This is a genomic window from Streptomyces sp. NPDC046557, assembly GCF_040645975.1.
Classification (GTDB): Bacteria; Actinomycetota; Actinomycetes; order Streptomycetales; family Streptomycetaceae; genus Streptomyces.
Genome location: NZ_JBEYZH010000011.1, coordinates 1 through 55979 on the forward strand (window position 1 = coordinate 1; position 55979 = coordinate 55979).

The 55979-nt window shown below is 72.9% G+C and carries 47 protein-coding genes and 3 pseudogenes (1 of these 50 running past the window's edge); 16 read left to right on the forward strand and 34 right to left on the reverse strand.

The genetic code is table 11. The features are described from left to right. Positions 1 to 98: 98 nt before the first annotated feature. The 5 genes from ABZ934_RS20080 to ABZ934_RS20100 all read right to left on the reverse strand — a co-directional run bounded on the left by ABZ934_RS20080 (position 99) and on the right by ABZ934_RS20100 (position 7241). Positions 99 to 1169 carry a lactonase family protein gene (locus ABZ934_RS20080; RefSeq protein WP_361314869.1) on the reverse strand — a complete coding sequence of 357 codons (1071 nt, stop codon included), beginning with the start codon at positions 1167 to 1169 and terminating at the stop codon, positions 99 to 101. 54 nt (positions 1170 to 1223) lie between these two features. Beyond that, a complete protein-coding gene (locus ABZ934_RS20085; protein ID WP_361314872.1) occupies positions 1224 to 2363 on the reverse strand; it encodes a nitric oxide synthase oxygenase in 1140 nt (379 codons plus the stop codon). Between the two features lie 210 nt (positions 2364 to 2573). Then, on the reverse strand, positions 2574 to 4070 hold the full coding sequence (locus ABZ934_RS20090; protein WP_361315187.1) for an FUSC family protein: 1497 nt from the start codon (positions 4068 to 4070) through the stop codon (positions 2574 to 2576). 287 nt (positions 4071 to 4357) lie between these two features. Next, positions 4358 to 5101, reverse strand: coding sequence for a protein phosphatase 2C domain-containing protein (locus ABZ934_RS20095; RefSeq protein ID WP_361314874.1), 744 nt, complete (start codon positions 5099 to 5101; stop codon positions 4358 to 4360). A gap of 40 nt (positions 5102 to 5141) precedes the next feature. Beyond that, positions 5142 to 7241, reverse strand: coding sequence for a SpoIIE family protein phosphatase (locus tag ABZ934_RS20100; protein WP_361314877.1), 2100 nt, complete (start codon positions 7239 to 7241; stop codon positions 5142 to 5144). 153 nt (positions 7242 to 7394) lie between these two features. Here ABZ934_RS20100 and ABZ934_RS20105 point away from each other — a divergent pair, with 153 nt between their 5' ends. Continuing rightward, positions 7395 to 7595 (forward strand): DUF5988 family protein, encoded by a 201-nt coding sequence (locus ABZ934_RS20105; RefSeq protein ID WP_361315190.1) that lies wholly within the window; start codon positions 7395 to 7397, stop codon positions 7593 to 7595. Positions 7596 to 7716: 121 nt separating this feature from the next. On the opposite strand, the gene ABZ934_RS20110 is transcribed toward ABZ934_RS20105, so the two are convergent. The 3 genes from ABZ934_RS20110 to ABZ934_RS20120 form a co-directional block, all read right to left on the reverse strand. Continuing rightward, positions 7717 to 8139: a universal stress protein gene (locus ABZ934_RS20110; protein ID WP_361314879.1), complete on the reverse strand. Its 423-nt coding sequence runs from the start codon at positions 8137 to 8139 to the stop codon at positions 7717 to 7719. A 47-nt stretch (positions 8140 to 8186) separates the two neighbouring features. Next, a complete protein-coding gene (locus ABZ934_RS20115; RefSeq protein ID WP_361314882.1) occupies positions 8187 to 9734 on the reverse strand; it encodes an APC family permease in 1548 nt (515 codons plus the stop codon). A gap of 85 nt (positions 9735 to 9819) precedes the next feature. Then, positions 9820 to 10413, reverse strand: coding sequence for a histidine phosphatase family protein (locus ABZ934_RS20120; RefSeq protein ID WP_361314884.1), 594 nt, complete (start codon positions 10411 to 10413; stop codon positions 9820 to 9822). A gap of 129 nt (positions 10414 to 10542) precedes the next feature. Here ABZ934_RS20120 and ABZ934_RS20125 point away from each other — a divergent pair, with 129 nt between their 5' ends. Beyond that, positions 10543 to 11169, forward strand: coding sequence for a sigma-70 family RNA polymerase sigma factor (locus ABZ934_RS20125; RefSeq protein WP_361314887.1), 627 nt, complete (start codon positions 10543 to 10545; stop codon positions 11167 to 11169). On the opposite strand, the gene ABZ934_RS20130 is transcribed toward ABZ934_RS20125, so the two are convergent. The 3 genes from ABZ934_RS20130 to ABZ934_RS20140 all read right to left on the reverse strand — a co-directional run bounded on the left by ABZ934_RS20130 (position 11090) and on the right by ABZ934_RS20140 (position 15176). Then, on the reverse strand, positions 11090 to 12115 hold the full coding sequence (locus ABZ934_RS20130; RefSeq protein WP_361315193.1) for a MerR family transcriptional regulator: 1026 nt from the start codon (positions 12113 to 12115) through the stop codon (positions 11090 to 11092). The two genes, ABZ934_RS20125 and ABZ934_RS20130, sit on opposite strands and share 80 nt — an antisense overlap. Positions 12116 to 12217: 102 nt before the next feature. Next, positions 12218 to 13591, reverse strand: a complete 1374-nt coding sequence (locus ABZ934_RS20135) for a deoxyribodipyrimidine photo-lyase (RefSeq protein ID WP_361314890.1) — start codon at positions 13589 to 13591, stop codon at positions 12218 to 12220. 16 nt (positions 13592 to 13607) lie between these two features. Then, entirely contained in the window at positions 13608 to 15176 is a 1569-nt protein-coding gene (locus ABZ934_RS20140) for an SDR family oxidoreductase (protein ID WP_361314892.1), read from the reverse strand. A 212-nt stretch (positions 15177 to 15388) separates the two neighbouring features. Here ABZ934_RS20140 and ABZ934_RS20145 point away from each other — a divergent pair, with 212 nt between their 5' ends. The 3 genes from ABZ934_RS20145 (at position 15389) to ABZ934_RS20155 (ending at position 17769) form a co-directional block, all read left to right on the forward strand. Next, positions 15389 to 15868: an Lrp/AsnC family transcriptional regulator gene (locus tag ABZ934_RS20145; protein WP_361314895.1), complete on the forward strand. Its 480-nt coding sequence runs from the start codon at positions 15389 to 15391 to the stop codon at positions 15866 to 15868. Positions 15869 to 15913: 45 nt separating this feature from the next. Next, positions 15914 to 16591 (forward strand): HAD family phosphatase, encoded by a 678-nt coding sequence (locus ABZ934_RS20150; protein WP_361314898.1) that lies wholly within the window; start codon positions 15914 to 15916, stop codon positions 16589 to 16591. Positions 16592 to 16659: 68 nt separating this feature from the next. After that, on the forward strand, positions 16660 to 17769 hold the full coding sequence (locus ABZ934_RS20155) for an FAD-dependent oxidoreductase (protein ID WP_361314901.1): 1110 nt from the start codon (positions 16660 to 16662) through the stop codon (positions 17767 to 17769). Between the two features lie 82 nt (positions 17770 to 17851). Here the strand turns inward: ABZ934_RS20155 and ABZ934_RS20160 are convergent, their stop codons facing one another. Beyond that, entirely contained in the window at positions 17852 to 19792 is a 1941-nt protein-coding gene (locus ABZ934_RS20160) for an ABC transporter ATP-binding protein (RefSeq protein ID WP_361314904.1), read from the reverse strand. A 97-nt stretch (positions 19793 to 19889) separates the two neighbouring features. Here ABZ934_RS20160 and ABZ934_RS20165 point away from each other — a divergent pair, with 97 nt between their 5' ends. The 3 genes from ABZ934_RS20165 to ABZ934_RS20175 all read left to right on the forward strand — a co-directional run bounded on the left by ABZ934_RS20165 (position 19890) and on the right by ABZ934_RS20175 (position 24188). After that, complete coding sequence (locus tag ABZ934_RS20165) at positions 19890 to 20384, forward strand: MarR family transcriptional regulator (RefSeq protein WP_361314906.1); 495 nt, start codon at positions 19890 to 19892, stop codon at positions 20382 to 20384. Positions 20385 to 20559: 175 nt separating this feature from the next. After that, a complete protein-coding gene (locus ABZ934_RS20170; protein ID WP_361314909.1) occupies positions 20560 to 22410 on the forward strand; it encodes an ABC transporter ATP-binding protein in 1851 nt (616 codons plus the stop codon). Beyond that, positions 22407 to 24188, forward strand: coding sequence for an ABC transporter ATP-binding protein (locus tag ABZ934_RS20175; RefSeq protein ID WP_361314911.1), 1782 nt, complete (start codon positions 22407 to 22409; stop codon positions 24186 to 24188). Before ABZ934_RS20170 ends, ABZ934_RS20175 begins: the two co-directional genes overlap by 4 nt. A gap of 161 nt (positions 24189 to 24349) precedes the next feature. Here ABZ934_RS20175 and ABZ934_RS20180 read toward each other — a convergent pair whose 3' ends face one another. From ABZ934_RS20180 to ABZ934_RS20205, 6 genes are all read right to left on the reverse strand, one after another. Then, positions 24350 to 25336 (reverse strand): esterase family protein, encoded by a 987-nt coding sequence (locus tag ABZ934_RS20180; protein WP_361314914.1) that lies wholly within the window; start codon positions 25334 to 25336, stop codon positions 24350 to 24352. 34 nt (positions 25337 to 25370) lie between these two features. Further along, positions 25371 to 26378 (reverse strand): hypothetical protein, encoded by a 1008-nt coding sequence (locus ABZ934_RS20185; protein ID WP_361314916.1) that lies wholly within the window; start codon positions 26376 to 26378, stop codon positions 25371 to 25373. Positions 26379 to 26390: 12 nt separating this feature from the next. Next, positions 26391 to 27419: a hypothetical protein gene (locus ABZ934_RS20190; protein WP_361314919.1), complete on the reverse strand. Its 1029-nt coding sequence runs from the start codon at positions 27417 to 27419 to the stop codon at positions 26391 to 26393. Between the two features lie 253 nt (positions 27420 to 27672). After that, positions 27673 to 29142, reverse strand: coding sequence for a serine/threonine-protein kinase (locus ABZ934_RS20195; protein WP_361314922.1), 1470 nt, complete (start codon positions 29140 to 29142; stop codon positions 27673 to 27675). Continuing rightward, a complete protein-coding gene (locus tag ABZ934_RS20200) occupies positions 29111 to 29962 on the reverse strand; it encodes a serine/threonine protein kinase (protein WP_361314925.1) in 852 nt (283 codons plus the stop codon). The genes ABZ934_RS20195 and ABZ934_RS20200 overlap by 32 nt, the downstream gene beginning before the upstream one ends. 326 nt (positions 29963 to 30288) lie before the next feature. Further along, positions 30289 to 31080 carry a metal-dependent hydrolase gene (locus ABZ934_RS20205; protein WP_361314927.1) on the reverse strand — a complete coding sequence of 264 codons (792 nt, stop codon included), beginning with the start codon at positions 31078 to 31080 and terminating at the stop codon, positions 30289 to 30291. Between the two features lie 145 nt (positions 31081 to 31225). On the opposite strand from ABZ934_RS20205, the gene ABZ934_RS20210 reads away from it, so the two are divergent. From ABZ934_RS20210 to ABZ934_RS20220, 3 genes are all read left to right on the forward strand, one after another. Then, the gene (locus ABZ934_RS20210; RefSeq protein ID WP_361314930.1) at positions 31226 to 33748 is read left to right on the forward strand and encodes a DUF3516 domain-containing protein; all 2523 of its coding nucleotides are present in this window, start codon (positions 31226 to 31228) and stop codon (positions 33746 to 33748) included. A 76-nt stretch (positions 33749 to 33824) separates the two neighbouring features. Beyond that, positions 33825 to 34760, forward strand: coding sequence for an acyl-CoA thioesterase II (locus tag ABZ934_RS20215; protein WP_361314933.1), 936 nt, complete (start codon positions 33825 to 33827; stop codon positions 34758 to 34760). 8 nt (positions 34761 to 34768) lie between these two features. Then, a complete protein-coding gene (locus ABZ934_RS20220; RefSeq protein ID WP_361314936.1) occupies positions 34769 to 35170 on the forward strand; it encodes a YchJ family metal-binding protein in 402 nt (133 codons plus the stop codon). Here ABZ934_RS20220 and ABZ934_RS20225 read toward each other — a convergent pair. The 7 genes and pseudogenes from ABZ934_RS20225 to ABZ934_RS20255 form a co-directional block, all read right to left on the reverse strand. Next, positions 35134 to 35985 (reverse strand): DUF6397 family protein, encoded by an 852-nt coding sequence (locus tag ABZ934_RS20225; protein WP_361314939.1) that lies wholly within the window; start codon positions 35983 to 35985, stop codon positions 35134 to 35136. The genes ABZ934_RS20220 and ABZ934_RS20225 overlap by 37 nt on opposite strands. A gap of 89 nt (positions 35986 to 36074) precedes the next feature. Further along, entirely contained in the window at positions 36075 to 36473 is a 399-nt protein-coding gene (locus tag ABZ934_RS20230; RefSeq protein ID WP_136211471.1) for a roadblock/LC7 domain-containing protein, read from the reverse strand. A gap of 218 nt (positions 36474 to 36691) precedes the next feature. Then, a pseudogene (locus ABZ934_RS20235) lies at positions 36692 to 37331 on the reverse strand (ATP/GTP-binding protein). Continuing rightward, a complete protein-coding gene (locus tag ABZ934_RS20240; RefSeq protein ID WP_361315196.1) occupies positions 37331 to 37711 on the reverse strand; it encodes a DUF742 domain-containing protein in 381 nt (126 codons plus the stop codon). The pseudogene ABZ934_RS20235 and the gene ABZ934_RS20240 overlap by 1 nt, the downstream one beginning before the upstream one ends. A 17-nt stretch (positions 37712 to 37728) precedes the next feature. Beyond that, the gene (locus ABZ934_RS20245; RefSeq protein WP_361314943.1) at positions 37729 to 38172 is read right to left on the reverse strand and encodes a roadblock/LC7 domain-containing protein; all 444 of its coding nucleotides are present in this window, start codon (positions 38170 to 38172) and stop codon (positions 37729 to 37731) included. Further along, entirely contained in the window at positions 38169 to 40784 is a 2616-nt protein-coding gene (locus tag ABZ934_RS20250; RefSeq protein ID WP_361314945.1) for a nitrate- and nitrite sensing domain-containing protein, read from the reverse strand. Before ABZ934_RS20250 ends, ABZ934_RS20245 begins: the two co-directional genes overlap by 4 nt. A gap of 92 nt (positions 40785 to 40876) precedes the next feature. Next, on the reverse strand, positions 40877 to 41683 hold the full coding sequence (locus tag ABZ934_RS20255) for an MHYT domain-containing protein (RefSeq protein ID WP_361314948.1): 807 nt from the start codon (positions 41681 to 41683) through the stop codon (positions 40877 to 40879). Between the two features lie 176 nt (positions 41684 to 41859). Between ABZ934_RS20255 and ABZ934_RS20260 the strand changes: the two genes are divergently transcribed. Continuing rightward, positions 41860 to 42459 (forward strand): methyltransferase domain-containing protein, encoded by a 600-nt coding sequence (locus ABZ934_RS20260; protein ID WP_361314951.1) that lies wholly within the window; start codon positions 41860 to 41862, stop codon positions 42457 to 42459. Positions 42460 to 42770: 311 nt separating this feature from the next. Next, positions 42771 to 43568 (forward strand): hypothetical protein, encoded by a 798-nt coding sequence (locus tag ABZ934_RS20265; RefSeq protein WP_361314953.1) that lies wholly within the window; start codon positions 42771 to 42773, stop codon positions 43566 to 43568. Between the two features lie 63 nt (positions 43569 to 43631). Here ABZ934_RS20265 and ABZ934_RS20270 read toward each other — a convergent pair whose 3' ends face one another. Together ABZ934_RS20270 and ABZ934_RS20275 are read right to left on the reverse strand one after the other, a co-directional pair. Further along, entirely contained in the window at positions 43632 to 44177 is a 546-nt protein-coding gene (locus ABZ934_RS20270; protein WP_361314955.1) for an MOSC domain-containing protein, read from the reverse strand. Positions 44178 to 44197: 20 nt separating this feature from the next. After that, positions 44198 to 44380, reverse strand: a complete 183-nt coding sequence (locus ABZ934_RS20275; protein WP_190186935.1) for a hypothetical protein — start codon at positions 44378 to 44380, stop codon at positions 44198 to 44200. 206 nt (positions 44381 to 44586) lie between these two features. Here ABZ934_RS20275 and ABZ934_RS20280 point away from each other — a divergent pair, with 206 nt between their 5' ends. Then, entirely contained in the window at positions 44587 to 45876 is a 1290-nt protein-coding gene (locus ABZ934_RS20280) for a GAF domain-containing protein (RefSeq protein WP_361314958.1), read from the forward strand. An 82-nt stretch (positions 45877 to 45958) separates the two neighbouring features. On the opposite strand, the gene ABZ934_RS20285 is transcribed toward ABZ934_RS20280, so the two are convergent. From ABZ934_RS20285 to ABZ934_RS20310, 6 genes and pseudogenes are all read right to left on the reverse strand, one after another. Further along, positions 45959 to 46555 carry a TetR/AcrR family transcriptional regulator gene (locus ABZ934_RS20285; RefSeq protein ID WP_361314961.1) on the reverse strand — a complete coding sequence of 199 codons (597 nt, stop codon included), beginning with the start codon at positions 46553 to 46555 and terminating at the stop codon, positions 45959 to 45961. Positions 46556 to 46602: 47 nt separating this feature from the next. Beyond that, positions 46603 to 48602: pseudogene (locus ABZ934_RS20290) on the reverse strand (discoidin domain-containing protein). Between the two features lie 658 nt (positions 48603 to 49260). Next, a pseudogene (locus ABZ934_RS20295) lies at positions 49261 to 49767 on the reverse strand (DUF5829 family protein); the annotation flags it as partial. A 139-nt stretch (positions 49768 to 49906) separates the two neighbouring features. After that, positions 49907 to 51430, reverse strand: coding sequence for an aldehyde dehydrogenase family protein (locus ABZ934_RS20300; RefSeq protein ID WP_361314964.1), 1524 nt, complete (start codon positions 51428 to 51430; stop codon positions 49907 to 49909). A gap of 158 nt (positions 51431 to 51588) precedes the next feature. Beyond that, positions 51589 to 52929: a diaminopimelate decarboxylase gene (lysA, locus tag ABZ934_RS20305; RefSeq protein WP_361314966.1), complete on the reverse strand. Its 1341-nt coding sequence runs from the start codon at positions 52927 to 52929 to the stop codon at positions 51589 to 51591. Between the two features lie 34 nt (positions 52930 to 52963). Beyond that, positions 52964 to 53341 (reverse strand): SAV_915 family protein, encoded by a 378-nt coding sequence (locus ABZ934_RS20310; RefSeq protein WP_361314969.1) that lies wholly within the window; start codon positions 53339 to 53341, stop codon positions 52964 to 52966. Positions 53342 to 53920: 579 nt separating this feature from the next. Here ABZ934_RS20310 and ABZ934_RS20315 point away from each other — a divergent pair. Next, a complete protein-coding gene (locus tag ABZ934_RS20315; protein ID WP_361315198.1) occupies positions 53921 to 54598 on the forward strand; it encodes a molybdopterin-dependent oxidoreductase in 678 nt (225 codons plus the stop codon). After that, positions 54582 to 55199 (forward strand): cytochrome b/b6 domain-containing protein, encoded by a 618-nt coding sequence (locus tag ABZ934_RS20320; RefSeq protein WP_361314971.1) that lies wholly within the window; start codon positions 54582 to 54584, stop codon positions 55197 to 55199. Before ABZ934_RS20315 ends, ABZ934_RS20320 begins: the two co-directional genes overlap by 17 nt. Before the next feature lie 78 nt (positions 55200 to 55277). Here ABZ934_RS20320 and ABZ934_RS20325 read toward each other — a convergent pair whose 3' ends face one another. Then, positions 55278 to 55979, reverse strand: the 3' end of a protein-coding gene (locus ABZ934_RS20325) for a hypothetical protein (protein WP_361315200.1). It continues 810 nt past the right edge of the window; 702 of the gene's 1512 nt are visible here — the last part of the coding sequence; its start codon lies off the right edge, out of view; the stop codon is at positions 55278 to 55280.

Below are 55979 nucleotides of genomic sequence, written 5' to 3' on the forward strand. Positions count from 1 at the left end.
CGGCCTTCGCGAGCAGCCGCGGCACCCGGCCGGTGTTGTACTGGAAGTGCGCGTAGGCACCGGTGATCACCGGTGCGCGGCCCCTCGTGCGTTGCGGCCTACGGCCCGAAGACCACGCAGGCGGCGGCCGGCACCTCGACGGAGCCCGCCCGGCGTGGCTCGCCGGTCACAGCGTCCAGGTCGAACCAGGTGACGTCGCCGGACCATTCGTTGGCCACGTACAGCCTGCGTCCCGAGGGGTCCACGACGAGGTCGCGCGGCCAGACGCCGCCGCAGCCCACGCTCGCGGTGAGCCGGGGCTTGGCGGGCCCGTCGGCGAGGGAGAAGGCGGTGATGGTGTCGACACCCCGTACGGCGGCCCACGCGAACCGCCCGTCGGGCGAGACGGCGACGACCGAGGGGTAGGGCCGGGTGTCCGCCGGGGCCTCCTCGGCGAGCACCGCGACCTCGTCGGCCGGTTCCAGCCGCCCCTCCCCCGCGTCCCAGCGGCAGACGGTCAACAGCGGCTCCAGCTCGTGCAGGACGTAGACCGTCTCCCCGTCCGGGTGGAAGGCGAGGTGGCGCGGGCCGGAGCCGGTCCGCAGCGCGGTCTCCCGGTGAAGGCGCGGTCGGCCGTCGGCCGGATCGAGGACGCAGACCCGTACGGAGTCGGTCCCGAGGTCCACGCCGAGGACCCAACGGCCGCCCGGGGCGGCCAGCACCTGGTGGGCGTGCGGTCCCTGCTGGCGTTCCGGGTGCGGCCCCGCGCCCTGGTGGGCCAGGACGGCCGGGGGACCGCAGGGGACGCCGTCCGGGTCGAGCGGGAGGCTGCTGACGCTGCCCGAGGTGTAGTTGGCGGTCAGCAGTCGCCGCCCCGCCAGACTGAGGTGGGTGGGCCCCGAGGCGCCGACCGGGACGAGCGGCCCGAGGGCGGTCAGCCCGTCGGCCCCGGTGCGGTAGGCGGCGACCCCGCCGTCCTCGGCCTCGCTCACCGCGTACAACACGCCGGCGTGCCGGTCGAGGGTGAGGCAGGAAGGGTTCTCGGCCGTCTCGGTCACCGCCAGGGGCGTCAGCGCCCCGGTGGCCGGATCCACGGCCGCGGTGGTGATGCCGCGGCCGCCCCCCGAGGTGAACGAGCCGATGTAGGCCCGGTGTCCGCCGCTCTGGTCCGTGCTGCGCGCGCCATCCACAGGTGCCTCATCCCGCCGTCCCGGATCCGGTCGAAAACGACGGTAACAGAAGGTCTAGACCAAGTCCCGTCCCTTGGCCCGTTCGTGGGCCCCGGCGTGGTGGACGTACGCGGTGGCGCTCGGCCGGTCCTCGTACGTGCGGTGGAAGACCGGGGTCGCCGCCCCGGAGATCGGCGGGACGATCCAGGACCAGTCGGCGCCCACCGCACGGCCCTTGCGCTCCTCGCGCTCCAGGTGCGAGAGGAACCGCCGGGACTCGGTGTGGTGGTCGGAGATGCTCACCCCGGCCCCGTCGAAGGAGTGCAGGACCGCCCGGTTCAGCTCCACCAGCGCCCTGTCCTTCCAGAGCGAGCGGTCGCTGGAGGTGTCGAGGCCCATCCTGCGGGCAACGGCGGGGAGGAGGTTGTAGCGGTCGGTGTCGGCGAGGTTGCGGGCGCCGATCTCGGTGCCCATGTACCAGCCGTTGAACGGCGCGGCCGGGTAGTGGATGCCGCCGATCTCCAGGCACATGTTGGAGATGGCGGGGACTGCGTGCCAGCGCAGCCCCCAGTCGTGCCAGTGGTCGGGGCCGTCGGGGTGGCGGATCGGCACTTCCAGCACGGCATCGGCCGGGGTCTCGAACCAGCGGGGCTTGTCGTCGACGCCCTGGACGACGAGCGGCAGGAGGTCGAAGGGGGTGCCGGGACCGCCCGACCAGCCGAGGTCGAGCAGGGCCCTGGTCAGCGGGGCGTTGCGGGCGTCGCCGACGGTTATGGAGGGGTGGTCGCCGTACCCGGCGTAGCGGATGAGCTGCTCGCTCCAGATGAGCGGACCGGGGCGGTCGGGGGCGTCGGGGGCGAAGACCGTGATGGTGGGCCGCACGCGGCCGCCGTTGGTGGCCTCCCTCAGGTGCGCGAAGCACTCCTCTGCGATGGCGTCGGCGTCGGTGAGTTCGCGGCGGTCGCGCACCCGCAGCGAGTTCCAGTAGAGCCTGCCTATGCAGCGGTTGCTGTTGCGCCAGGCCACCCGGGCACCGTGGACGAGCTCGGCCGGAGTGTGGCGGTAGGTCCCCGTCCCGGCGAGTTCGGCGCGCACGGCGGCCAGTCGGGCCTTCGGATCTCCGGCTTCCGGGTTCTCCCGGTGGAAGAGCCGGATGAACTCCTCGGCGGCCTCCCACACCTGAGCGGTGCCCGAGCGCTCTTCAAGAATTTCCATTCCGGGCCGTTACCCCCTGTCCGTTCAGATCCACCCCGGACATGCCGAATGAATGTGCGGTGAACCTCACCCGTTGTACACGGGGCAGGTCAGCGGCGTGGGTGGACGACGGCCGGAACACTCCTCCGGGTGATCTACGCGAGACCGCCGGGGAAGGCGTCCTCAGGCGCCGTAGAATGCCCGCCTGTTCGGCACCCTAGTGGCCGGCCATCAGGCGCTGACCACGAGCGGAGCCCGCGGATGTGTCCGCAGCGGAACGTGCAGCGCCAGGAGGGCGTGCTCCAGACCGTGCAGGTGCGCGAGGACGGGCTCGGCCGGATAGGGCCGGGACCCCATGGCCGAAACCGCGGGGCGGACGCCGTCCCGCGGGGCGGTCAGCGCCTCCACCGCCGCCTCGACCCGCCAACAAGCGGCGGCGAGCCGGGCGTCGTGCGATGCCTGCGGGTCGGCGGCGACCGCCACCAGGCCCCGTACCTCGCGCGCACACGCGTCGAGCAGCTCCAGGACCTGCCGCGCGCGGGCCTTGCGGGCGCGCAGCGGACTCAGCGGGTGCACCAGGGGGCCGAGCGCCATCCGGACGCGGCCCAGGAGCAGTTCGAGTTCGGCGGCGTGCGGGGCCGGGTCCGCGTCGGGGTGGCCGGCGAGGCGGTCGAGGGAGGCCGCCGTGCAGGCCCGTACGCAGTGCAGCGCGCGCTGGATCCAGGCGTCGTTGGCGGCGTGCGTGGTCACGGGCAGTACCAGCACCACCGCGAGGGCGGCGCCCAGGGCGCCGATGGCGGTCTCCTGGAAGCGCAGCAGGAGCAGGCCGGGATGCAGCACGCCGAGGAGACCGTAGAGCAGACCGGCCATCACGGTGACGAAGAACATCATCCACGAGTACGACGGCGCGGCGGTGTAGAAGATCCCGAAGACGCATACGGCGACCAGCGCGGCGGTCGGCGCCGGCGCGCCGTGCAGCGGTACGGCGACCAGCAGTCCGGCGGCGATCCCGGTGACGGTGCCCACGACCCGGCGGAAGCCGCGGACGAGGGTCTCGCCCCGCGAGGCGGTGTTCACGAAGATCCACCAGGCGGTGCCCACGGCCCAGTACCAGCGGTCCTCGGAGAGGGCCTGCCCGATGCCGAGCGCGAAGGCGCAGGCGGCCGTGGCCTGGAAGGCCTGCCGGGTGGTGGGTCGGGCCAGCCCGGTGCCGGGCAGACCGGGCGGGGCGGCGGGGGGTGGGGTACGGCGCTCGATGGGCCAGAGCACGAACCGGGCGGCGCCGGCCGCGAGCAGGGCCAGCCCGACGGCGGCGAACAGTTCCGGCAGTTGCGCGGGCACCGCGTGCAGGAACTGCGTGATGAAGAAGTTCATGAACGCGAAGATGCCGAGGGCGTGGCCGCGCGGCCCCCAGCGGCGTGCGTGGACACCGGCGAAGACGACGGCGAGGAAGGCGAGGTCGCGGGCGAGCGGCAGGCCGTGCAGGGCGGTGGCCAAGGCGAGGACCGGGAAGCCGGCGACGGGCAGCAGGGCGGTGGTCACCCGCTGGGCGCGCACGCTCGCGTCGAGCACGGTGAAGAGCGCCAGCAGGGCGGCCAGTCCCCCGGCGATGGAGGCGGTCACGGAGAGACCCACGACCTGGGCGGCGGCGACGGCGAGCCCCACGCCGACGACGGCGCGCAGCGAGTTCCTGAGTCTCATCAGCCCCGGGTCCGGAGCCACGAACATCCTCTTCACGGCGGTGTGCCGCCCCCCTCGCGATGGTGCGCGCCGGGCCCGTGACCGCCCGGGGGTGGTGGGCGGCGTACGGGCACGGCGAAGGCGCCACGGTCCGGAGCGGCCTCGTTGCCGTCCGGCGCTGCGTGGCGCCGTAAGTACATGGATACGACACAGATAACCATCCGGGGGCCCACTGGCTCAAGCCCGGCTCGCCAGACTGGGCCATTGGCACAGCGAACCGAACGTGGAGTCGGCCATCGGATGCCAACGGACCAGGGCGGTACGACCAGGGCGTGTCACGCCTCGCCGATGCGCACCAGGGCCAGGGTGATGTTGTCCGGTCCGCCCGCGTCGATGGCGGCCTTCCACAGCTCGAAGGCGGCGCGGCCGTCGTCGTGCTCTCGCAGCAGCCCGTGGAGGACGTCTTCGCGCACGGGGTCGGTGAGCCCGTCCGTACAGATCAGGTACCGGCTGCCGACGGCGAGCGGGGAGGTGCGGACGTGTGGGGTGACGGCGTGGAAAGCGCGGGCGCCGCCGAGTGCCTGGGTGATGAGGGGGGTCGTGCGGCGGCCCGGCGGGAGCGGTGGGCTGTCGTCGACGCTCACTTGGCGCAGCGCCCCGTCGGAGGCGTCGAGCACCCTGCTGTCGCCGACGTTGAAGGTCAGCACGGACTCCGGCAGGACGACGGTACCGGCGACGGTGGTGCCCATGCCGGTCAGCTCCGGCTCCCGTTCGGCGGCGTCGTACACCGCGCGGTTGCACAGGTCCAGGGCCTCCCGCAGGGCGTCCTCGCCGTCCAGCGACGGCCCGAGCTCCGCGAGCCGCCGGACGACGAGCGCGCTGGCGACCTCGCCGGCCGCCTGTCCGCCGATGCCGTCGGCGACCGCGATGACGAGCGGCGAGCCGAGGGGGAACACCAACAGCTGCGGGTTGCGGGTCTCGGTGGCGCACAGCGTCCACGGCCCGATGACCAGGCTGTCCTCGTTGTGCTCGCGCAGCAGTCCGGCGTGGCTCAGTGCGCTGACGGCTGCGTACGTCATCGGCTTCGCCTTTCCGGCACCCGCGGGAAGATCTCCCTTCTCATTGTGGCCCCGTGCGGGGCGCGCGGCGGAGCCTGGCGAGGACGAGGACGGTGTCGTCGGTCGGGGTGGCGGGCAGCAGGCGGGCCAGGATGCGGTCCACCGTCTCCTCCAGGCAGTCCACCGGGGCGCGCAGTTGGTCGCGCAGGGCGTCGATGCCCGCGTCGATGTCCTGGTCGCGGGCTTCGACGAGCCCGTCGGTGTAGAGGGCCACGACGGCGCCTTCGGGGATCAGCGTCACGGTCGAGCGGAACGGCACGCCGCCCACCCCGAGGGGGACGCCCAGCACGTCGCCGATCCGCTCCACGGTGCCGTCGGGGTGGCGCAGCAGGGGCGGGGGGTGCCCGGCGCTGGCGACGCGGGCGTGGCCGGTGTGGGGGTCGTAGCGGATGTAGAGGCACGTCGCCAGTTCGATGCCGGCCTCTTGGGCGCAGGCGTCGAGTTCCGCGAGCAGCGCCTCGGGGTCGGGGGTGTGCCCGGCGAGCGCCTTGGCCGTGATGCGGAGCCGGCCCATCGCCGCGGCGGCCGGGACGCCGTGGCCCATCACGTCCCCGACGAGCAGGGCCAGCTCGTCGCCGGGCAGCCGGATGACGTCGTACCAGTCCCCGCCGACCTCGGTGACCCGGCTGCCGGGGAGGTAGCGGTGGGCGATGTCGGCGTGCGGGCCGGCGACGGGGGCGCTGGGCAGCAGGGCGCGCTGGAGGGTGAGCGCGATGTCCTGGACGCGGCCGTAGAGGCGGGCGTTGTCCAGGCACAGGGCGGCACGCGAGGCCAACTCGGACGCCAGGGCGAGGTCGGATTCGGAGAAGGCCGGACGGGCCGCGGAGCGCCCGAACATGGTGATGCCCTGGACGGTGCCGCGTGCGATCAGGGGGGCGATGAGGATGCATGCCAGGCCGCTCTCCAGGAGCAGCCGGGCCCGCTCCCGGTGCGTGACGGTCCTGGCCACGAAGTCGTCGTTCACCGGGACCGAGAGGGGGCGGCCGGTGTCGAGCATGGCGTGGATGCTGGAGCCCGGCGGGTACGTGACCCGCTCCAGGCCGCCCAGCAGCTCGTCGGCGGGCGGCGGGAGGGTGGTGCCCTGCGCGATCCGGCGGGTGACGAGCGGCAGCCGGGGGTCGAAGATCTCCGGCTCGTACATCCACTGCACCAGTTCCACCACGCAGGCGTCGCAGAACTCCGGGACCACCGCCTCGACCAGCTCGCGCGCGGTGACGTTGAGGTCGAGGGTGGTGCCGATGCCGGCGGCGGCGCGGTCCAGGAGCGCGAGCCGCTGCCGGGCCGCGGTGACCTCCATGATGGCCCTTTCCCGGTCGGTGACGTCCACCAGGAGGCCGCCGACGCCGCGTCGGGTGCCCACCGCGCCGCTGAGCGGGAACAGGCTCACGGACCGCACCTGGTCGCGGTCGGGGTGGCCCCGGGTGCGCAGCCCGACGAGGGTGTCCACCACGGTCCGGCCCTCCTGCGCGACGGCCTTCAGGAGGCGCTGGTACTCCCCGCCGTCGGAGGTGATCATGATGTCCGTCATACGGCGGCCGAGGTGCTCGTCCAGGGGCATGCCGTCCATGTCGGCGAGGGCCTGGTTGAGGTGGACGTACCGCAGCTCCTCGTCCAGCATGACCAGGCCGATCGGGCAGGTCTCGAAGAGCGCGTCGAGGAAGGCCAGGTTGGTCTTGACGCGGTCCAGCTCGACGCTTCTGCTCGCCAGGCCCATCACCACGGAGCGGCCGGTGCTGCCGGTGAGCGGGAAGACGCGGAAGCCGCAGTCGAAGACCGTTCCGTCCCGGTGGAGCGCGGGCAGCCGCACGCGCCAGTAGCCGAGGGTTCGGGCGCGCTCGGAGAGCCGCGCGGCGGCGCCCGGGTCGCGGCCGGGGAAGAGCATCGCCGCGGGGCGGGCCAGGACGGCGGCGGCCTCGTGGCCGAAGAGGCTGCGCGCGCCGGGACCCCAGTAGCAGACCCGGTCCTCGTCGTCGAAGCCGAGGACGGCGACCGGCACGTGCTCCAGCAGCGAGCCCGGCTCCGACCGCAGGGGGCCGCGGTCCTCGGCGGCCCGTACGGGGCCGGGGTTCTCCTCGCCGTCCCCTTGCCGGTCCGGTGGCATCGCCGCCCCCTTCCGCGCGCCGAGCGCGAGCTGGCTGTCCGGCGCCCGCGCGGCGGGCTCGGGCGGCCTCTTCAATTCTGCCCGCCGGGGCCGGGAGCGGCCCGCCGAGGTGCGCCGGGCCCAGTGGGTGGCGAGACTGGTCCCATGACGACCATGGCGACCACAGCGGCCCTCGAGGGCGGCCCGGACGACCTTCCGGAGCGTCTGGTCCCGGCCCCCGCACCGGGCGAGGACGTGAAGGTGGCGCACCGGGGCGGATACGAGCACTTCAAGGCCACGGCCCGCTTCCGGGACGCCCCGCAGGGGCGGGTTCCCGTCTACGAGTGGTGGGAGCGCACGGAAATCGCCGAGTGACCGAACCGCCTTCCCGGTCCCCCGCCCCGTCCCCCGTCCCCCGTGCCCGCCGCCCGACTACGGCCCGCGGTACGCCGAGCACATCTACGAGTAGGGCCCTCGTCCACGGGCAACTCCCGGGTCAGGCCGGTTCCTCGGTCGGCACGCACAACACGGGTACCGGCGACAGGTGCAGCAGCTTGTGCGGCGTCGAGCCGAGGAGGGCGCCGCGGATGGGGCTGTCGCCCCAGGTGCCGACGATGATCACCCGCGCCCGGTGGCGCCCGGCCGCGTCCAGGAGGGCCTGCGCGGGCTTCTCGTCGGCCACCTCGACCGTCGAGGGGACGCCCGCCTCGTCCGCGGCCGCGACGGCGTGGGCGAGCGCGCTGCGGCCCGCCTGTCGGACGGCCTCCCGGTGGGCCCGGTACTCCTCCCCGGCGCCGCCCGGCGCGGCCGCGCCGAAGACGAGGACGAGGGGCTCGCCGAAGGCGGCGGCGACCTCCAGGGCGACCCGCAGGGCCCGTTCCGCGCCGGGCGATTCGTCGTACCCCAGGACCACGGACATCGTGCACTCCTCCCTTCCTGACAGGCCTCACGCCTCACATGCCGCCCTCAGGGCGACGTCCGGTGCCGGCCCGGAACGAGCGCCGGGTCGGCCACCCCGCGCCGCTCCTGCCAGAACCGCGCGTCCCGGAGCCGCCAGAAGCACATGACCAGCACGCCGACGACGGCGATGCAGATGCCGATGAGCAGCGGCGGGCTGATACCCAGCCAGGAGACGCCCCCGGCCGAGCTCTCCGGGTCCGACATGTCTTCCACGGATTCCACCAGCAGCCAGGTCAGCAGTCCCGCGCCGACGACCGGGCCGAGCCCGATGAGCAGGAAGTTGTGCCAGCTCTCCAGCAGGTGGCGCCGGTAGTAGACGGCGCAGGCCAGCCCGGTGAGCGCGTAGTAGAAGGCGATGAGCAGCGAGAGCGCGGTCAACGAGTCGAGGAGCGCGTTCTCGCTGATCTGGTTGACGACGAGGTACCAACCGATGGCGATGCCGGCCACCCACCACGTGCTCACGTCCGGAGTCCGGAAGCGGGGGTGGATGCGGGACAGTGACGGCGGGAGCGCGTGCCGGCGGGCCATCGACAGGGCGGTGCGGGAGGCGGGGATGATCGTGGTCTGGGTGGAGGCGAGCGCGGAGGTGCAGACCGCGAGGAGCACCATCCAGTCCCAGCCGCCCATCACGTCGCGGGCGAGCAGGGCGAAGACGGCTTCCTCCTGGCCCGCGTTCCGCGCCAGGAAGCCGGTTCCGGCGTAGGCGACGACGGCGTAGCCGACGGCCAGGTAGGTCACCAACAGCACGACGGTCGACCAGATGCCCGCCTTGCCGGGCGCGGTGGCGGAGTCCTCCACCTCCTCGGTCAGGTTGACGGCGGACTCCCAGCCCCAGTAGATGAACACGCCGAGGAGCAGTCCGCCGGTGAGCGCCGCGCCACCCGCTCCGAAGGGGTTGAGCCAATCGACGGACGGTCTGACCGCGCCGAGGCCGCTGGTGCCGGCGTAGACGCGGTAGATGGCTACCACCGCGAAGACCAGGAGGAACACCACCTGGGCCAGGATCAGCACGTCCTGGACCCGGGCGGACATCTCGGTGCCGATGACGCAGACTGCGGTCATGGCGAGGATGACGACGACGGCGAGCGTCTGACGGACCGCCTCGTTCGCGGCGAGGCCGTCGAGGCCGGCGGCGAGCAGTCCGAAGCGCACCGCGACGTCGGCGAGCGAGCCGATGACGAGGACGCCGGTCATGGTGATCGCCCAGCCGCCGAACCAGCCCGCCCAGGGACCCATCGCCCGCGTCACCCAGGAGAAGGTCGTCCCGCAGTCCTGGTCGACCTTGTTGAGGTAGTAGAAGGCGGCGGCGATCAGCAGCATCGGTACGAACGACGCCAGCATCACGCCCGGCGCGTAGATGCCGGCCACCGCGACGATCGGGCCGATGACCGCGGCCAGCGAGTAGGCGGGCGAGGTGGAGTTCAGGCCGATGACGAGTGCGTCGAGGAAACCGATCGCGTCGGCCTTGAGCCCCGCGTCGGCCTCCGCGGTCCGCCGGTCGTCATCGCCGCCGCGCCGCCGGTCACCGTCGCCGCCCGTACCGTCCTGCGCCATATACGCATGCTCCGGCACACGGGGGTGGTGCGCGAGGCGGAACGGCGCCCGGAGCGGGCGGCAGAGCGGGGCTCAGGGGCGGGGCTCAGGGGCGGGTGTTCCAACCGGCAACCACGGGCAGGCCGTGTTCCGTGGACAGGACGCCGACCGTGCCGGTGCGCAGCAGGAACAGGCGTCCGTCCTGCGGGGCCAGGCCGAGGTAGCGCGCCGTCAGGACGCGCAGGAAGTGGCCGTGGGCGACGACGACGGCGTCGCCCCGGTCCTCGCGCAGGACCTTGTCCACGCGGGCCAGCGCGCGGTCGGCGCGCACGCCGACCTGCTGGGCGTTCTCCCCGGGGTGTTCCGCGTCGCCCGGCGGGACGCCGTCGGTCCACAGCGACCAGTCGGGCCGGGTCCGCCGGATCTCGGCCGTGGTGATGCCCTCGTAACCGCCGTAGTCCCACTCGTGCAGGTCGGGGTCGGTGACTCCGCCCGAGAGCCCGGCGAGTTCCGCGGTGGCCACCGCCCGGCGCAGCGGGCTGGTCAACACCAGGGCGGGGTGGCGGTCGCGGAAGAACGGGGCGAGGGAGATGGCTTCCTCGACGCCGTGCGCGGTCAGCGGGACGTCGGTCAGGCCGGTGTGCCGTCCGGTGGCGCTCCAGGCCGTCTCACCGTGTCTCACCAGCAACAAGTCGCTCATCCTTGGACCCTAGACGGTCCGTCGCGCCGATGGGATGACCCGAGCGTGTCATGTACGCCACGGATCGCGGATTCGATGCGGAAACGGTGCGACTTGGCCCGGCCGTCACCGCTGGCCACGCTCGGACCCATGAATGACCTGATCCGCGAGCCGGCGCGGGCGGGGCGCACCGCCGGCGGCGGCCCGTCCCAGGAGGCACGCTTGGCGGCCGGCTTCGCGGCAGGTGACGAGCACTGCGTGGAGGCCGCCTACCGTCGCTGGCGGCCCCTGGTGCACTCCCTCGCCCGCCGCGCCCTGGGGGACGAACGCGAGGCCGAGGACGTCACCCAGCAGGTGTTCCTCGCCGCCTGGTGCTGCCGACGGCAGTACCGCCCCGGTCCGGGCGGCCTCGGCGCGTGGCTCACGGGAATCACCCGCCACAAGGTGGCCGACGCGCTGGAGGCCCGGACGCGGCGGTCCCGGGTCACCGCGGCGGCCGCCCACGCGCTGCACGAACACGTCCGGTCCCCCGCCGCCCACGCGCAGCCGGAGCCCGAACAGGCCCTCGACCGCATGCTGGTGTTCGGTGAACTGGCCCGACTGCCCGCGGCCCAGCGACGCGTGCTGTGGCTGGCGTTCTACGACGACCTGACCCAGTCCCAGATCGCGGCCCGGACCGGGCTGCCGCTGGGCACCGTCAAGAGCCACATGCGCCGGGCGCTGCTGGTCCTGCGCCACTCGCTCGGGGATCCGGCGCCGACACGAGCCGCTCGATGACCGCGAGGCCCGAGCGCAGGCCGAACAGCCGCTCGAGGCGCGGGCCCGAGGTTGCCGCGCCCCAGCCCGGCCCCGCCAGCAACAGCGCCGAGTGCCCCCGGGCGCCGTGCGGCCCCCATGCGATACCGGCGACCGCGCGGGCCAGGGCGTGCTCCGCGGTCGTACCCGACTGGGCCCAGAGGACGGCGGCACGCGGGCCCGTACGGCGCACGGCCTCGCGCAACGCCTCGGCGGGCAGGGCCGGCCCTAACATCAGGACCGGCAGGCCCCGCTCCCCGAGGGCGGCGGCCAACGCCTCGATGGGCAGGCTGTGTTGTTCCCCGGGGGCGCAGGCCAGGAGCACGGGAGGCGCCTCGTACCGTCGGGGTGCGGGCCGCGGGCGACGCAGGGCGCCGGAGACGTGCCAGGACAGCAGGTGCTCCACCTCGACGTAACGTTCCCCCGCCGAGGCCCACTTGCGGCCCACGGCGTGCAGGGTCGGCGCGATCACCTCCTCCCACGCCATGACCGGACCCAGCTGCGCCAACGCGGTGTCCAGCAGGTGCTCCACCGCCGGCGCGTCCAGTCGTACGGCGGCCCGTGCGAGCCCTCTGCACTCCGCCCGCACCTCCCCCAGCGGAAGGGCGGTGGGCCCGCCCGGCGTCACGGTCACCGGGCGGACCACCCCGGAGCCGCCGGCGGCTGCGTCGAGCGCGGCCCTGGCGGCCTCGGACGGGGGCACGCCCTGCGCCGTGAACCGGCACATCAACTCCAGGCGGGCGATGTCGGCGGGGGTCCATCGGCGGTGCCGACCGCTCTCGCGGCGGGCGGGGCCGATGGCGTAACGGCGCTCCCAGGACCGGAGCGTGGTCGGCGAGACCCCCAGGCGCCGGGCGACCGCGCCGGTGCTCAGCGCGGCGGCGGGCAGCGGCGGCCCCGGGGGTTCCTCGGGGGCACCGGGCGGCACGGGGTCGTGGGACGGCACGCCGTCGTGCGGACGCTGCGCGGGGTGGCGGGGCGGCACGGGGTCCACCCGCTCACCACCGGGCGCGGGAGCACCGGGAGCGGCTCACGCGCTCCCCCGCCCCTGCCGGAAACGCGCGAGCCCGTCGGCGAGTTCCACCACCGGCTCCGGGTAGTCGTACCGGGCCCGCTCCGCCGCCGGCAGCCGCCACGGTTCGTGCACCCGGGGCGCGGGCAGCCCCGCGAGTTCCGGCACCCACCGGTGGACATAGGCGCCGTCGGGGTCGTAGCGCACGCCTTGACGGACCGGGTTGAGCACCCGGTTGGGCCGGGTGTCGGCGCCCGTGCCGGCGACCCACTGCCAGTTCAGTTGGTTGTTGGCCAGGTCCCCGTCCACCAAGAGGTCCAGGAAGTGGCGCGCACCGATCCGCCAGTCGACGTACAGCGTCTTGGCGAGGAAGCTCGCGGCCAGCAGCCGGCCCCGGTTGTGCATCCAGCCCTCGTGGCGCAGCTGGCGCATGGCCGCGTCGACGACGGGGTAGCCCGTGCGGCCCTCCTTCCAGGCCCGGATCTCCTCGTGCGCGTCGCCGCCGCTGCGCCAGTGGTCTTGGCGCCCCCGGTAGTCGCGTTGGGCCGCGTCGGGGCGGGCGGCGAGCACCTGGTGGTGGAAGTCGCGCCAGCACAGCTGCCGGACGAACGCCTCGGCGCCGGGGCCCTTGACGGCCCGGGCACGGTGGACGGCCTCGGCGGCCGAGACGGTGCCGAAGTGCAGGTGGGGAGAGAGCCGGGAGGTGGCGTCGCCGGCCAGGTCGTCGTGGGCGTCGTGGTAGCCGTCGACGCCGGCGCGCAGCCACGCGTGCAGCAGCCGGCGGCCCTCGCGCTCGCCGCCGCGCGCCAGCCCCGGGGAGACCCCGGTGACGGCCGCGCGTTCGGGCACCGGATCCGACCGCAGGGAGCAGGGGACCCGGAGCGCCCGCGGGGCCGCGGTGACGGCACGCGGGGGCAGTTCCGTCCAGCGGCGCAGGTAGGGGGTGAAGACGGCGAAGTGGTCGGAGGCGGCGGGCCGCAGGGCGCCGGGTGCCACGGCCGTCACCACCATGTCGTGCACGTACAGGCGACGGCCTTCCGCCTCCAGGGCGGCGCGCAGCCGTTCCTCCCGGGCATGGGCGTACGCGCTCACCCCGGCCGCCATGTGCACCTCGTCGGCGTCCGCCTCCCGTACGAGGGCCAGCACTTCGGGGACGGCGTCACCGGAACGGATCACCAGGCGGCCACCGCGTTCGCGCAGTGCGTCGTCCAGCCCGGCGAGGCAGTCGGCCAGGAAGGCGCGGCGGTTGGGCGCCGCGAACCCGGATTCCTCGATGGCCCGGTCGCGGACGAAGAGCGGAACCACTTGGTCGCATGAGGACAGCGCGGCACGCAGCGGCGGATGGTCGTGCACGCGCAGGTCTGAGGTGTAGAGGACCACCGCGACGTTCATGGGCTCTCGCTCCGGGTCAAGGCTGTGAGGTGCTGCTTGCGCCGGGTGCTTCGGCGGCGGACGGCGGAACGGATGCGCCCCCGGGCAGCTCGCGTTCCAGCCGTTCGGCGGCTTTGGCGATGTTGCGCGCCATCCCACCGAACACCACGGCGTGGAAGGGCGAGACGCTCCACCAGTACAAGTGGCCGAGCAGCCCGTGCGGGTGGAACAGGGCGCGCTGGTCGAAGCGGGAGCGCCGGCGGTCCGCCGGATCGGGGTCGGCGCGCAGCTCCAGCCAGGCCAGGCCCGGCAGCCGCATCTCGGCGCGCAGCCGCAGCAGGGCTCCCGGCTCGATCTCCTCCACCCGCCAGAAGTCCAGGCTGTCGCCCACCCGCAGCGTGGCCGCGTCCCGGCGTCCGCGCCGGATGCCGACGCCGCCGACGAGCCGGTCGAGCCGGCCCCGCACCGCCCAGGCGAGCGGGAAGGAGTACCAGCCGTTGTCGCCGCCGATGCCCTCGACCACCCGCCACAGCGCGGCGGGGGACGCGTCGACGGGCAGCTCCCGCCGGTCCGTGTAGAGGCTGCCGCCGGCCCAGTCGGGGTCGGTGGGCAGCGGGTCGCTGGGGGCGCCGGGGACGCCGGCGGAGGACCAGCGGGTGGTCACCTTGGCCTCGCGAATCCGCTGGAGGGCGAGGACCAGGGCCCGGTCGAAGGGCAGCGGGGCGCCGGGCGGGTCGGGGACGTAGGCGGCGATGTCGTGCTCGTGGCAGACCACCTCGTGCCGGAGGGACTCGGCGAGCGGCCTCGCCAACGCACTCGGGACGGGGGTGACCAGGCCGATCCAGTGGCTGGAGAGACCGGGGGTGAGCATCGGGACCCGCAGGATGAGCCGTTTGGGGAGCTCCGCGACCTCCGCGTAGCGGCGCATCATGTCCTCGTAGGTGACCACGTCCGGGCCGCCGATGTCGAAGGCCCGGTTGACCTCGGACTGCATGCCGGCGCTGCCGACGAGGTAGCGCAGCACGTCGCGGACCGCGATGGGCTGGCAGCGCGTACCGACCCAGCTGGGCGTGACCATGACGGGCAGCCGCTCGGTGAGGTAGCGCAGCATTTCGAAGGAGGCGGACCCGGAACCGATGATGACGGCGGCGCGCAGGACGGTGGCCGGGACGGCGGAGTCGAGGAAGATCTCGCCGACCTCGGCGCGGGAGCGCAGGTGCGGGGAGAGTTCGCGCGGCGCGATCCCCTCCGGCGTGAGCCCGCCGAGGTAGACGATGCGCCGGACACCGGCCGCCCGGGCCTGCTCCGCGAACACGCGCGCGGCCTCGCGGTCGCGGTCCTCGAAGCCGGAGCCGGAGCCGAGGGCGTGCACGAGGTAGTAGGCGACGTCGATACCGCGCATCGCCTCGGCGACCGACGCCGGGTCGGTGACGTCGCCGCGCACGACCTCGGTGCGTCCGGCCCAGGGGTGGTCGCGCAGCTTTCCGGGAGTCCGGGCCAGGCAGCGGACCCGGTGCCCCGCGTCGAGGAGCTCGGGTACCAGTCGGCCGCCGATGTAGCCGGTGGCCCCGGTGACCAGGCAGTGGGTGGCCTCCGCGTCCGTCATGGCGCTCCCGTCATGGTTGTCTCGGCTCTCGTGCCCCCGTTCAGGATTCCGCACGGGCTTCCGCTCGGCATTCCGTAGGATTCCGCGCGCCGGGCGGGTTTGGATGCGCTTTGCGCGCACGGACTCCCGCCGGGCTCGCGGGTGGTGTCGCCGGCCCGCACGCGGGCGTGCGGGCCCGTCGGGGCGGTCCCGGCCATTGGTACAGTCTCGGCATGGCGGTGGACGAGCTCGACACCCGCATCCTGCGCCTGCTGATCGAGCAGCCGCGCACCAGTGTGCGCGAGTACGCCCGGCTGCTGGGCGTCGCGCGCGGCACCCTGCAAGCCCGGCTGGACCGGCTGGAGCGCACCGGGGTGATCACCGGAACCGGTCCGGTCCTCTCCCCCGCCGCGCTCGGCCACCCGGTGCTGGCCTTCGTCCACATCGAAGTCACCCAGGGGCATCTGGACGAGGTGGGCGACGCCCTCGCGGCGGTGCCCGAGATCATCGAGGCGTTCTCCATCACGGGCGGCGGGGATCTGCTGACGCGGGTGGCGGCCCGGGACAACGCACACCTGGAGGACGTCATCCAGCGGCTCATCCGGCTTCCGGGCGTCGTCCGCACCCGGACCGAGGTCGCGCTGCGCGAGCGGGTGCCGCACCGGCTGCTCCCCCTGGTCGAGGCAGTGGGAAGAGAAGCGCGCAAATCCTGACAAGATGGTCGTGCACGAATACGACCGGCAGGACGGGCACAACGGATGCTTTCCGTCATATTCGATCTCGACGGCACCCTCGTGGACAGCGAGCCGAACCACTACGAGTCCGGGCGACGCACCCTTGAACGGCACGGCGTACCCGACTTCACCCGGGAACAGCACTCCCCCCTCGTCGGCATCGGGACGCGGAGGACGCCGGAGAACCGCAAAAAGCGGTCCGGGCTGCGCGCATCGGTCGCGCGGCCGCCGGAGGAGCAGAACGGCGCCCATCCGGAGCCGGCCCGCGCCGGGACCGAGGCGTTCCCCGAGATGCGCAGGTTCGTGGAGCGGCTGCACGCCGACGGCGTTCCCATGGCGGTGGCGTCCGGCTCCTCGCGCGAGGCGATCGAGGCCGTGCTGGCCGGGACCGGTCTGGACGCCATGCTGGGCGTCGTGGTCTCCGCCGAGGAGGTCGCGCACGGCAAGCCGGACCCCGATGTGTTCCTGGAGGCGGCGCGCCGGCTCGGCGCGGACCCCGCCGACTGCGTGGTGGTCGAGGACGCGGCGCCGGGGGCGGAGGCCGCCCGGGCGGCGGGCATGGAGTGCCTGGCGATCCCTTCCGTGGCAGGTACCGCCGGCCACCCCGCTTTCGCCTCGGCCGGCCTGCTGTTCCGCGGCGGGCCGGGCGAATTCGACGCGGAGACCGCGTACGAATGGCTCGGGGAGCACCGCGCGGCCTGATCGCCTGGCCGACGCCCACGTGGTCGGGCTTGGGGAAGAGTGCGGGGCGGCCCGGGGTTGGTAGAACCGTGAACGACTTCGTGGAGCGGGACACGGTGACGGTGGACGTGGTGGTCATCGGCGCGGGGCAGGCCGGCCTGTCCGGCGCCTACCATCTGGCCCGGTCGGACATCGACCACGTCCTCGTGGACCATGCGCCCCGCCCGGGCGGGGCCTGGCAGTTCCGCTGGCCGTCCCTCACCTACGGCAAGGTGCACGGCATGCACGCGCTGCCCGGCATGGAGCTGACCGGCGCCGACCCGCTGCGGCCGTCGTCGGAGGTCATCGGGGAGTACTTCGCCACGTACGAGGAGCGCTTCGGGCTGCGCGTGCGCCGGCCGGTGCACGTCGCGGCGGTACGGGAGGGCTCGGACGGGCGACTGCTGGTGGAGTCGGCGTCCGGCGACCGATGGGCGGCCCGCGCCCTGATCAACGCCACCGGCACCTGGGACCGGCCGTTCTGGCCCCGCTACCCGGGCCGGGAAACGTTCCGGGGTCGGATGCTGCACACCGCGGACTACCCGGGACCGGCCGCCTTCGCCGGGGCCCGGGTGGTGGTCGTGGGCGGGGGCACGTCGGCGGTGCAGCACCTGCTGGAGATCTCCGAGGTGGCGGCGGCGACCACGTGGGTGACCCGCCGCCCGCCGGTGTTCCGCGACTCCCGCTTCGGCGAGGCCGAGGGCCGGGCCGCCGTCGCGTTGGTGGAGGAGCGGGTACGCCGCGGGCTGCCCCCGCGGAGCGTGGTCAGTGTGACCGGACTGGCGCTGAACGACGCCGTGCGGGCCGGGCTGGACTCGGGGGTGCTGGAACGCCGGCCGGTCTTCGAGCGCATCACCCCGACCGGGGTCGCCTGGGACGGCGGGCGGAGGGTGGACGCCGACGTGATCCTGTGGGCCACCGGTTTCCGGGCGGCCATCGACCACCTGGCCCCCCTGCGTCTGCGGGAACGGGGCGGTGGCATCCGGCTCGACGGCACCCGGGCGGTCCGTGACGAGCGCGTGCACCTTGTCGGCTATGGCCCTTCGGCCTCCACCATCGGGGCCAACCGGGCGGGCGGCGCGGCCGTCCGCGAGATCCGCCGCCTCCTGGCCCGTGAAGCGGGCGGAACTCCGGCCCTGGCCGGGGCCGTCGCCCTGTGACCCGCATGTGACCGTCCCGCTCGTCCGTCGGGTGACGGCCCGTGTGGCGGGTGGCGGTTCCGGTGGTGCGCCGGTCATACCGTCAGACGTTCATGGGGGCGGGGACGGTTTCCTCCGCCGGGCCGCCGTGGGCGGTGTTCCCGTTCAACGGCTTCGTGCGGTCCGTGCGCGTACGGGCCGGCTGCTCGGCGTCGGCCGGCGGCGGCGCCGACTCGGCGTCCCGGTCCCGGCGGACCAGGGCGGCGTACCGGCCGTCGGCCGCGAGGAGTTCCTCGTGCGTACCGCGCTCGGCTATCCGTCCGGCGTCCAGGACGACGATCTGATCGGCGTCGCGCACGGTGGAGAGCCGGTGCGCGATGGTGATGGTGGTGCGGCCGGCGGACAGTTTGTCGATGGCCCGTTGCACGGCATGCTCCGTACGGGTGTCCAGCGCGCTGGTCGCCTCGTCGAGGATCAGGACCGGCGGGTCGCGCAGGATGGTGCGGGCGATGGCCAGCCGCTGCTTCTCCCCTCCGGAGAACCGGTAGCCGCGCTCACCGACCAGCGTGTCGTACCCGTCGGGAAGGGACTCGATATGGTCGTGGATCTGGGCGGCGCGGGCGGCCTCGACTATCTCCTCGTCGGTGGCGTCCGGCTTGGCGAAGCGCAGATTGTCGGCGACGGAGGCGTGGAAGAGGTAGGTCTCCTGGGAGACCACGCCTATGGACCGGGCCAGCGAGTCGAAGTCGAGGTCGCGGACGTCGATCCCGTCGAGGGCGACCCGTCCGTCGGTGACGTCGTAGAGCCGGGGCACCAGGTAGCTGAGGGTGCTCTTGCCGGATCCGGTGGGGCCGACCACCGCGAGGGAGCCGCCGGCGGGGACGGTGACATCGATGCCGGTGAGCGTGGGCCCGCTCTTGGCGTCGTACGCGAAGTGCACGTCCTCCAGCCGGATCTCGCCCTTCGCGCGGTCGATCCGTACCGGGTCCTCGCGTTCGGTGATGTCCACCGGCAGGTCGAGGTACTCGAAGATCCGGGCGAACAACGCGAGCGAGGTCTGGATCTGCACGCCGGTCGACAGAAGGCTCACCGCGGGCCGGAACAGGCCCTGCTGGAGGGTGACGAAAGCGACGAGGGTGCCCACGGAGAGCGAGGGCGCACCGGTCTGGAGGGCTATGCCCGCGGCCCAGTAGATGAGCGCGGGCATGGCGGCCATGACGATCCCGATCGTGGACATGCGCCAGCGCCCGGCCATGCTGGAGCGCACCTCCAGCCCGACCAGCTTCTCCGATTCCTCGGAGAACGACCGGGTCAGGGAGTCCGCGCGACCCATCGTCCGACCGAGCAGGATGCCGCTGACGGACAGGGACTCGGTGACGGTGGAGGCCATCGCCGCCATCTGCTTCTGCCGCTGCGTGGTGATCTTCTTGCGCTCGCGCCCGACCCGCCGGCTGATCCACACGAAGACGGGCAGCAGCAGGAGCGAGACCAGCGTCAGCCGCCAGTCGAGCGCGAGCATCGCGACGACGGAGGCGATCACGGCCGTGAGATTGGAGACGAGGGACGTCGCGGTGGAGGTGACGGTGGCCTGCATGCCGCCGATGTCGTTGGCTATGCGGGACTGGACCTCACCGGTGCGGGTTCGGGTGAAGAAGGCCAGCGGCATGCGCTGGAGCTGGGCGTAGACGGCGGTGCGCAGGTCGTGCATGACGCGCTGGCCGACGGTGGTGGAGATCAGGGTCTGGAGCACGCCGAACACGCTGGTGACCACGGCGGTGAGGATCATGCCGAGGGCCAACAGGCTCAGCAGGCCCGTCCGCCCCTGCGGGATCGCCACGTCGAGGATTTCCTTGAGCAGGAACGGCGAGGCGACGGAGACCAGCGAGGAGGCGGCGACGAGTCCGCCGACCACGGCGAGGCGGCCTCGATAGGGCCGGAACAGCCCCATGATGCGGCGTAGCTGTCGGGGCTGCTCCGCAGGGTCGGGACGGTTGGGGTCGAGGGATTCCTTGGACGGCGTCCATTCGGGTTCTTTGGGGCGCATGGGCCTCCTTCTGGCGCGAGCTACTGAGCATAGCTCATTGTTACCTATACTCACAATGAGTCTGGTCCTGATACTCTCCCATTATGAGGACCGCAGCATGAGCACCGCTTCCGACAACACCGTGACCGGCGCGGACGGCGTCGACGCGCCCGACAGCGACGACGGCGTCCTCGCCGAGCAGCTGCTGCGCCTGACCCGCCGGCTCCACCGCATCCAAAAGCGTCATCTCGAACCCCTCGGGATCACTCCAGCCCAGTCAAGGCTGCTCCGGCTGGTCTCGCACTACCAGAGCGCCGAACCGCCGCGGATGGCGGAGCTCGCCGCCCGCCTCGAAGTCGTCCCCCGAGCGGTGACGACACTGGTCGACGGGCTTGAGTCGGCCGACTGCGTGCGCCGCGCGCCCGACCCCGCCAACCGGCGGGTCATCCGGATCGAGCTGACCGACACCGGCCGCGCCACTCTGCGCCGGCTGCGCAACGCGCGGACCGCCGCGGCGGAGGAGATCCTGGCGCCCTTGACCGCCGCGCAGCGCGATGTGCTCGGCGGCCTTCTCGACGCCCTGTCCGACGCCCCGGCGAAGCGCACCTGCTGACCACGGCTTCCCCGTTCCACCGGGCCCGGTAGGACAGTTGAGCGGCCCGTACACCAACCGCCGCGCCCGCAAACCTCGCTGCCGACGGCCGGCGCGGCCAGAAAATCGTTTGCGGGGGCCCGGTCCGGAAGACGAACCTTGTGTGGTTTGAGTCACTCGACCGTCTTGGGGCGTCATGCAGATCAGCGATCTCCCGCATCCGGATCCCGGGGTGCCCGACGCCCGTTCCGGCCCGCGTCTCCTGCTCTGGCTGGGCCGCACCCAACTGGGCGGACAGGCCAAGAGCCTGTGCTGGGGGCTGGTCCACCACTGCGCCATCGCCGGGCTGCCGTTCGCGGTGGGCCTCGGCGTGGAAGCGGCCGTGGACGGCGACGGACGGCGGCTGCTCCTCGTCGGCGCGCTGATCGCGCTGCTCGGTGTCGCCATCTCCCTCGGCGACACCATGCTGCACCGGACCAGCGTCACCAACTGGATCACCGCCGCCGCCCGGGTGCAGCAACTGCTCGCCCGCAAGACCGCCGACCTCGGCTCGGCCCTGACCCGCCAGGTGGCCGCCGGTGAGGTCGTCGCCGTATCCACGGCCGACGTGGAGAAGATCGGCTGGTTCGTCGAGGCGGTCTCCCGCTTCCTCGCGGCGGCGGCCTCACTCGTCGCCGTCTGCGTCGCCCTCGTCCTGTACGCACCGTCCCTCGGCGTCGTGGTCGCCGTCGGGATGCCCCTGCTGGCCCTCTCCTCCCTGCCGCTGCTCCCCCGCGCCACCCGGCGCGCCGACGTCCAGCGGGAGAAGGCGGGCAAGGCGACCGAACTGGCCTCCGACACCGTGGCCGGCCTGCGCGTCCTGCGCGGAATCGGCGGCGAGGAACTGTTCCTCGGCCGGTACCGCGCGGCCTCCCAGGAGGTACGCACGGCCGCGGTGCGCAGTGCGCGCATGTGGGCGCTGATCTCCGCCGTCCAGGTGTTCCTGCCGGGGGTGCTGCTGATCGCTGTGGTCTGGTACGGCTCTTCGCTGGTCCTGGACGAACGGCTCGTCGTCGGCGAACTCGTCGCCGTATTCAGCGCGGTGTCGCTGTCGCTCTACCCGTTGCGCAGCGTGCAGGAGATCGCCATGGCCTACTCGTTCTCGCGGCCCTCCGCCACCCGCGCGGCCCGGGTGCTGCGGCTGACCCGCGCCGAGGGAGCGAAGGCGCCGAAGGCGACGGACGCCGTACGGGCGCCGGCTCCGGGCGGGGACCTGTACGACCCGCGGACCGGGCTGCTGGTCCCCTCGGGCCGGTTCACCGCCGTCGTGTGCGGGGACCCCGACCTCGCGGGACGGCTCGCGGAACGCCTGGGCGGCCATCCCACGGTCACCGACGACGACGCCTCGGTGTTGCTGGGAGGCGTGGCGCTGGACGAGCTCGCGCTGGACACGGCGCGCCGACTGGTCCTCGTACAGGACAAGGATCCGGTGCTGCTGTCCGGCACGCTCCGCGAGCTGTTCGACGTACCGGCGTCCGGGTCGGTGACCCCGGCGGCCGCGCTGGAGGCCGCGCAGTGCGGCGACGTACTGGCAGCCGTGTCGCAGTCCGCGCCCGAGGGGGTGACGGACCCGATGGACGCCCGGATCACCGAGCGCGGCCGGTCGCTCTCGGGTGGTCAGCGCCAACGGCTCGCGCTGGCCCGCTCGCTGGTCACCGACCCTGAGGTGCTGGTGTTGGACGAGCCGACCTCGGCGGTCGACTCGCACACCGAGGCACGCATCGCGGACGGCATCGCGGGGCTGCGCGCCGGTCGTACGACGGTGGTCCTCGCGTCCTCACCGCTGGTGCTGGACCGCGCCGACCGGGTCGTCCTCATCCACGAGGGCGTTGCCCTGCCCGCAGCGACCCACCGGGAACTGCTGCGCGACGAACCGCGCTACCGGGTGGTCGTGACGCGCGAGACGGAGGAGGAACAGCGCCTCGACGGGCTGTCCCTGTCCACGCTGGACGCGGAGATCACCGGCCGGCTCGACGAAGAACTCACCGAGATCGAGGAGTCCGCATGATCGGCGTGGCGCCGCCGCTCTACGACCCGGCGGCCCCCGAGTCGGCCACGACGCTGCCCGTCGGCACGTCGGCGACCGTACGGGGCTATGTGCGCGGCCTGCTCCGACGGCACCGGCGGGCCTTCGCGGTGCTGGTGGGCGTCAACGCGATCGCGGTGATCGCCTCGATGGTGGGCCCGTACCTGTTGGGGCGGGTCGTGGACGACCTCGCGGCGGGAGTCCGCGAACTCCACCTGCCACGCGTGGGGCTGCTGTTCGCACTGGCGCTGGCCGTCCAGACCTGCTTCGTCCGCATGGTCCGGCTGCGCGGGGCGATGCTCGGCGAGGAGATGCTGGCCGACCTGCGCGAGGACTTCCTGGTGCGTTCCGTCGCGCTGCCGCCCGGAGTGTTGGAGCGGGCCGGGACCGGTGACCTGCTGTCGCGGATCACCACCGACATCGACCGGCTGGCCAACGCGATGCGGGAGGCCGTGCCGCAGCTCTCGGTCGGTGTGGTGTGGGCGGGGCTGCTGTTCGGGGCGCTGGCGGTGACGGCGCCGCCGCTGGCACTCGCCGCGCTGGTGGCGCTGCCCGTGCTGGTGCTCGGCTGTCGCTGGTACTTCCGGCGGGCGCCGTCCGCGTACCGATCCGAGGCGGCCGGCTACGCCGCGGTCTCGGCGGCGCTGACGGAGACGGTGGACGCCGGCCGCACCGTCGAGGCGCACCGGCTCGGGCGGCGTCGGGTGGCTCTGTCGGAAGAGCGCATCGGTCGCTGGGTCGCTTGGGAGCGGTACACCCTCTTCCTGCGGTCCGTGCTCTTCCCCGTCATCAACGTCACCTACGTGACGATCCTCGGCTCCGTGCTGATGATCGGCGGATACTGCGTGCTGCGCGGCTGGATGTCGGTGGGGCAGCTGACGACGGGCGCCCTGCTGGCCCAGATGATGGTCGACCCGATCGGTCTGATCCTGCGCTGGTACGACGAGCTCCAGGTGGCGCAGGTGTCGTTGGGCCGCCTGGTCGGCATCCACGAGATCGAGCCCGACGGCGGCGACGCGTCCCTCTCGCCACGGGGGCGGACGGTCCGCGCCGATGAGGTGCGGTTCGGCTACCGGGAGGGCGTGGACGTGCTGCACCGGGTGTCGATGTCCGTGCCGCCGGGGACCCGGATGGCGCTGGTCGGCCCCTCGGGTGCGGGCAAGTCGACCCTGGGCCGGCTGCTGGCGGGCATCTACGCGCCACGGACCGGCGAGGTCACCCTCGGCGGGGCGCGGCTGTCGCGGATGCCGGCGGAGCGGGTCCGCGAGCACGTGGCGCTGGTCAACCAGGAGCACCACGTCTTCGTGGGCTCGCTGCGGGACAACCTGCGGCTGGCCAGGACGGGTGCTGGGGACGCCGAGCTGTGGGCGGCGCTGGAGGCGGTGGACGCGGACGGTTGGGCGCGGTCCCTGGAGGCCGGGCTGGACACGGAGGTGGGTTCGGGCGCCGCGGCGTTGACTCCCGCGCAGGCGCAGCAGGTCGCCTTGGCCCGTCTGGTGCTGGCGGATCCGCACACCCTGGTGCTGGACGAGGCCACTTCGCTGCTGGACCCGCGGGCGGCCCGGCACCTGGAGCGTTCGTTGGCGCGCGTGTTGGACGGCCGTACGGTCGTCGCGATCGCGCACCGGCTGCACACCGCGCACGACGCGGATGTGATCGCGGTGGTCGAGGACGGCCGGATCAGCGAGTTCGGCTCGCACGAGGAACTCGTCGCGGCGGACGGCGCCTATGCGGCCCTGTGGCGGTCCTGGCACGGCTGAGGCCCTGCCTCGCGGGGGGTGACGGGGGCTCGCGGGGCGGCGGGGACCTCGCAGGGGTGGCGGGGAAACTCGCGGGCGTGGCGGGGACCTCGCGGACGTGGCGGGGACCTCGCGGACGCCACGCGTGGGTCGGTGGTGTCCGCGAGGCCGTACGGGGCGCCCTACGCCTTGCGGAGGCGGTCGATGATGCCGTCGAGGTCGCGCCACATCATGTAGTCGCGGACGAAGTGGCCGCCGGGCTCCTCGTGCCACTCGTGCGGGATCCCGGCCCGGTCGAGGAGTCCGCGGAACTCCCTCTGTCCCGCGAGGACCTGCGTCTCGTTGAACGAGTCGAACGCGTTGGTCGGGTCGGGGCTGGTTCCGGCGACGAGGAAGACCCGCTTGTTGCGGTAGCTCTCGACACGTTCGACGGGGTTGTCGGCGGTGACGCGGGCCTGGTCCCAGGGCACGCCGTAGACGGTCCCGCCGGCCAGATCGAGGGCGGCGGAGGACAGGTTGGCCCAGTGCACGACCGCCCCGTTGTCCCGGCGCACGCTGGCGGGGCCGGAGTGGGAGCTCACCGAGGCGAAGTGGCCCCAGTACTTGGCCGCGTACTTGAGGGCGCCGAAACCGCCCATGGAGAACCCGGCGACGGCGCGGCCGTCGTACTCGGCGAACGTGCGGAAGTTCGCCTCCACCCAGGGCAGGAGCTGGCCGATGTGGAAGAACTCCCAGTTCCTCGGGCCGGTGTTGGAGGTGACGGCGTTGGAGTACCAGCCCGCGTGCCCGCCGTCCGGCATCACGACGATGATCGGCCTGCCGGCGGTCCACGCGCGGATGCCGAGCCGGTCGAAGGTGATGAAGTCCTGATCGGTGCCGCCGCCGTGGAAGAGGTAGAGGACGGGGTAGGTGCGACCGCTGGTGTGGTAGTCGTCGGGCAGCAGGACGTTGACGGCGGGCTGCCAGCCGATCGCGTCGGTCTGGAAGCGGTAGTACCACATGCGGGCGTCGCCCTCGTTCTGGTCGACGATGCGCAGCCCGAAGCCGTCGCCCGCCGCGCTCGCCGCGGCTGCCGTCCCGAGGACGCCCGCGCCGCCGAGGGCCATGGCGGCGGAGAGCCCGCCGACGGACTTCAGCAGACTCCTGCGGGTGGGGCGGTGCTCGCTCACGGTGACCTCCTGGTCGATGGGTAAGGGTGGTGCGTCAGTTGGTGGTGGTCCAGGTGCCCCGGTCGGGGCTCCAGTGGAGGGTGGCGTTCTGAAACCGTTGGACCTTGCCGCCCGGCTCGTCGGTCTCGTCACCGACCGGGTAGCCGAACACGCCCTCGTGACCACCCGCGTGGAACGCCTCGTAGATCGCACCGTGGACCACGTGCGTGCCCGTCTGCGGCGACCACATGAACAGGCCCCGCTCGAAGAACTGGTACCGACCCCGCGTCCCGTCCGGCGCCCGCGCCGCGTCCGCCTCGTCCATCGTCGGAAAACCCCAACGACGCTCCGCGTCCGTCGCCCAGAACCTGTCCAAGATTTCCCCGTACACCGCGAACGCCACGTCCGGATGCCAGATCACGATCCCGTTGCGGAAGCCCTGGAAGCGGCCGCCCATCATGGAGTCGCGTTCGCCGGAGGTGGGTGGCCCCAGCACGCTGTCCGGGCCGCCCATGCCGTCGTACTTGGCCCTGATCGCGCCGTACGGCATCAGGTCGTCCAGCGTGTTGTAGCGGCGGGGGGTGAATCCGCGCAGGCCGTCGCCCCACGCCCGCTCCTCGGCCACGTGCCCGAAGTCGTACGTCTCGCGCACCACCGGCTGGGTGTGGGCGACGTCGGCCCACCGGACGAACAGCGCCACGTGGTCGGTGCCGCCGGAGTCGCGCAACAGCGCGTCACCGGGCTGCAGATCGGCGGCAGGGATGTCGACGGTGACGTTCCACAGGCTCCACGTCGTCAGTGACGAGCCCAGGTGCCAGGCCATCGACACGAAGCCCGAGCAGTCGGGGCGGTAGCAGCCGAACCGGTTGGCGTAGCAGCCGCTCTGGCTGTAGGGCACCTGTTCGGCGACCCAGGACCAGGCACGGTCCATGACCTCACCGCGCCCGATCGAGCCGTCCGGTTCCGAGGCGCCGGCCGCGGTCGCCGGGAAGAGGGTGACCGCGAGGGCGGCGAGCAGCGGCGCGCCGGCCTTGGCCAGGCGCCGGAGGATCAGCGATCTCATACCGTCTCCCGGTCAGTTGGTGGTGGTCCAGGTGCCCCGGTCGGGGCTCCAGTGGAGGGTGGCGTTCTGGAACCGTTGGACCTTGCCGCCCGGCTCGTCGGTCTCGTCACCGACCGGGTAGCCGAACACGCCCTCGTGACCACCCGCGTGGAACGCCTCGTAGATCGCACCGTGGACCACGTGCGTGCCCGTCTGCGGCGACCACATGAACAGGCCCCGCTCGAAGAACTGGTACCGACCCCGCGTCCCGTCCGGCGCCCGCGCCGCGTCCGCCTCGTCCATCGTCGGAAAACCCCAACGACGCTCCGCGTCCGTCGCCCAGAACCTGTCCAAGATCTCCCCGTACACCGCGAACGCCACGTCCGGATGCCAGATCACGATCCCGTTCTGGAACAGTTGGAACCGTCCGCCCAGTTGGGCGGGTTCCTCGGCGCGCAGGGGCCGGCCCAGGGGTCCGGCCTGTCCGCCCGTGCCGTCGTACTCGGCGCCGATCGTCCCGTAGGGCTGGAACGCCTCGTCCCGCATCTGCCGGGCGACCCCCTCCGCCTGCGGGTAGCGTTCCGGGTAGCCGGATCGCTGGACGGCCTGGGCGAGTTCTCCGGCGCTGCCGCCCTCCATGCCGGGCTCCATCTGCTGGGCCACCTCGAAGAACTTGTTCGCCGCGTAGTCGACGTCCAGGACCTGCTCGGGGGAACCCCAGCCTTGGGACGGCCGCTGCTGGAAGACACCCAGCGAATCGCGGTCCCCGCAGTCCAGGTTGTTCATCCGGGACTCCACCCAGCCCGTCTCGAAGCCGGCGAGCATCACCTTGTCGGACACTCCCCGGCGCTGTCCGACCTCGTAGACCTTCCGGGTCACGGCGATGTCCCGGTCCGGGGGGATGTCGCAGTACGACTCGGCCGTCATGGTGTGCCCGAGGGGACCGGGCACGTCGGCCTTGTCCCGCGCGGACGCGGGACCACCGCCGAGGGCGGTCGCGGTCGCCGCGACCAGGAGGAGCGCCGTCACGGATCTCGCGCGCCCAGTTGTTGTGCCACGCACGTGCAGCTCCTTCGCTTCGCAATCGCCTCGTGCTGTACGGGTGTTCGGCGATCCGGGGGCGCGGTGCGCCACGGTCGGCCCGCCGACAGCCCGCAAGCTAGCCGCGGGTGGCGGCGGCAGGGCATCCGGAACGATCCGGAGTGACAGCACCGGAGGGTTCCGGATAGGGAGGGTTCGGGCATGGAAGGTCTGGGGCAGGGGGAAGGCTTCGAGTAGGGAGGCGCGCGCCGGGGTGGCGGTGCCGGCCTTCGGATCAGCGGCCGGAGGCCGGCGCGGGGCAGGGAGGGACGTCGGGGCGGTCCTTCGTGCGGACGGCGGGCAGCCAGGCGGTGGGCTGTGTCGTACCGGCGGGCAGACGGACGCGGAACCACTGCGGGGACCAGGCGTCCCGCTCGTCGATGATGGGGATGCCGTGCGCGAGGAGGCAGTCGACGGTCAGCTCGTCGCCCTGCCACACCCTCGTCGGGACGACGTTGTCCGAGGTGTAGGGCCGCCGGGGGTCGATGGCGAGGCCGAGGCTGCAATCCGGGTCCCGGTCGTTGCGGGTGGTGCAGCTCGGTTCGGCGTTGAACACCCGTATCCGGCCGGCGGGTTCGGTGTTCGGGGCGGAAGGGCCGCCTGGGGTGGCGTACGGTCCGCTCGCCGCGGCCGTCCCGCACACCAGCGCGGACACGAGCGCGACGCGGACGGCCCTGCGCAGCGGGGCCGCGGGGGCCGGGCGGGGCTGCCGGCGCACCTGGGAACGAGCGGTGATGCGGGCGAGGAGGCTGTGCGCCGTGTGGGCGGCGCGGGCGGCGTGCGTGGGGGCCAGGCAGTCGGCGGCCAGGGCGCGCCAGAAGGGCGGTACGGCGGGGTCCAGGCGCAGGGGGGCGCGGCCTTCGGCGTACTCCTGCGCCGCGGCGACGCGCGCCATGGGCGTGGCGCCGGGGAAGGGTGGGGCCCCGGACGCGAAAACCTCGTGGATCACGATGCCGAGCGCCCATATGTCGGCGCTGGGCCGGACTTGGACGCCGTGTTCCCCGAGGGGGGCCTTGCGGCGTTCGGGCGGGAGATAGTCGAAGGTGCCCATCGGGGGCGCGTAGCCGTGGGTGCCGTCGGTGCCGGTGAGTTCGGCGGCCAGACCGAAGTCGGAGAGTCTGACGGAACCGTCCGCCATGAGCAGGATGTTGTCCGGTTTGAGGTCACCGTGCACCCAGCCGGTGCGGTGCAGGTGGGCGAGCCCTTCACAGATCTCGGTGATCAGCCGGGCGCCTTCGGACTCGCTCACGGCGCCCGCGCGCAAGAGGTCCCGGAGACTGCGCCGGGCCCGTTCCATCACGAGGACGAGGGCGCCGTCCAGGAAGGGGTGGTCCGGCTCGCCCAGTACGACGGAGTCCAGCAGGCGGATCAGCCTGGGATGGCCGGCGCGGCGACCGAGTTCGACCTCACGGCGTGCGGTGTCCACGACGCTGCGGGCTTGGCGCGGGGCGAGCCCGGATGTGGGCAGGAACTTGAGCGCGACGCCGTCCTCCGGCAGCCGCTCCTCGGCCGGACGGTCACCGGCAGCGCCCTCCTCCACCGGCCTTTCGCCAACGGGGCGGTCCTCGCCGATCGCGCGTCCCGCGTAGACGGTGCCCCACCCGCCGGCCGCGATGAGCTCGGTGACTTCCCACCTCCCGACGCGGTAGCCGCTCGGAAGCAGCTCCGTACAGTCACTTCCCGAGGTGTCGGCCGGGCCGTGCACCGTTCCCTCCTCCGGTCGGCTCGTCGCGCCGGATCCCGTTGCGGGGCGGCAGCAGTGCCAGGTGCTCTTCCCGTACGAGCCCGAACCGCAGGGCGAGGCCGACGATCGACTCCCGCTTGCCGTTGCGACGGGCGGCGCGGTCGGGGTCCTGCTCGCTTGGCGGGGCGACGCGCATTTTCTCCTCGGCGAGGTAGTCGATGTGCGAGCTGACCGCGCGGGCCGTCAGCCTGCCGCAGGCGGGATGGCCCCTGAGCCGGTCGACGATCTGCGGAGTGGTCGGCACCGCGACCGGTGACTCGTCGCGCAGCCGCGGTTCGCAGAGCGCCAGCAGGACGAGGAAGTAGGTGGCCGTCTCGTCCAGGGAGTACGCGGTGACCGTTCGCCCGCCCCACTGGCCGCCCGCGCCGCCGAGGCCGTCCGGGTCGAGGTAGACGTGATCGGGGGCGAAGACCTGGAAGGAGACGGTGGTGTCGCGACGGGTGGGCAGCACGACCCGGGAGAACTCGAAGGGGATGGGCGCTCCGGCCCGGCGGGGCGGTACCCGCAGGTACTCGCCGGCCCCTTCCGGATTCTCCACGAGATAGCTTTGCGTCGCGCTGAGATTGCTGAGTTGCCAGTGGTCGTCGGTGACCCGGATCTCGCCCGCCAGCCGGGATATCGCGGCGTCGACGAGGCGGAGTTCGACGGGGGTCGTGGCCGAGCCGCGCCCGAATCGGGCCACTTCCCCCGGCCCGAGCCGTAACGTCACCGCGCCCTCGCCCGGCTCCGCGCCTCCCGTGCCGCCGTTCCCCGGCGGCAGATAGATCACTATCCCGCTCACAGCCCGCTCCTCGCCCCCGCACGGGCGGTGGTCACGCCCGCCGAACGTTATACATCCGGGGGGAACCGGCGCCGCCCGGTCGGTGGCCGTAATGAGCCGGTACGCGTCGTGCCGCCGGCGGCAGCGGCCTGACGCCCTCCCGCCGTACGGGGCGCCGGCGCACCCGTAGGCGCCGTTTTCCCGCTGGGCGACCGCGCTGCCGCACCGCTTCGGCGCACGCGCCGCAAAACGGCGCGAACCGCACCTCCCGCCGACTCGGCGGATCGTGCCCATGGCGGCGCGGGCCGCCTCCCGCCGGTCTTTCCCCTGGACCCGTCGCAGGTGCGCTAAATGACGTTCAGGGCCCCCGCGCCGCCCACCGCGCCGAGCAGCATGAACACCGGCATGAGGACCTTGAGCTCCACCCAGCTCCCGGCGCGGAAGCGCATCATCTTGGGCGGGCCGATGGGGTACCAACGCTTGCCGGCGATGGGCAGCGGCCACAGGATCGGGCAGCCGGAGACGGTCAGTGCGTCGCCGATGTCGTGGACCAGGGCGCCGAGCAGGATCGGCAGGCCGAGCCACAGGTACTCCTGGCCGGCCCCGGTGAACAGCCAGCCCGCTCCGTTGCCGGGCTGGTCGAGCACGCCGGCCAGGATCCAGGCGCTGGTGGCGCCCAGCAGCCACACCAGGATGTCGCTGGACATCCTGGCGGCCCGCCACAGCAGGCCCTCGACGGCGAGTACGAGGTGGACGAAGAGCAGGAGGAGAACGCCCCAGCGGTCGGTGGTGACCGCCAGGGCGGAGGACCCGGCACCGATGAGCACGGCCCACAGCCAGGTGTGGGTCAGGGTGCGGTGTCCGCCGGAGCGGCGGGCGTCGCGCGGGGCACGCGTTGCCTTGTAGACGGCGTAGGAGATCTTGTCGACCACTTCGCACAGCCCCCGCGACAGGGGGCCGAAGGCTCGCGAGATCGTCGCCGACTTGTGGTCGAGGTCGGGGGCGAGGGCGGCGCCCGCGCAGATGAGCGCGCCGACGACGAGGACGGGCCACGGCATCGGGTGTCCTGCGGCCGCGGCCGCCGCACCCACCCCCAGCCAGGCCGCCGCGCCGGACAGAGAGTGCGCCGGACCCATCATGGTTCTTTTCCCGCCCCGGTTCGCTGATATCGGGCCCCGGTGACTGATTCGCTCGGGCCGCGTCGACGGCACAGCGTACAGTCGATGATCTTCCTTCCGGCCGCCGGTTGCCTGATCCGGTGGGAAGCCAGGCAAGATGGGGGGTGTGACCCTCATTGATCAGCTCCCGCCGAACGCCGACCCCGACGCCCTCTTCGAGGCTTTCTCCTCGTGGGCGGAGGAGCAGGGCATCACCCTGTACCCGGCGCAGGAGGAGGCGCTGATCGAGGTCGTCTCCGGGGCGAACGTGATCCTGTCCACCCCGACCGGCTCCGGAAAGAGCCTCGTCGCGGCGGGTGCGCACTTCACCGCCCTCGCCCAGGACAAGGTCACCTTCTACACCGCTCCGATCAAGGCGCTGGTCTCGGAGAAGTTCTTCGACCTCTGCAAGCTCTTCGGCACCGAGAACGTCGGCATGCTGACCGGCGACGCCTCCGTGAACGCGGACGCGCCGGTGATCTGCTGCACCGCGGAGGTACTGGCCTCGATCGCCCTGCGCGACGGGAAGTACGCCGACATCGGCCAGGTCGTCATGGACGAGTTCCACTTCTATGCCGAGCCGGACCGCGGCTGGGCCTGGCAGATCCCGCTGCTGGAACTGCCGCAGGCACAGTTCGTCCTGATGTCGGCGACCCTCGGTGACATGAAGCGCTTCGAGGAGGACCTGACCCGGCGCACCGGGCGGCCGACCTCGATGGTCCGCTCCGCGACCCGGCCGGTCCCGCTGTCGTACGAGTACGTCACCACGCCGATCACCGACACCATCACCGAGCTGCTCGAAACGCGGCAGGCTCCGGTGTACATCGTGCACTTCACCCAGGCCCAGGCGGTCGAGCGGGCCCAGTCGCTGATGAGCATCAACATGTGCACCCGCGAGGAGAAGGACAAGATCGCGGAGGTGATCGGCAATTTCCGGTTCACCACCAAGTTCGGCCAGAACCTCTCCCGCTACGTCCGCCACGGCATCGGCGTGCACCACGCCGGCATGCTGCCCAAGTACCGCCGCCTGGTCGAGAAGCTGGCGCAGGCCGGCCTGCTGAAGGTCATCTGCGGTACCGACACCCTGGGCGTGGGTGTCAACGTGCCGATCCGCACGGTGCTGTTCACGGCACTCACCAAGTACGACGGCAACCGGGTGCGGACGCTGCGTGCCCGCGAGTTCCACCAGATCGCCGGCCGGGCGGGGCGGGCCGGCTTCGACACGGCGGGCTATGTCGTCGCGCAGGCGCCCGAGCACGTCATCGAGAACGAGAAGGCCCTCGCCAAGGCGGGCGACGACCCCAAGAAGCGTCGCAAGGTGGTCCGCAAGAAGGCGCCCGAGGGCTTCGTGGCGTGGTCGGACACCACCTTCGAGAAGCTGATCGCCGCCGATCCTGAGCCGCTCACCTCGCGCTTCAAGGTCACCAACATCATGCTGCTCTCGGTGATCGCCCGGCCGGGCGACGCCTTCCAGGCGATGCGCCACCTCCTGGAGGACAACCACGAGCCGCGCAAGGCCCAGCTGCGCCACATCCGTCGGGCGATCGCCATCTACCGCTCGCTGCTCGACGGCGGAGTCGTCGAACAACTCGACACACCGGACGCGGAGGGCCGCAGCATCCGGCTCACCGTCGACCTCCAGCAGGACTTCGCGCTGAACCAGCCGCTGTCGACCTTCGCGCTCGCCGCCTTCGACCTGCTGGACCCGGAGTCCCCCTCCTACGCCCTGGACATGGTGTCGGTCGTCGAATCCACCCTGGACGACCCCCGCCAGATCCTGGCCGCGCAGCAGAACAAGGAACGCGGCATGGCCGTGGGCGCGATGAAGGCGGACGGGATCGAGTACGAGGAGCGGATGGAGCGGCTCCAGGAAGTGACGTACCCCAAGCCGCTCGAAGAGCTGCTCCTGCACGCCTACGACGTGTACAGCAAGAGCCACCCCTGGGTGCGTGACCACCCGGTCTCCCCGAAGTCGATCATCCGCGACATGTACGAGCGGGCGATGACCTTCACCGAGTTCACCTCCTACTACGAGCTGGCCCGCACCGAGGGCATCGTGCTGCGTTACCTGGCGAGCGCCTACAAGGCGCTCGACCACACCATCCCCGACGACCTCAAGTCGGAGGACCTCCAGGACCTCATCGCCTGGCTGGGCGAACTGGTGCGCCAGGTTGACTCCAGCCTGCTCGACGAGTGGGAGCAGTTGGCGAACCCGGAGGTGGAGACGGCGGAGGAGGCCCAGGAGAAGGCCGACCAGGTCAAGCCCGTCACCGCGAACCCGCGCGCCTTCCGGGTGCTCGTCCGCAACGCCATGTTCCGCCGGGTGGAGCTGGCCGCCCTGGACCACGTCAACGTGTTGGGGGAACTGGACGGCGACTCCGGCTGGGACGCCGACGCCTGGGGCGAGGCCCTGGACCGCTACTGGGACGAGTACGACGACCTGGGCACCGGCCCCGACGCGCGCGGACCCAAGCTCCTGCAGATCGAGGAGGACGCGCCGCACGGCCTGTGGCGCGTCCGCCAGACCTTCGCCGACCCCAACGGGGACCATGGCTGGGGCATCAGTGCCGAGGTCGACCTCGCGGCCTCCGACGAGGAGGGCCGGGCGGTCATCCGCGTCACCTCGGTCGGCGAGCTCGGCGGGCTCTGACCCGCCCCCGCAAGCCCGCGCCACCGGACTCACCGGACCCGCCGGACCCGCCGGACCTGACAGTGGAGATCCCCTGATGACGAACCCCGCCGAGAGACTGGTCGATCTGCTCGACCTGGAGCAGATCGAGGTCAACATCTTCCGGGGCGCCAGCCCCCAGGAGTCCCTCCAGCGCGTGTTCGGCGGGCAGGTGGCCGGCCAGGCACTGGTGGCGGCCGGCCGCACCACCGAGAGCGACCGTCCCGTCCACTCGCTGCACGCGTACTTCCTGCGCCCCGGCATCCCGGGGGTGCCGATCGTGTACCAGGTGGAACGGGTGCGAGACGGGCGTTCCTTCACCACGCGCCGCGTCACCGCGGTCCAGCAGGGCAAGACCATCTTCAATCTGACCGCTTCCTTCCATCACCCGGAGGAGGGCGGCATCGAGCACCAGCTGCCTCCTCGCCTCGACTTCCCACACCCGGACTCGCTCCCGAAGCTGGTCGACGAGATCCGTGAGCACCTGGGCGCGCTGCCCGAGGCGCTGGAGCGGATGGCCCGCCGGCAGCCCTTCGACATCCGTTACGTGGACCGGCTCCGCTGGACCCCGCAGGATCTCAAGGACGCCGATCCGCGCAGCGCGGTGTGGATGCGCGCCGTCGGCCCACTGGGCGACGACCCCCTCGTCCACACCTGCGCCCTCACCTACGCCAGTGACATGACCCTCCTCGACGCCGTGCGCATCCCCGTCGAACCCCTGTGGGGGATGCGTGGTTTCGACATGGCCTCCCTGGACCACGCCATGTGGTTCCACCGGCCGTTCCGGGCCGACGAGTGGTTCCTGTACGACCAGGAGTCACCCATCTCGCACGGCGGCCGGGGCCTGGCCCGCGGTCGTATCTACGACCTGGAGGGCAGGCTCCTCGTCTCGGTCGTGCAGGAGGGTCTTTTCCGCCCGTACCCGTCCGCGTCTCCTTCGTCCCCTCCGTCTTCTTCCTCCACGTCGTCCGCCCCCTCGTCCCCGAAGAGCTGAGCCCCACCATGCCCACGCCCGCCCTCCCCTGTCCCTGCGGGCTGCCCGCCCCCTACCCGGAGTGCTGCGGCCGCTTCCACTCCGGCGAACGGCAAACCCCCACCGCCGAACTGCTGATGCGCTCCCGGTTCAGCGCGTTCGCCGTCGGCGACACCTCCTACCTGCTGCGCTCCTGGCACTCCTCGACCCGACCCGCCGGGCTCGAACTGGACCCGGGTCAGCGCTGGGAGCGGCTGGAGGTCCTCGCCACCGAGCGCGGCGGGATGTTCGAGACGGAGGGGTCCGTGGAGTTCCGGGCGCACTACCGCGAGGGCCGGCACACCGGATCCCTGCACGAACTGAGCGGCTTCTCCCGGGAGGGCGGGGCCTGGGTCTACGTCGGCCCCCTCTCCCCCGTCGACTTCGACTGACCGCGCGCCCCGGTCAGGGCGAAGTCCAGGCTGGTGCGGTACCAGTGGAGCTCATCCGGCTCCTGCGCCCGCAGCAGCCGCGACGCCACGGCCGCGGCCGCCGGAAGCTGCGGATGCCCGTACGGCGGTGGAGGGGCGAGTGCGGCCAGCACGATCCGCTCCGCCGGGTCGGGCACCACCGCCCGAACCTCTTCATCCGGGAGGACGGAGGCCACTACGGCCGCCCGCTCCCAGGGGTCGGCGGTTCGTCTCAGCAGCAGTCCCACATGCCGCCCGCGCCACGCCCGCGGCCGCAGGTCCGTCTTGGCCGCGATCAACTCCCGGTCCGCCGGGGACGCGATCGCCGTCAGCATCCCGGCCTCCCGGACCCCGAACTCCCGTAGCTCTGCCGCGAGATAGAGCCACACCACGGCCCGGTACCGGTTGATCCGGTAGCCGATCGGGGTGAGGTGCCCGCAGCGCGCGAGCCGGGTCAACCGGCTCGGCCCGACCCCCAACACCTCGGCCGCGGCGTCCGCGCCGGCCACGGTCTCGACCCGCTCGCGCAACGCCTGCGGAAATCCCTCGGCCGCGCGGACCCGGTCCAACTCCGCCCGGGTGAAGCGGGCGGCCCCGCTCGGCGCCCGAGGTCCGGCACGCACCAGCCCCAACTGGACGGCCCGGGCGAACTCACCCCGTTTCAAACCCAGTTCCCGGGCCGCCTGGACGGCGCCCAACAGCTGCTCCCGCGGCGTGCCCGCCGATACCTCCGCCCGCGCCCGCGGCACGATCAGCCCGGGTACGTCCAGTACGGCTGTCCGCACATCACTCTTCATCACGGTCCTCCCCCACGAGTGGCGATCACTCTGTGTGAAGACCGTAACCGAGAGCGACGGACCCGCGCGGGATCTGTGGATAACTCCGCTCAGCCGCCCGTGATCCGCCGCTCCGTGACGCCCAAGTGCTCGCCCACCCGGTTCACCATCAGCGTCATCTCGTAGGCGACCTGCACGATGTCCGCCTCCGCGGCGCTCAGCGCGCACAGGCAACTGCCCGCGCCCGCCGCCATGACGAAGAGGAACCCCTCGTCGTACTCGACCATCGTCTGACGGACGTCCCCCGCGCGGAAATGCCGCCCCGACCCCTTCGCGAGGCTCTGCAGCCCGGCCGCGACCGCCGCAAGATGCTCGGCGTCCTCCCGCGCCAACCCCGCGCTCGCACCCGTGACCAGCCCGTCGTTGGACAGCACCACCGCGTGCCGCACCTGCGGCACCCTGCGCGTCAGATCGTCCAACAGCCAGTCGAGCTGCTTGTCCAGTGCCATGTGGAGCCCCTCCCCGTCGGCGCGGCCCACGTGGCCGCGCCCCACCCTGCTCGGTCGTCCGCAAGCCTTCCCCACCGGCTCCTTCCCGGCAAGGAGGACGGCCCTCCGGCGCGGAAATGACTCAAGAGGAACGGCGGGTGCCCGTCCGGCCCGCTCCGCCCGCGCCCGACCGTGCCCGCCCCGCCTCCGCTCCCTCGACACTCCGCCGCGTCCTGCGGTCAGTGCGGCCCCGGCGGCGGACCGACGGAGTCGAGCAGCCGGGCGGTGTGCACCCGACCTGCGTACTCGACCAGCCTGACCAGCACTTTCCTTCCCCGAGTCCTTGTCCCGCGCGTCGCACAGCACCACCGGTGTCCCCTGCTCCAGCTCCAAGGCCCGCGCCACCTCGTTCGCCCCGTACCGCCGCGCGTCGGTGAAGCAGTTGACGGCCACCACGAAGGGGATCCGTCGGTGCTCGAAGTAGTCCACGGCCGGAAAGCAGTCCTCCAGGCGGTGGGTGTCCGCGAGCACCACCGCGCCCAGCGCGCCTTGCGACAACTCGTCCCAGAGGAACCAGAACCGGTCCTGTCCCGGCGTCCCGAACAGGTAGAGCGACAGCCCGGCCCGGATGGTGATCCGCCCGAAGTCCATGGCCACCGTCGTGGTCGTCTTGCGGCCCACGCCCCCCGTGTCGTCGACGTGTTCCCCCGCCCGACTGAGCAGTTCCTCGGTCCGCAGCGGCCTGATCTCGCTGACCGACCCGACCAGGGTGGTCTTGCCGACCCCGAACCCGCCGGCCACCAGGATCTTCAAGGCAAGTGGAGCCGACTCGGCGTCCACCGCGTCGGCCGTGGCCGGCCCGTCGTCCCGCAGTCCCATCACAGTGCTCGCAATCCTTCGATGACTTCCCGCAGAATCCGTTCGTCGGGCAGTTGGGCGGGTGGTACCGGGCGGCTGACCTTCACATGGCCGCCCTCCAGCAGGTCCCCGAGCAAAACCCGTACGACGCCCACCGGCAGGTCGGCGTCTGCGGCGAGTTCCGCCACCGACTGCGTCTGCGCCCGGCAGAGCCCGAGCAGCGTCCGGTGTTCGGGACCGAGCAGCGCCTCGTCCGCCGCGTCGGGGCCTGACCGGTCCACCACGACCAGGGCGATCAGGTCGAACCTGACTCCGTGCGGGCCGGGCTTGGTGCGCCCTCCGGTCATGGCGTACGGACGCACGAGCGGGCCCGCCGCCGCGTCGTACCAGTGGCCTTCCATCCGCGCGACCGCCGCGCTCAACCGGCGGCCTGCGGCCGCGCCGTGAACCGGGGCGGGGTGTAGAGGTGCTCGCCGACCCGTTTCACCAGCCGTGCCATCTCGTACGCGATCAGCCCGATGTCGGAGCCCGCGGCGCTGAGCACGGCCATGCAGGAGCCCTCCCCCGCGGCCGCGACGAAGAGGAACCCGTCGTCCATCTCCACCATCGTCTGGCGCACGCCCCCCGTGCGGAAGTGTCGCCCCGCACCCTTGGCGAGGCTTTGGAAGCCCGACGCCACGGCTGCCAGGTGCTCGGCGTCCTCACGGCTCAACCGGCTGGAGGAACCCACCGCCAGGCCGTCGTTGGACAGGACCACCACGTGGCGGACCTCCCGGACCCGTACCACCAGGTCGTCCAGCAACCAGTCCAACTCGCCGGACCCGTGGACTGCGTCCGGGTCGGATCTCTGCGGTTCGATCATCGCGACTCTCCTTCGCTGCCGTCGTGGGGGGACTTCTCCCGGGTGCCGCGGGTCCAGCCGGCCTGGTAAGCCGCCATTCGGTCGCGGACCTGCTCGGGGCTGCGGCCCGGTGGTTCCCCGAAGCGGCCGGTCCCGTCCGGGTCCGTGGGGGCGGGCACCTCGCGCAGTTGTGGGACCAGGGCGGCCTGGCGGACCCTGCGCGGCAGTTCGGTCACCGATACGCCGGCGGCCGGCGGGACGGCCGTGTCGACGCGCCCGGGTCCGCGCGGTCGCAGCGATGCCACCGGGGCGGGCCGCCCGCGTTCCGGCTCCTCGACCCGACCCGAGCCCGCGTCCGAGCCCGGGGCCGAGCCCACGTCCGAGCCCGCGTCCGGTCCCGGTTCCGGTTCCGTGATCCCGCGCGCGGGTTCCCGCACGTCGCCGGCCGCCGGGGGCCGCAGGGTCGGCTGCCTCGGAGCCCCGCCGACCTCTGCCGGCGCCGCGTCCTGCGCGCCGCGAGGCGGTGTGCCGGCCGCGATGGCGCCCTGGATGAGGGAGTTCGGCAGCAGGACCACCGCGGTCGTCCCCCCGTACGGCGACGTGCGCAGGTGCACCCGGATACCGTGCCGGGCCGCGAGCCGGCTGACGACGAACAGTCCGAGGCGGTCGCTGTCGAAGAGGTCGAGGGCCTCGGACTGCTCGATGCGGCGGTTCGCCTCGTCGAGCGACGTACTGCCCATGCCGAGTCCGCGGTCCTCGACCTCGATGACGTACCCCGCGCCCACCGGCTCGCCGCTGACCCGTACCTTGGTGTGGGGCGGCGAGAACTGGGTCGCGTTCTCGATGAGTTCGGCGAGCAGGTGGGTGAGGTCGGCGACGGCGCCGCCCACGATGGCGGCCTCGGCGAGCCGGCGGACCTCGACGCGCGGGTAGTCCTCGATCTCGGAGACGGCGGCGCGGACGACGCTGGTCAGCGGTACCGGCAGCCGCCACGCCCGACCGGGGGCGGCGCCGGAGAGGATGATCAGGCTCTCGGCGTGCCGCCTCATCCGGGTGGTGAGGTGGTCGAGCCGGAAGAGGTCCCCGAGTTCGCTCGGGTCGTCGGCGCGCCGTTCCATCGAGTCGAGCAGGGTGAGCTGCTTGTGCACGAGGACCTGGCTGCGTCGGGCGAGGTTGACGAAGACGCCGCTGACTCCGTCGGCGAGTTCGGCGCGCTCGACGGCAGCGCTCAGGGCAGCGCGATGGACGGTGGACAGCGCCTCACCGACCTGGGTGATCTCGTCGTCCGCCGCAGGCCCGGGGGCGGTCTCGGCGTCGATGTCGATGTCCTGGCCGGCCCGCAGCCGCTCCATGGCGTGCGGGAGCTTGCGGTGGGCGATCTCCAGGGCGGTGTTGCGCAGCGAGACCAGCTCGACGACCAGGGCTCGCCCGATGCGTACGGAGATGACGAGGGAGGCGGCGACGGCGGCCAGCCCCAGCAGCACGGCGGCGCCGGACGCGCCGGACGCACCCTCGGCGAACGGGCCGGCCCGGTCGGCGGCCCCGGCGTGGGCGGCGTCCGTGATCTCGCGCAGGGAGGCGCTGACGCCGGTGTACGCGGAGTCCCATCCGGCGGGCACCCCGTGGGTCTCCTTCGCCGTCGTCCCCTTCGCGGTCGTCCCGTTCGCGGGCGCCCCGTCCGCAGGCGCGGCGGCCGCGTCCAGCGCCCGTTCCTCGGCGTCGGTGAGCTCGGCGTACGGGGCGCTCGCGGTCACGGCCTCCCAGGCGCGCCGTCCGGCGTCGGGCAGGTCCCGCGCGGCGGAGTCGGTGACCGCGCGCCGGGTCTCGACGACTCCGGTCAGGCGACGCAGCGTCTCCTGGCTCCGTGCATCCGGCAGCGCGAGCAGCGCGTCCTCCCGGGAGAGCAGTTCCCCGGCCCGGCCGAATTCCAGCAGCACCCGATCACCGGCCCCGAGTTCGGGATCGTGGCCGCCGGAAAGGGACCCGGCGGCGGCGAGGGCGGAGTCGGCGACGCGGCTGTAGGTCTCGTAGGCGGTGTCCGGGCTCGCGCGCCGGTCGGTGACTTCCTCGCGGAACGGGCCGAGCGCTTCGGCGGCGGCCACGAAGGCGCCGAGCCGCGTGACCACCTCCCTCGGTTGGTCACCGGAGTCGGCCACCGTGTTCCGGTCGCCGAGCCGCAGTCGGCGTACGGCCGCGTCGGTGCGACGGGCCTGTTGCCCCAGCGCGGCGCCCTGGTCGACGGTCGGATCGGCGAGGTAGCGGACTGCTGCCCGCCGTTCGGCTTGGAGTTCGGTGAGCGCGGTCGTCAGGGGGGTGCGTATCTGCTTGTCGACCCGCTGGACGCGACCGAGGCGGGCGATGTCCTGGGCGGTGCTCACCGTCGCGAAGGCCCACAGGCCGAGCAGCGAGACGACGGGGACCATCAGCAGGGAGACGACCTTGGCGCGTACGGTGCCGGGGCGCAGGCGCGTCCCGGCTGCCGGACCGGTCGGGGTCGGGGTCCATGAGGCGTCGCCGGCCGCCCCGTCCGGCGGCTCCTCGGCGGGCGGCCCGGCGTGCGCCCGACGGCCGCGCGCCGGGGGCGTGGGCGTCCTCGATGGCGCTGCTTCCGGTCTCCTGCGGGGTGGGCGCATGGGGCTCCTCGGTCGGGGCGGTACGGAAGAGGGTGGTCGGATCGGGCGCTGGAGGAGCGGGCGGGTGGCGGCCGGCCGGGCCCGCCCGGCGCTCAGCGGGCTCCCACGGCGCTCTCCCCGAGGTGCCGTGCCGACGCCGACGCGGCCCGTTCGTCGGCGGTCGGGGACAGGGCCACGAACGCGGAGGTGAGGAAGAGGTAGGAACCGAGCCCGACGGCGAGGGGGAAGATGAACTGCATGGCGGTCGCTCCGGGCAAGGCCACGTCCGAGGGGGTGACACGGACGGCGACGGCGAACATTCCGGTGTAGTGCATGCTGCTGACCGCCGCTCCCATGACCAGCGAGGCGACGACGACGGCCAGCGGCGACTTGATGTGGAGCGCGGCCCACAGGGCGGCGGTCGCGGCGACGACGGCGATGGCCATTGAAAGCGCGACGGTGAGCGGCCGGTAGGAGACCGTGCCGTGCAGGCGCAGGGCGGCCATGCCGAGGTAGTGCATGCTCGCGACGCCCAGGCCGGTGGTGAGGCCGCCGAGGACCAGGGCCCTGCCGCGGCCCTTGCCGTAGCCGACCGCGAAGACGCCCGCACCGACGACCAGTACGGCGACGAGGAGGCTGAGGATGGTCAGCGGGACGTCGTAGCGGATGTCGGTGCCCGTGACCTCGAATCCGAGCATCGCGACGAAGTGCATGGTCCAGATGCCGGTGCCGATGGCGGAGGCGGCGGTCAGTAGCCAGTTGCGGCGGGTGGATCCGGTCGCGGCGAGGGCGCGGACGGTGCAGCGCAGCCCGAGGGCGCGGACGGTGCAGCGCAGCCCGAGGGCGGCACCGATGCAGGCCATCACGTATGACAGCGCGGGTGTCAGCCAGCCATAGGCGGCGTGGTGCAGGTGTCCCATGGCCAACGGACGCTAGTGCGGGTGAGGGCGCGAACAAGGGGCGCATTTCGAAAGCCGCTGGAACTGCTGGAATATGACAGAGCTACGTTCTTCTTCGACTGGGCCGCATGTCACCTTGTCCACGCCCACCCGCGGGACGGGGTCCGGGCGGCGTGGGTGTGGGAGATCATGGGCCCATGAGCGAAGACCACACGCATGTCCGGGAGTTCTTCGGGGCCAGGGCCGCGGACTGGGACCGCAAGTTCCCCGCGGACGGCCCGGCCTTCGCGCGCGCCGTGACCGAGTTCGGTCTGCGAACGGGAGACCGGGTGCTCGACGCGGGCTGCGGCACCGGGCGGGCGCTTCCGGCGCTGCGCGCGGCCGTCGGGCCCTCCGGCACGGTGATCGGCGCGGACCTCACCCCGCAGATGTTGGCCGCCGCGCGCGACGCCGGCCGGGCCGGGGAGGCGGCGCTGCTGCTCGCCGACGTCACCCGGCTGCCGTTGCGGGACGGGGTGCTGGACGCGGTGTTCGCGGCGGGCCTGATCGCTCACCTGCCCGATCCGGAGTCGAACCTGCGCGAACTGGCCCGGGTGGTCCGCTCCGGTGGGCGCCTCGCGCTGTTCCATCCGATCGGGCGGGCGGCACTCGCCGCGCGCCACGGTCGCGCACTGTCCCCGGACGACCTGCGGGCCGAGCCCAATCTGCGCCCGTTGCTGTCGTCGGCGGGCTGGGAGATGACCTCGTACACGGACGAGGACGACCGGTTCCTGGCCCTGGCCGCCCGCCGCCCCTGACCCCGGGGCCCGGCGGTCCGCGAGCGGGGCCGGCGCGGTACGGGACCCACGTGGACGGATCAACCGATGTCCCCCTGCCGTGCCGGCCGCTCGGGCCGCTCCGGCCGGCTCCGGTGGCGCTCCCTCGCCGCTGACCACCTGCCGGCAGGTTGGTGCCGGTCGGCGCCGAAGGGGCCTTTCAGGTGGGGCGACCTCAACTCCACCCGCCTGTGCGCGGCTTGAAATTCGACGGCCGCCGGCCCTCGACGGGTGAGTTACCCACTGGTTAAGGTGCGCCGACGAGCGAGCGACCGGATCGGGAGGAGGCCCACGTGTCAGAAGCGGAGGACGGGGGTTCGCTGTACGTACTGACCGCCCTGCTGGTAACCCCCACCCGGTTTCCGGCTGTGCTGGGCGACGACTTTCCCGAGGCGTGCGCGCTCCTGGGCGTGAAGCCGGTGGAGGACGGGTACGGGCTGGTTCTCGGGCAGGACGAGGACGGCGCGCGCTGGACGGTCGTCGTGGACGACGTCGCGCTGGTCGCCACCGCGATCGCCTCCTGGGACTGCGGCATGGAGTACGACCTGTCCCCCGACGAGCGGACCATAGTCGTCTCGCTGGCGGGCTGGCCGCTGGAGCTCACGGTCTCCGCCTCCGGCCTTCCCGAACCGCACGACCCCGAGCAGGGCGCCGACGGCACCGGACGCGTGCCGCTGGCCCCGCCCTCGGCGGAGGTGTGGGGACCCGTCCAGCGGAGACTGGGCGCGGACCAGATCGCGCGGGACTGGGCCGACTGGCGCGAGCGGGCCGCGACCGACGGTGGGACCGCGGCTGCCGCGCACCCGGGCCTGACGCGGGCACTGGAGGAGGCCGCGGCCTACGCGCGGCAAGCGCCGCCGCCGGGCCGGGTGCGGTCCTCCTTCGCGGAGGAGGGCGAGCGGACGCTCCGGGCGGACGGGCCCGGTTGGTCGCTCGTGGCACGCACCGGCGAAGCGGCGTTCGTCCTGCTCGACGAGGAGCCGGGCGTGGTTCTGGCCATCCCGCGGGACGGCTTTCCCGACCACCCGGACCTGCCGGAACTGACCGACGTCCTGGCGGGCTTGCACCGCATCGCGGCGCGACCCGCCTGAGGAGCGACGGAAGGCTCCGCCTCGATGCACGGGAGCGCGTCAGACGGATGTTGCGGGAGCGCCTCAGACGCGTTCGAGTCGGGCGTGCGGGGGCGCCGGCAAGGTGACCGTGATGGGATCGCCCGGGCGGACGGTGCCGCCATGCCGGACCACACTCATGATGCCCGCCTTGAGTACCGGACGTCCCTCTTCGTCCCGGCCGACGACCTGCTTGAGCAGCCCGCTCTGGAACTTGTCGATCTGCAGGCACGGGTTGCGCAGGCCGGTCACCTCCACCACCGCCTCCTCGCCGAGCCGCAACAGGGTCCCGACGGGCAGGGCGAGGAGGTCTATGCCCTCCGTGGTCACGTTCTCCCCGAGCTGGCCCGGTTCGACGGTGAATCCGGAGCCGGCGACCTCGTCGAACAGTTCCCGGTGGATCAGGTGGACCTGCCGCAGGTTCGGCCGGGTCGGATCCTGTGCCACGCGTGAACGGTGCTTGACGGTGACTCCGGCGTGTACGTCTCCCTCGACCCCGAGCCCGGCGAGCAACGTGATGCTCTCGCGCCTCGGCTTGGTGAACGAGTAGACCCCGTTGCTGCTGACCGCCGTGATCTGCGCGCTGTTCATGTGCGTCCCCCTGGCCGCCGTCAGCGGCCGATCTGCTTCCTGGATATGCCCCGCAGCCGACGCCGCTGAGAGGAGTCCAGCATGAAGTACGCCACGGTGGGCACCCCGATCAGGACCAGGAGCCCGGCCCAGAATCCGACCGTCGCGAACAGCACGATGGCTGCCACCACTCCGGCAACCGCGACCTTTCCGCCTGTGGACATCTGCGGACACCTCCTTCTGCGTCGGCCACTGTCTCCTTCAACGCGTGACCACCCCCATGCGTTCCCCGGGGCGAGGGGCGTTCCCGGCCACCGAACGTGCCCGACGCGCCGCCTTCCGGACAGATCCGCGACACCGCACCGCCGCCGCGACCGGCGCACTACGGTGGACGCGGGCTCCGGCCACCGCGGCACCAGGGGAGAGCGACATGCGCGAGCCGTCGGTGGCGTTGCCGGGCGGGGCCGATCCCGCCGAACGCACCCGCGTGCTGCGCCGGGCGCACGACGCCTTCACCAGCGACGGCCGCGTCGAGCCCCCCGTGAGGTCGGTGATCGCGAACTCCTGGCGGCGGTGCGCCCGGGCCCGGGTGAGCCCGGAGTGCGCGCCGCGGGTGGACCTGGCGGAGGCGGAGCTGCGCTCGTACCGCGACCGGCACCCACTGGCCCGGGTGATGCCCCTGTTCCGGGACCTGGTCGGTGCCTTCGCCGCGCACGGCGCGCACCTGCTGGCGGTCTGCGACGCTCGGGGCACGCTGCTCTGGGTGGAGGGCGAGCCGGGCACGCTCCGTCGGGCCGAGCGGCTCGGCTTCGTCCCCGGGGCGCGCTGGGCGGAAACGGCGATGGGAACCAACGCACCCGGTACGGCGGTCGCGGTCGGGGAACCCGTCCAGGTTTTCGGCGCCGAACACTTCAACCGTCGTGTCCACCCCTGGACCTGCGCGGCGGCCCCCGTGTACGACCCCCGCACCGGTGGGCTGCTCGGCGCCGTGGACATCACGGGCGGGGACGGGCTGGCCCACCCGCACTCGCTGGCGTTCGTCCGGGCGGTGGCCCGGGCGGCGGAAGCGCAGCCGGCCCTCTTGGAACCGGAGGCCGCGGCGGCGGCCGCGGACACCCTGACCACGCTGGGCCGTGACGAGGCGCTGTTGGTGAGCGGCGGCCGTGAGATCACGCTCGGGCGGCGGCACAGCGAGATCCTGGCGCTGCTCGCCCACCACCCCGACGGGCTTTCGGGCGAGGAGCTGGCGCTCGCCCTGTACGAGGACGAGTCGGTGTCGGCGGTCACGGTGCGCGCGGAGATCTCCCGGCTGCGGAACGTGGGGGGTACGCGGAACCTGCTGTCGCGCCCGTACCGGACGGCGGCGGCGCTGGAGGCCGATTTCACCGCTGTGACCCGGCACCTGGCGGCGGGGGCCGTCTCGGCCGCCCTGTCCCGCTATCCGGGGCCCCTCCTGCCGTCCTCCACCGCGCCCGGGATCACGCGACTGCGGCGACGGATCGAGGACCAGGCGCGGGCGGCCGTGATCGCCCGGGCCGACGCGGGCCTGCTTTCGGACTGGGTGTGCAGTCCGTGGGGCGCGGACGACCCGGAGGTGTGGCGGGCGCTGGCCGGGGTGCTGCCCGCCGATGGGCGCCCGGCGGCGTTGGCCCTCGTGAAGTCGCTGGACCGCGAGCTGTCCGCCGCACCGCCGGCGCCGCGTCCCCGGGCGGGCCGCTGAGGACGGCACGGGCGGCTGAGGACCACACAGTGCCGCTGAAGACCGCACAGGCCGCTGAGACCACACACGCCGGGCTGCCCGCTCAGGCGCCGCGCACCAGTCCGGTGACGTGGTCGGTGATCACGTCCAGGATCTCCCCGGCGGCCTTCTCGTCCCCGAGGACGAGGAAGTTCAGGGTCAGGCCGTCCGTCATGGCCGCCAGGTACCGGGCGAGGACCTCGACCGGGACGCCGAGCTCGAAGCCCATGGTGGTACGGAGGTCTTCGATGAGCGTCCCGTAGGTGTCGCGGTACAGCTGGTACTGCCGTCGCGCCAGGTGGGCGAAGCCGGGCTGGCGCAGGGCGTACTGGGTGAGCTCGTAGGTGAGCATGTGCTCGTCGGGATGGGCCACCACGTGGTCCCAGTAAGCGTGGAAGCCGGCCCGGATGGTCTCGTGCAGGGTGGTCCGGGGACGGATCGCCTCCCGGACCACCCCGATGCAGTGGTCGGTGATCGTTTCGATGACCGATTCCAGCAGGGCCTGCTTCGAGTCGAAGCAGTAGTGGAAGACGCTCAGGGACAGCCCGGCCTCGGCGGCGATGGACCGGGTGGTCGTCCGGGCGACGCCGTCGCGCGTCATCGCCCGGATCGCCGCCTCGGTGAGCTGACGCCGACGGTCGGCCAGGGGCATGCGTCCCATGCGTGTTCCTTTCGTACGCGTTCGCCGCCGGGACGCGTGCCGCGCGGTCAGTTGCTGTAGACGCCCACCTCGTAGAGCGAGTAGCCCCACTGCGTGCCCCGGCCCTGCCCGTGGATGCGGACGTAGCGGGCGGGGACGCCGGCGAACTGGGCGGTGTCGAGGCCGCCGTCGCCGGTGGTGGTGGACCAGACCGTCTGCCAGTTGGTGCCGTCGGCGGAGGTTTCGATGCGGTAGGCCCTGCCGTAGGCGCGTTCCCAGTCCAGGGTGACGCGCTTGACGAGCCGCGGGGAGCCCAGGTCGACGCTCAGCCACTGGTCGTCGCTCCAGTCGCTGGCCCAGCGGGTGCCCCGGTCGCCGTCGACGGCCCGGCCGGGCGCGTAGCTGGTGAACGGGTTCCATTCGGAGGTACTGGCGGTGGTCGCCGCGCCCGCCGCGAGGTTGACACCGGCCCGGTGCTGTTCGGCCGCGCCCCAGGTGCGCAGGTACGATTCGGCGCCGCGGAAGAGGTCGTCCACGACGCCTTGGCCGCCGACGATGCGGATGTCCTCGATCCAGTCCGGGACGAGCCCGTAGTGGGCGGCTCCGTCGGTGTTGAGGTCCCAGGTGCGCTGTCCGGCGGTCTGCCGGTCGATGACGGAACCGCCGTCGGTACTGCGGAACGGGTACGTCACCGGGTTCGGGGTGTTGGCGCCGCGCGGGCCGGGCCAGCCTCCGACACCGTTCATGTCGGTGCCGTAGCCGTAGCCGACGTGGTACTTCTCGCGCAGCGCCTGCGTCCGCTTCGCCTCGGCGCTGAAGCCTTCGGAGCCGTTCATGTACTGGGCGGCGAACCCGCCGAGCTTGTAGAGCCGCTCGGTCCAGCCGAGGTCCATCCAGCTGTGCGAGGAGATCACGCCGGGGTAGGACTCGGTCTCCAGGATGTCGAACGCCTGGCCTGCCGCCTTGACGCTCATGTGGTCGACTTCGAGCATCATCTTGCGTTTCATCATGCCCCGGACCGCGTACTCGCCGAGTGCCGTGAGCCCCCGGGTGTTGCACTGGGCGTCGGCCGCGTAGGCCGGGACGGTGACGCCCGGCGGCAGTTCGCCCTGCGCCTGCGGCGCCGGGGTGAGGCCGATGGGGTTGTCGTGCTGTGGGCCGGCGCACTTCTCGGTCTGCCAGAAGGTGCCGGTCGACAGGAACTGCCCGACGTTGATGGCCGTGCCGAGCGCGCCTTCGTCGAAGCGGACTCCGCAGAGGGCGTTGTCGAACTTGTGGCAGAGGAACATGCTGCGGACGCCGAGGCGGTAGAGCTCGTCCAGGCCGCGGTCGATGTCTTCCTTGCCGCACTGGGCGATGTCGAGGATCTGCTTGCAGCCGAACGGTTCGGAGGTCTCGACGCCGAGGACCACGGCGAGCTTGCCCTGTTTGACGACCTCGCGGGCCTGGGCGGAGTCGGTCACGATGCGGAACCAGCCCTTTCCGGGGCCGCCGTACATCTTGTCGATGAATGCCTGCATGTCGTACGACTTCTGCGCTTCGAGGCGGATGGCGGCCATCTCGTCGCAGCCGCGGTCCTTGAAGAAGTAGACCGAGCAGATGACGCCGTTGGTGACGAGGTCGTTGACGAGCACCCGCTGGCCTCCGCGCCAGGCGCGTTCGATCCAGGCGTAGTAGTTCTGCTGATGGGTCAGGGAGTCGTGGGCGGGCCAGTCCTTGAAGGTGGGCCAGCCGGTGGGGTCGTGCCTGCCGTCACCGCCCTTGGTGATGAAGTCGAAGACGGCGAGGGAGCCGTCGGGGTAGTGCTCGGGACAGTCCTTGAGGGCGTCGGCGACGCCGAGGTCGGAGAAGGGCTTGCCGCAGATGAGGCGGCCGCCGAAGCCCTCGTTGGACATGATGTGGTCGTGGGCGTCGACGAAGCCGCGTACGTTGCCCTGCGCGTCGGTGCCCTTGAAGGGCTCGCCGGTGACGTTGATCGCCGAGTCCGGCGTCGGGCGGGCTACGGGGTCCCACCAGTTGGGATCGGCCGCGGCGGCCCCTTGGGTGGGCCGAGGACCATGGCGAGCATGGCGAGGAGTAAGGACAGGACCGCGATCGGCCTGCCTCCGCTATGCGGCTGTCGGGTCACGGCCATCACCATGTCTCCGGTCGACGGACGGCGCGTCGGATTGTCATGTCCGCGCAATGTGCCCCGAGAATCCCGACTGCCGCCATAAGAGTCAAGAGTCCGGGACGCTTGACCTGACGGAGCGTCGGTTCCATTGGCGTCCACGTGACGGCATACCGCGGTCCATCCCTTTTGAGCCGGGTACGGAAAGGGCCGCCGGCATCAGAAGGCGCGTACCGCCGCCCTCGCGGCGCCCCGGCGCCCGCCATCGTCCAGTTCGCGGCCCTTGCGGCCGGCTCCTGCCCACCGCCACCGCCGGTGCAGGCACTCGTGCCGATCACGAAGGGGGATACGTCGGCCAATCCGACCGCACCCGAACCCTCTGCTCGCCCGCCGGAATGCCGCCATGCGCGGCGCGCACCGGCGCGGGGTGGACCTCGGCACCATCACCCGGGCCATCGGCCTCGGCCCCGGGACGGTTCGCAAGGGGTTGAAGGGTGAACCCACCCCGGAATAGTCGCCGTGGGCGACGCGGGGAGGGGCGGAGTCGACAGCGGCTCCGCCCCTCCCCGGGCTCCCCGGGCTCCTCGAAGGACGAGACGTCCTCCCGGTCACGACGCTACTCGGCCGCGCCGAACGTCCATACGGCGCGCGCGCCCGGGCCAACGACGAGGGTCGAGTGGCCGATGCGCTCCTCGTGGCGGTACGCGACGGGGTGGTTGAGCGACAGCTCGACTCGCCCGGCGAGCCGGCCGGCTCGGTGTTGCCGCGCGGGTCGGCGAAGTACTCCGACAGGTACTCCATGCCCCAGGCGCCGAAGGCGTCGTACTGGTCGGTGGTGAGGACCGCGTCGAACCGCGGCACCGGGACGCCGTCCGAAGTCGCGCGTCTTGAGGAGGTTGATCGGGTGGGGCACGCCCTGGTCGGGCAGGCGCCGGGTCACCGTGGCGAGGTCACCGGCGCGCTCGCCCGAGAGTCCCAGGCCGGCGGCACCGAGGGTTCCGTCCCGGCCGGGGACGTCACCGACCCCGAACAGTTCGAGATAGGTCTCGCGCCCCGTGAGGTAGCGGCCGGTCCAGACCTCCCCGCCCGAACCGGTCGTCGTGCGGACCTGGAAGTCGGCGAAGCGACATGCGGGTGGTCGTAGGTCGCCGAACGCGGGTTCGCCGGCCTGTTGCCGGGGCCCCCGGACTCGCGCGAGGCCGGCGACACGAGGGGTACCCGACGGGTGGCAACACGCCCGCCGAGCACCCTCGTCTGGCCCGCTAGAAGAAGCCGAGCTTCTTCGGGGAGTAGCTGACCAGCATGTTCTTCGTCTGCTGGTAGTGCTCCAGCATCATCTTGTGCGTCTCTCGACCGATGCCGGACTGCTTGTAGCCGCCGAACGCGGCGTGCGCGGGGTAGGCGTGGTAGCAGTTCGTCCAGACCCGGCCGGCCTGGATTGCGCGGCCCGCGCGGTAGGCCGTGTTGATGTCCCGGGTCCAGACTCCGGCGCCCAGGCCGTACGCCGTGTCGTTGGCGATCCGTACCGCGTCGTCGAAGTCGTGGAAGGAGGTCACGGACACCACCGGGCCGAAGATCTCCTCCTGGAAGATCCGCATCCGGTTGTCGCCCTCGAAGATCGTCGGCTGGACGTAGAAGCCGCCCGCCAACTCCCCTTCCCGCTCCACCCGCTCCCCTCCAGTGAGGATCTTGGCGCCCTCCTGCCGGCCGATCTCCACATACGACAGGACCTTCTTGAGCTGCTCCTCCGATGCCTGGGCACCGATCATCGTCTCGGTGTCCAACGGATGCCCCTGCACGATCAGTTCCGTACGGGCGACGGCGGCTTCGAGGAAGTCCCCGTAGCGCCCCCGCTCGATCAGCGCGCGCGAGGGGCTGGTGCACACCTCGCCCTGGTTGAGGGCGAACATGGTGAAGCCCTCCAGCGCCTTGTCGCGCAGGTCGTCGTCCGTCGCCCAGATGTCGTCGAAGAACAGGTTGGGGCTCTTCCCCCCGAGTTCGAGGGTCACCGGCTTGAGGTGCTCAGCCGCGTACCGCATGATCAGCCGTCCGGTGGACGTCTCCCCCGTGAACGCCACCTTCGCCACGCGCGGGCTGGACGCGAGCGGCTTCCCGGCCTCTTCGCCGAAACCGTTGACGACGTTGACCACACCGGGCGGCAGCAGGTCCGACACCAGGCTCAGCCAGTAGTGCACGGACGCGGGAGTCTGCTCCGCCGGCTTGAGCACCACCGTATTGCCGGCCGCGAGCGCCGGCGCCAGCTTCCACGCCGCCATCAGGATCGGGAAGTTCCACGGGATGATCTGGGCAACCACGCCGAGCGGTTCGTGGAAGTGGTAGGCGACCGTGTCGTCGTCGAGCTGGCTGAGCGCCCCCTCCTGGGCGCGCAGGGCGCCGGCGAAGTAGCGGAACTGGTCGATGGCGAGCGGCAGGTCCGCGGCCAGGGTCTCGCGGACCGGTTTGCCGTTCTCCCAGGTCTCCGCGACCGCGAGGGCCTCCAGGTTGTCCTCCATCCGGTCCGCGACGCGCAGCAGGATCGCGGAGCGTTCGGCGACCGAGGTGCGGCCCCAGGCGGGCGCGGCGGCGTGTGCGGCGTCCAGGGCGCGCTCCACGTCCTCGGCGGTGCCGCGCGCGACCTCGGTGAACGGCTCGCCGTTGACGGGTGAGGGGTTGGCGAAGTACGCGCCGCGGGCGGGCGGTACGTAGGCACCGCCGATGAAGTGGTCGTAGCGGGGCGCGTAGTTCATGAGCGCGCCTTCGGTACCGGGCGCAGCGTAACGAGCCATGGTTCCTCCCCTTGCCGGGCGCGGGCCGCCGTCGGCCGGCGCTCGGTGGGAAGGGTAGGAGCCGGAAGGTTGCGCCGACGTTGCACGTCCCCGGACCGCCCGCTCACCGGTCCGCCACTCCACCCGGCCCCCAGCTGCCCGGTCCGCCGGCCCGCCGCTCAGAGGCCGACGTCGCGGGCCCGGACGTCGTCCAGCGACTCGCGCCGCACGAGGAGCCGGGCGTGAGCGTCCGCGACGGCGACCACCGGCGGCCGTCCGACCAGGTTGTAGCCGGAGGCCATCGACAGGTGGTAGGCGCCCGCCACGGGGACCCCGAGCAGGTCGCCGGCCCGGACGTCCGCGGGGAGGTCGACATCGGCGGCGAGCACGTCACCGGCCTCGCAGTGCCTCCCCACCACCGTCACCCGCCCGGGCGGGGCGGACGAACGGCGCCCGATCAGCCGGGGCGCGTACCGCACCCCGTACAGGGCGGGCCGGGGGTTGTCGCTCATGCCGCCGTCGACGGCGACGAACACCCGCTCGTCGGTCCGCTTGACCGCGAGCACCCGGTAGAGCGCCACCCCGGCCGGGCCGACCACCGCCCGGCCCGGTTCCACGGTCAGCCTGGGCACCGGCAGACGGGCGGCCGCGCAGCTTCCGGCGAGTTCGGTACGCATCCGGTCGGCCAGCGCGCCGAGGTCGAGGGCCGCTTCGCCGGGGCGGTAGGCGACGCCGTGCCCGCCGCCCATGTCGAGTTCGGGCAGGACGACCCCGTGGGTGTCGCGCACCCGGGCGATCAGACCGACCATCCTGCGGACGGCGGCGAGATACGGCTTCACGGAGGTGATCTGTGACCCCAGGTGGCAGTGCGGGCCGGTGAGTTCCAGTTGCGGCTGGGCCAGGATGCGGGCGATGGCGTGCTGGGCGGAGCCGTCGGTGAGGGAGAGGCCGAACTTCTGGTCATCGGTGCCCGTACGGATCTTCTCGTGGGCTCCCGCGGCGATGCCCGGAGTGATGCGCACCATCACCCGCTGGGTTCCGCGCGGCCCGATCGCGGCTGCCAACCGGGCGATCTCCGACGCGCTGTCGATGACGACGCGGCCCACGCCGAGGCGCAGGGCGGCGTCCAGGTCGTGCGGGGACTTGGCGTTGCCGTGCAGGGTGATCCGCTCGGGCGGGAAGCCGGCGGTGACGGCGAGTTCCAGCTCACCGGCCGAGCAGACGTCGAGGCCGAGACCTTCCTCGTCGATCCAGCGGACCACGGCACGGCAGAGGAACGCCTTCGCGGCGTAGAGGACGTCGGCGTCGGGGAAGGCCCGGCGGTAGCGCCGGCACCGTTCGCGGATCTCTCGCTCGTCCAGGACGTATGCGGGGGTGCCGAAGCGTTCGGCTATCTCGGTCAGCGCGACACCGGCGACGGAGAGGCCGCCGCCCGAGGCCCGGGCGGCGGAGGCCGGCCACACGGACAGGTCGTCCGGGGCTGCCGGCGCGGCATCGGGCGGCAGGTGCAGGGTGGTCATGGCGTGGGGTGTCCCTTCTCCTCGTGTCGCGCCGTCAGCCGGTCCGCAGGGCGAGGGCCGCCCCGACGAGCTCCGCGTCCACGGACGCCGGGGCCGCGCCGTATGCGGGGGCTTCCGGTGCCGGGCGCGGGATGCACAGCTGAGGGTCGACCGTGACGGTGGTGACGCCGAGCGGCCGGACCAGCGCCCGCAACGCGGGTTCGGCGAGCCGAATCCACCGTTGGTCGGGGCCGAGGACGGCGGTCAACCGGTCGGCGGTGGTGAAGCCGACGGCGGTACGGCCGCCGAGGGGCGTGCGGAACACCCGGGCCGCCGCGCAGGTCGCGGGTCCCGGCCGGACGGGGACGCACAGCGGTCCGGCCGGGACGCGTTCGCAGGGTTCGGGGTCTTCGCCGTACAGGAGCGCTGCCATGGGATTCCTCCTGGAGGGACCCTGGTCGGGGAGGGGGCCCCGGCGCGGGGAGGCGGCCCGGGGCGTGCCCCCGACGCTATGCGCACCGCCCCCGCCCTTGGGGCCTCCTGACGCCCCGTTGACGGCAGGCGGTCCCGCGCTGACGGACCCCTTACGCGGACGGTCGCCCCGGCGTGTTCACCCTGCCGAGTGGGGTCGATGCCACCGCCTCCGCCGCCGCCCCCCGGGGCGAGGGGGCCGGTCAGCCGCGACCGCGGCGGCGACGCGTTGCCGTCGCAGCGCGGCGGAAGCACCGTGCGCGCGGAGGTGCCGAACGCGCGCGGTGAGGGCGGCCGAGCCGGGGTCGGCCCGCTGGGGAGGGGCCCCGGGAGGGCGGGGCCGCCGTCGAGAATGTGACGGAAGTCTGACGGCGCGCCGCCGCCCCTGGTGGCGGGGGCGGTTCGGTGGTCGAATCGGCGCGTGAGCACAGAGCAGACCGGTCCACCGCCGCCATCCGGAAACGACCCCGAACCCGGCCCTGATCCCGACCCTGACCCCGACCCTGACCCCGATGAGACCGGCGCGCCGGTCGGCCGGCGGCTGATCCTGGGCATGGTCGGACTCGGCGCCGCCTCGCTGCTGGCCGCGCCCGTCCTGCGGCGCGGCGTCGAGACCGCGCTCGGCGCGGCCGCCGACAAGGACCCGACGGGGCTCACGGCACTTCTTCCCAACGGCGGCGGGTTCCGGTACTACTCGGTCGCCTCCTCCGTCCCCGAACGCGGCGCCGCGGACTACCGGCTGACCGTCGACGGACTGGTCGAGCGACCGGCCACGTACGATCTCGACGCACTACGGCGGCTCCCGCAGACCCGCGTGGTCCGCGACGTCCAGTGCGTCACCGGCTGGCGGGTGCCGGGTACCCCCTTCGAGGGCGTGCCGGTGTCCCGGCTGCTCGACGCCGCCGGCGTGCGACCGAACGCGCGGGCCATCCGGTTCAGCTGCTTCGACGGCGCCTACACCGAGAGCCTCACGCTCCCGCAGGCCCGCCGGGACGACGTCATGGTGGCCCTGCGCATGCGGGACGAGCCACTGAGCCACTCCCACGGCGGGCCGGCGCGGCTGTACGTGGCCCCCATGTACTTCTACAAGTCCGCGAAGTGGCTCTCGGGCATCACCGTCACCGACGAGGTGGAGCCGGGGTACTGGGAGCGGCTCGGGTACGACGTCGACGCGTGGGTCGGCACATCGAACGGACGCGACGATGCCCCTACGGTCTGAAACCGCCGAGCGGGTCCAACGGTTCGGCGCCGCCCAGCGTTGGGTCCACCGGGGCACGGCCGCCCTGATGGGCGTGTGCGTGGCGTCCGCCGGATGCCTCTACCTGCCGCCGCTCGCGGAGCTGGTGGGGCGCCGCCACCTGGTGGTGACGGTGCACGAGTGGTCCGGAACGCTGCTGGTGGTCCCGGTCCTGGCCGGCTTGGCGTCCCGCGCCGTACGCGCCGACCTCGGCCGCCTCGGGCGGTTCGGCCCGCACGACCGGGTCTGGCTGCGCGGCGCCCTGCGACGGGGGTGGGAGCGGGAGCGGCCCGCCGGGAAGTTCAACGCCGGGCAGAAACTGTACGCGGGCTGGCTGGCCGGGGCGGTCCTGGTCATGCTGGGCACCGGGCTCTTGATGTGGCTGACCGGGCTCGCCCCGCTGGTGCTGCGGACCGGTGCCACCTTCGTCCACGACTGGCTGGCCCTGACCCTGGGCATCGTCCTCGCCGGGCACATCCGCATGGCCCTGCGCGATCCGGAGGCCCGGCGCGGCCTGCGCACCGGCTCCGTCGACCGGAGGTGGGCGGAGCGCGAGCATCCGCTGTGGCGGCACGGCGGGTGACGGGCGGTGCTCCGGCGGCGCCGCCGCCCGGCCCGGCCCCCACCCACCCCCGCGCAGTCCCGCCCCCGCCCGGCCGCGTCAGCTCCCGTCGCGCACCGCGACGATGCCGTTGAAGACGCCGACGTAGGCCGTACCGTCGGGGCCGAGCGTGATCGGCGCCCAGTTGTTGTCGTACAGGGGGCCGGTACCGGTCAGTTGCCGCCAGCGGCGCTCACCGGTGCGGAAGTCCACGGCGGTCAGGTACCAGGCGTCGATGCCCCAGGCGTTGGGCTCCTTCTCGTAGAAGTAGAGCAGCCCGTTGCCGGTGGACAGCTTGGGTACGACGGAGGGCGAGCGGACGGCGCTCTGCCAGACAATGTCGCAGCCGCTGCCGTTGGGGCGGACGTCGATGCGGCTGACCCCGCCGACGACCGACTTGCCGAGCAGCAGGCTGGTGGGGTTCTCGTAGCCGAAGTTGTTCTCGACGACGATGCTGTTGCCCCAGGTGACCAGGGAGTTGTCGGTGGTGGAGGAGCCGGAGCCGAACACCGGGACCCGGCAGACCAGTCGCCGGTCCGCCGGGACGTCCGCGGCCCGCCGGTAGACCAGTACGTTCATCCGGTCGTCGGCGTTGTCCGTGATGGCGACGTAACCGTCACCGAAGAGGTCCGGTGTGGTGCCGGAACCCTGGTTGACGGAGCCGGGTTTGGTTCCGGTCCCGCGGTCGTAGGTCTGGCGCCACTGTGCCTCGGGGGTGCCGTCCGCGGCGGCGCGGAAGCTGTACAGCGCGTGGTCGGTGAC

What these genes read in the sequence shown, in the direction of transcription:
- ABZ934_RS20085 (WP_361314872.1), bottom strand. Translation starts at nt 2,363, where the DNA reads ATGGAAATTCTTGAAGAGCGCTCGGGCACCGCTCAGGTGTGGGAGGCC.
- ABZ934_RS20090 (WP_361315187.1), bottom strand. Translation starts at nt 4,070, where the DNA reads ATGTTCGTGGCTCCGGACCCGGGGCTGATGAGACTCAGGAACTCGCTG.
- ABZ934_RS20095 (WP_361314874.1), bottom strand. Translation starts at nt 5,101, where the DNA reads ATGACGTACGCAGCCGTCAGCGCACTGAGCCACGCCGGACTGCTGCGC.
- ABZ934_RS20100 (WP_361314877.1), bottom strand. Translation starts at nt 7,241, where the DNA reads ATGCCACCGGACCGGCAAGGGGACGGCGAGGAGAACCCCGGCCCCGTA.
- ABZ934_RS20105 (WP_361315190.1), top strand. Translation starts at nt 7,395, where the DNA reads ATGGCGACCACAGCGGCCCTCGAGGGCGGCCCGGACGACCTTCCGGAG.
- ABZ934_RS20110 (WP_361314879.1), bottom strand. Translation starts at nt 8,139, where the DNA reads ATGTCCGTGGTCCTGGGGTACGACGAATCGCCCGGCGCGGAACGGGCC.
- ABZ934_RS20115 (WP_361314882.1), bottom strand. Translation starts at nt 9,734, where the DNA reads ATGGCGCAGGACGGTACGGGCGGCGACGGTGACCGGCGGCGCGGCGGC.
- ABZ934_RS20120 (WP_361314884.1), bottom strand. Translation starts at nt 10,413, where the DNA reads ATGAGCGACTTGTTGCTGGTGAGACACGGTGAGACGGCCTGGAGCGCC.
- ABZ934_RS20125 (WP_361314887.1), top strand. Translation starts at nt 10,543, where the DNA reads ATGAATGACCTGATCCGCGAGCCGGCGCGGGCGGGGCGCACCGCCGGC.
- ABZ934_RS20135 (WP_361314890.1), bottom strand. Translation starts at nt 13,591, where the DNA reads ATGAACGTCGCGGTGGTCCTCTACACCTCAGACCTGCGCGTGCACGAC.
- ABZ934_RS20140 (WP_361314892.1), bottom strand. Translation starts at nt 15,176, where the DNA reads ATGACGGACGCGGAGGCCACCCACTGCCTGGTCACCGGGGCCACCGGC.
- ABZ934_RS20145 (WP_361314895.1), top strand. Translation starts at nt 15,389, where the DNA reads ATGGCGGTGGACGAGCTCGACACCCGCATCCTGCGCCTGCTGATCGAG.
- ABZ934_RS20150 (WP_361314898.1), top strand. Translation starts at nt 15,914, where the DNA reads ATGCTTTCCGTCATATTCGATCTCGACGGCACCCTCGTGGACAGCGAG.
- ABZ934_RS20160 (WP_361314904.1), bottom strand. Translation starts at nt 19,792, where the DNA reads ATGCGCCCCAAAGAACCCGAATGGACGCCGTCCAAGGAATCCCTCGAC.
- ABZ934_RS20165 (WP_361314906.1), top strand. Translation starts at nt 19,890, where the DNA reads ATGAGCACCGCTTCCGACAACACCGTGACCGGCGCGGACGGCGTCGAC.
- ABZ934_RS20170 (WP_361314909.1), top strand. Translation starts at nt 20,560, where the DNA reads ATGCAGATCAGCGATCTCCCGCATCCGGATCCCGGGGTGCCCGACGCC.
- ABZ934_RS20175 (WP_361314911.1), top strand. Translation starts at nt 22,407, where the DNA reads ATGATCGGCGTGGCGCCGCCGCTCTACGACCCGGCGGCCCCCGAGTCG.
- ABZ934_RS20185 (WP_361314916.1), bottom strand. Translation starts at nt 26,378, where the DNA reads ATGAGATCGCTGATCCTCCGGCGCCTGGCCAAGGCCGGCGCGCCGCTG.
- ABZ934_RS20205 (WP_361314927.1), bottom strand. Translation starts at nt 31,080, where the DNA reads ATGATGGGTCCGGCGCACTCTCTGTCCGGCGCGGCGGCCTGGCTGGGG.
- ABZ934_RS20215 (WP_361314933.1), top strand. Translation starts at nt 33,825, where the DNA reads ATGACGAACCCCGCCGAGAGACTGGTCGATCTGCTCGACCTGGAGCAG.
- ABZ934_RS20220 (WP_361314936.1), top strand. Translation starts at nt 34,769, where the DNA reads ATGCCCACGCCCGCCCTCCCCTGTCCCTGCGGGCTGCCCGCCCCCTAC.
- ABZ934_RS20225 (WP_361314939.1), bottom strand. Translation starts at nt 35,985, where the DNA reads ATGAAGAGTGATGTGCGGACAGCCGTACTGGACGTACCCGGGCTGATC.
- ABZ934_RS20230 (WP_136211471.1), bottom strand. Translation starts at nt 36,473, where the DNA reads ATGGCACTGGACAAGCAGCTCGACTGGCTGTTGGACGATCTGACGCGC.
- ABZ934_RS20240 (WP_361315196.1), bottom strand. Translation starts at nt 37,711, where the DNA reads ATGGAAGGCCACTGGTACGACGCGGCGGCGGGCCCGCTCGTGCGTCCG.
- ABZ934_RS20245 (WP_361314943.1), bottom strand. Translation starts at nt 38,172, where the DNA reads ATGATCGAACCGCAGAGATCCGACCCGGACGCAGTCCACGGGTCCGGC.
- ABZ934_RS20250 (WP_361314945.1), bottom strand. Translation starts at nt 40,784, where the DNA reads ATGCGCCCACCCCGCAGGAGACCGGAAGCAGCGCCATCGAGGACGCCC.
- ABZ934_RS20255 (WP_361314948.1), bottom strand. Translation starts at nt 41,683, where the DNA reads ATGGGACACCTGCACCACGCCGCCTATGGCTGGCTGACACCCGCGCTG.
- ABZ934_RS20260 (WP_361314951.1), top strand. Translation starts at nt 41,860, where the DNA reads ATGAGCGAAGACCACACGCATGTCCGGGAGTTCTTCGGGGCCAGGGCC.
- ABZ934_RS20270 (WP_361314955.1), bottom strand. Translation starts at nt 44,177, where the DNA reads ATGAACAGCGCGCAGATCACGGCGGTCAGCAGCAACGGGGTCTACTCG.
- ABZ934_RS20275 (WP_190186935.1), bottom strand. Translation starts at nt 44,380, where the DNA reads ATGTCCACAGGCGGAAAGGTCGCGGTTGCCGGAGTGGTGGCAGCCATC.
- ABZ934_RS20280 (WP_361314958.1), top strand. Translation starts at nt 44,587, where the DNA reads ATGCGCGAGCCGTCGGTGGCGTTGCCGGGCGGGGCCGATCCCGCCGAA.
- ABZ934_RS20285 (WP_361314961.1), bottom strand. Translation starts at nt 46,555, where the DNA reads ATGGGACGCATGCCCCTGGCCGACCGTCGGCGTCAGCTCACCGAGGCG.
- ABZ934_RS20300 (WP_361314964.1), bottom strand. Translation starts at nt 51,430, where the DNA reads ATGGCTCGTTACGCTGCGCCCGGTACCGAAGGCGCGCTCATGAACTAC.
- lysA (WP_361314966.1), bottom strand. Translation starts at nt 52,929, where the DNA reads ATGACCACCCTGCACCTGCCGCCCGATGCCGCGCCGGCAGCCCCGGAC.
- ABZ934_RS20310 (WP_361314969.1), bottom strand. Translation starts at nt 53,341, where the DNA reads ATGGCAGCGCTCCTGTACGGCGAAGACCCCGAACCCTGCGAACGCGTC.
- ABZ934_RS20320 (WP_361314971.1), top strand. Translation starts at nt 54,582, where the DNA reads ATGCCCCTACGGTCTGAAACCGCCGAGCGGGTCCAACGGTTCGGCGCC.